This is a genomic window from Streptomyces sp. NPDC017991 (assembly GCF_044328075.1).
In the GTDB taxonomy this organism is placed as follows: Bacteria; Actinomycetota; Actinomycetes; order Streptomycetales; family Streptomycetaceae; genus Streptomyces.
This window is the reverse complement of the sequence record NZ_JBIRGP010000013.1, coordinates 113,964-170,858: the sequence shown is the minus strand read 5'-3', so window position 1 is coordinate 170,858 and position 56,895 is coordinate 113,964. Positions and strand designations below refer to the sequence as shown.

Below are 56,895 nucleotides of genomic sequence, written 5' to 3'. Positions count from 1 at the left end.
CCGTGCTCGCGGTCGGCGGCTGGCACGACCCGTACCGGGACACCGTGCTGCGCCTCGTGGAACACCTCCCGCCGGACCGTGTACGGGGCCTGATCGGACCCTGGTCGCACCAGTACCCCGACCGGGGGCTGCCGCCGGGACCGGCGATCGGCTTCCTCCAGGAGACGCTGCGCTGGTGGGACCACTGGCTGAAGGACACCGAAACCGGCACCGGCACCGGCAGTGACACTGACAGCGGCACCCACTCCGGCTCCGGCTCCGGGGTGATGTCCGAGCCGCTCCTGCGCTCGTACGTCAGCGACTCGCACCCTCCCGCGACGGTGTACCCGGTGCTGCCCGGCCGCTGGGTCGGCGACCCCGCCTGGCCCTCCCCCCTGGTCGCCCACGTCCCGTACGCGCTCCAGGGCGCCCCCGTGGTGGTGCGCTCCCCCCAGCACACGGGGCTGGACGCCGGCCGCTTCTTCCCCTTCGGCAACGAGGCCGACCTGCCGCCGGACCAGCGGGAGGAGGACGCGCGGTCGGTGTGCTTCGAGTTCGAGGTTCCGGAGGAGACCTGGGTACTGGGCCGTCCGCGCGTGCGTCTGAGGCTCACCTCGGCGGTGACGCGTGGACAAGTAGTGGCCCGTCTGTGCGACGTGGCCCCCGACGGCTCCTCGACCCTGGTCACCCGAGGCGTCCTGAACCTGACAGCCCGTCATGGCCGTGACCAGGTGGTTCCCTGGGAACCGGGCTCTACGGAGGATGTGCTTTTCGAGCTGAACGGCATCGGCCACGCCTTCCCTCCGGGCCATCGCATCCGGCTCGCCGTGTCCTCCGCGTACTGGCCGTGGATCTGGCCCCAGCCGGGCTCGGAGGCGGGCTTCACCCTCACTCCGTCCGGGAGCGCGCTGGAACTCCCGGTCCGCGCCCAGGAGTCGGACCCCTCCGTCGTCTTCGAGGAACCGGAGCAGTCGGCTCCGCTGGGCGTGAACTCCCCCGCCACACTGGACGAACCGCGTCCCGAACGCCTCGTGGTCCGCGATGTCGCCAAGGGCGAATGGCGCCTGGAAGTGGATCCGCGGTACGGCGGCACCCGCGTCTACCCGGACGGTCTCGAATTCACCGAGGACGCGCTGGAGACGTACACCATCAATGAGTCCGACCCGTTGTCCGCGCGTACCCGGTCCGACTGGTCCGTCCGGCTGCACCGGCCGGAAATGCCGTGGGACGCGAGCGTCGAGACGCACTCCGAAATCACCTGCGACGAGGCGGACTTCATCACCTCGAACGAAGTGATCTGCAAGGACGGCGACGAAGTGGTGTTCCACCGCACCTGGGAGAAACGGATTCCGCGCACGGCGGGATGAGCCGGGACGAGTTCACATGCCCCTGGAACCACCCACGGTGTCCGGCACTTCCGGCGACCGCAGAACATTGCGTATCACCTTTTTTATGGACATTGCTCATCGGCGGCAGTGAATTGGGTCACGCCCGCGTGAAGTGATCGTTTCGCCGGCTCCGTCGATTTCCCTTTGCGTAAAGCAAGTTGAACTTCACCTTCCGTTTCGATCAAGAGATATTCGCCCGACAAGGCAGTTCATAGCCGTCGCTGTGCGAATTCGGGGCTTGTTCGCGGCATGTGCTCTCGCATACGTTCACGTCACTCCGGACGGATCGCCTAATCCTGCCGCCGCCCGGAAAACCCAGTCACCCATTCACTCGCGTACGGCAGGAGCGGGGGACCCAGGTAAGCCGCCGGTCCGTATATCGGAACGGCTAGGGGTCAAGTCGCGCACACCACGCGGCCGGGCATCTCCCGCCCGAACCCGACAGCTCACCTCGCAGGCGCCGGAGAGGAAATTCGCCATGCCCGCACGAGGCAAGCACCGCCGCCCCAGAAACAGCACCCTCACCCGTGGCATCGTCGCCGCCGGGACGGGCGGAGCCGCACTCGCGCTCCCCCTCGTGGGGGCCACCGGCGCCCAGGCCGCCCCGAACGCGGTCCCGCAGGTCTCGCTGGTCACCTACAAGGTGGCCGAGGGCGACACCCTGTCCAAGATCGCCAAAGCGCACACCACGGGCGACTGGAAGAAGCTGTACAAGGCCAACCGCGCGGTCATCGGCGACGACCCGGCGATCATCCGGCCGGGCCTCCAGCTCACCGTGGGCACGAAGAACGGCCGGACCTCGGCGAAGACCGCCACGACGGCCACGGCGTCCAAGGCGTCCACGGCGTCCGCCGTCACCCCGGCCTCGGCGAAGACCTACACGGACGACCTCGACGGCTGGATCAGGCAGTCGCTGGACGTCATGGCCCAGCAGGGCATCCCGGGCACCTACGACGGCATCTACCGCAACATCATCCGCGAGTCGTCGGGCAACCCGCAGGCCATGAACAACTGGGACTCCAACGCGGTCGCCGGTACGCCGTCGAAGGGGCTTCTGCAGGTCATCGACCCGACCTTCTCGGCGTACCACGTGACCGGTACCTCGCTGGACCCGTTCGACCCGGTCGCCAACATCACGGCGGCGTGCAACTACGCCGCCGCGCGCTACGGCTCGATCGACAACGTCTTCGGCGCCTACTGACCGACCCGTCGGCCGACCCGGGGACCCGTCCCCGGGTCGGTCCGGTCGGTCCGGTCGGTCCGGTCGGTCCGGTCCGCGCGGTCGGTCCGGCGGGTGGAGAACATGCGCTCCAGGACCACCGCGATGCCGTCGTCCTCGTTCGAGAGGGTGATCTCGTCGGCGACGGACTTGAGTTCGGGATGCGCGTTGGCCATCGCGACCCCGCGCCCGGCCCAGTCGAACATCGGGATGTCGTTCGGCATGTCCCCGAAGGCGACGGTCTGCGCCGACGTCAGGCCCAGCCGGTCGGCGGCGAGCGCGAGGCCGGTGGCCTTCGTGATGCCGCATGGCTGGAGTTCGACGGTACCGGGCCCTGACATCGTGACGGTGGCCAGAGAACCGACCGCTCCCCGCGCGGCGGACGCCAACTCGTCGTCGGAGAGCAGCGGATGCCGCAGCAGCACCTTGCTGATGGGCTGGGTCCAGAGGTCGTCGCGCCGCAGCACCCGTACCGCCGGCAGCGTCGGGTGGGGCATCTCGTAACCCGGCTCGATGAGCGTGAGTCCGTCGACCCCGTCCTGGTCGACGGCCGCGTACACCTCGCCGACCTCCGCCTCGATCTTGCCGAGAGCCACTTCGGCCAGCTCACGTTCGAGCGTGACGGACCACACCATGCGGTCCGCGCCGGAGTCGTACAACTGCGCGCCCTGTCCGCACACCGCGAGCCCCCGGCTGCCGAGTTCGTCCAGCAGCGGCCGTACGCGCGGGGCGGGGCGGCCCGTCACCACGAGGTGCCGGGCGCCTGCCCCGACCGCCATCGCCAGCGCCGCGCGCGACCGGTCCGAGAAGGTGTCGTCGCCGCGCAGCAGCGTCCCGTCCAGGTCAGTGGCGATGAGTGAATATGCAATCGGTGGGGCCATGATCAGAGAATACGGATCGAATCCCCCACCGACTCGACGGGAACCGGACGTCGTCCGGCACCTCGACCACCCCGCGCGTCGTCGCAGGCCCCAGCAGACCCCTGGAGTTCAGGCCGATCCCATGACATATCGGCCACTCCGCCGACCCGATGCACGCCCCTTCGCCGACCGCCCGCGTGCGCCCGCGCGCTCCCACCGTGTGCGCTCGCGCCCCGAGTCCAGCGCCGCCGTGCCGCCCAGCCGGCCGTTCCCGTCCGTGCCCCCTGAAGGAAGCCAAGCCGGAGGGAAACCCTCCGACCTCACCCCCAATCGGACATTGCGAACTCTTCAGACACTGCCCACGGGCGGCGCCTGCCCGTAACGTGTGCTCCACCCACACGGAAAGCGAGGCAGCACCCCATGCCCCCCTTCGATGTCCCCGAGGGCGATCCCTTCGGCCCGCACAATCTTCCGTACGGCGTCTTCTCCCTGAACAACTCTCCGGACGGCTCTTCGGGCAGCTCTTCGGGCGGCCCCGGTCACCGGAGTGTGGGCGTCCGGCTGGGCGACCATGTCCTGGACGCGGGGGCCGCAGCGGTGGAACTGGGCTCGCCGTACGCCGCCCTGCTCGCCCGCCCCACGCTCAACCCGCTGCTCGCGGCCGGCCGCACCGCGTGGTCGGACGTCCGGCGGGCGCTGACCGCCTGGGTGACGGTCCCCGCCCACCGCGAGACCGTCGCGCCCCTGATCCACCCGCTCTCCGAGGTGACCCTCCATCTCCCCTTCGAGGTGGCCGACTACGTCGACTTCTACGCCTCCGAGAACCACGCCCGTAACGTCGGCCAGATCTTCCGGCCCGACGCCGAGGACTCCCTCACCCCCAACTGGAAGCACCTGCCCATCGGTTACCACGGCCGGTCGGGCACGGTGGTGGTCTCCGGGACCGACGTCGTACGCCCCGCGGGCCAGCGCAAGGCTCCGGCGGACCCGGCGCCGGTCTTCGGCCCGTCCGTGCGGCTGGACATCGAGGCGGAGGTCGGCTTCGTCGTCGGCACGCCCTCCCCGATGGGCACGCCGGTGCCGCTGGGCGACTTCCGCGACCACGTCTTCGGGCTCTGCCTCCTCAACGACTGGTCCGCGCGCGACCTCCAGGCCTGGGAGTACGTCCCTCTCGGCCCCTTCCTCGGCAAGTCCTTCGCCACATCGGTGTCGGCCTGGATCACACCGCTCGACGCACTGGAGGACGCCCGGGTCGCGCCCCCTGCGCGTACGCACCCTCTCCTCCCCTACCTGGACGACACCTCCGAGGACGCCTCGGAGGACCCGGGCGGCTACGACCTGCGCATCTCCGTCGCCGTCAACGGGCATGTGGTGTCCGAGCCGCCGTTCTCCACGATGTACTGGACGGCCGCTCAGCAGCTGGCCCACATGACCGTGAACGGGGCCTCGCTGCGTACGGGTGATCTGTACGGGTCGGGGACCGTGAGCGGGGCCTCCGGCGGGGAGCTGGGCTCGCTCCTGGAGCTGACCTGGAACGGCCGGGACGCCCTCGAACTTCCCTCCGGCAAGCGGACGTTCCTGGAGGACGGCGATGTCGTGACGCTGACGGCGTGGGCGCCGGGTCCGCACGGCACACGGGTGGGCCTCGGCGAGGTGACCGGCCGGGTGGCACCGGCCGCATAGCGGAGCGCCCCGAAGGGGCGCGGGGGACTGCGCGACAAGCTCCCACCGGCCCGCACCCGACGAACACCCCCGCATCGGCGGGATCCGGCGCACCGCAGTGGCCGCCCGAGTGGCAGATCTTGCCGCGCCCCCGGCAAAACCCCAGCTCAACCGCCCGCTCGGCGGAGCCCTCGGTGGCGCAACACTCCGGCAACACCAAGTCCCGTACCCCCTGGGTATGGTCCGTCGCATGCCCACCGAACGCATCCGAGAGCACGCCGGCCAGGGCGCGACCACCGTCGCCGCCCGCCGGCGCAGGCTGCGTGCGGACCAGGCCAGGCAGCTCGCCGATCTGCTGCGCCGGCAGGTGCTGACAGGCGGCTTCCCGGGCGGCACGCTGCCGCACGAGACCGCCATCGGCGCCGACTACCGCACCTCGCGCAACACCGTGCGCCAGGCTCTCGACCTGCTGCGGGCCGAGGGCCTGGTGGAACGGCTGCCCGGCGTCGGCACGGTCGTCGTCGCCGAGAAGTACCCGCACGGGCTCGACCGGCTGATGGGACTCGCGGAGACCCTGCGCGAACACGGCCGGGTCAGCAACGAGGTCCGCTCGGCGGGCCCCGTCGCCGCGCCGGCCCCGGTCGCCGAACGGCTCCGTGTGCCCGTCGGCGCCGACGTCCTCTACATCGAACGGCTCCGGCGGCTGAACGGGCTGCCGCTCTCCCTCGACCTCACCTACATCCCTCTCGACCTCGGCACCGCCCTGCTCGGCGCCGACCTGGAGAACACTGACGTCTTCCGCCTCCTGGAAGCCATCACCGGACAGCCGCTCGGACACGCCGAGATCACCCTGGAGGCCGTCAACGCCGACGCGCACTCCGCGACCGTGCTGCAGGCTCCGCGCGGCTCGGCCGTCCTGATGCTGGAACGTCTCACGCACCTCGCCGACGGCCGCCCCGTCGATCTGGAGTTCATCCGGTTCCGCGGCGACCGCATCACGATGAGCGGGCTGCTGCGCCGCTCGCTCTGACTCCTTCGCCCCCTTGCCCGCTTCGGCGGGACTTCCCTGGAGACAGCCATGCCCTTGGCGCCCCAGCGGGCCGACGTGCCCGTGACCATCGACGAGTCGAAGTGCATCGACGGCTGCACGCTCTGTGTGGACATGTGCCCCCTGGACTCCCTCGCCATCGACGAGAGCAACGGCAAGGCCTACATGCACGTCGACGAGTGCTGGTACTGCGGCCCGTGCGCGGCCCGCTGTCCCACCGGAGCCGTCACGGTCAACATGCCCTATCTGCTCCGGTGAGAGGCCCGAACCCCCATGACCTCCAAGAAACGCATGGCCCCGGGCCGTCCGGCGGTCGCGGTCGCCGCCGTCGCCCTGCTGCTCCCGCTGGCCGGTTGCGGCGGGGACGCCGAGGCCGGTGACGGCTCCACGGTCACCGTCACCGTCGGCTACCAGTCCAAGACCATCAACACGGTCACGGCGGGCACGCTCCTGCGTTCCCTCGGCTACTTCGAGAAGCAGCTGAACGCACTGGGCGACGGCAGGACCTACAAGGTGAACTGGCAGGACTACGCGACCGGCGCCCCGATCACCGCGCAGATGACCGCCGGGAAGATCGACATCGGTTCGATGGGCGACTTCCCCCTGCTGATCAACGCGGCCCGCGGCGCCCAGCTCGGCCGCCCCACCCGCCTCGTCTCCGTCACCGGCTACAACCTGCGCGGCGGGCTCAACACCATCGTCACCGCACCGGACTCGAAGCTCACCGCGCTGAAGGACCTGCGCGGCAGGAAGGTGTCGACGAGCATCGGCTCGGCGGCCGACGGCACCCTCGTACGGGCCCTGCAGCGGGCCGGGATCGACCCGCAAGACGACATCGAGAAGCTCAACCAGCAGCCCGCGGTGGGTGCTTCGGCGCTCTCGGCGGGCAGCGCCGACGCGCTCTCGCAGTTCGTCGCCTGGCCCGGCCTGCTCGCCTTCCAGGGCAAGGCGAAAGCCCTCTACGACGGCGCCGAACTGAACCTGCCGACCTTCCACGGAGTCACCGCCCGCCAGGACTTCGCGAAGAAGCGCCCCGCCGTCCTCGAAGCCTTCCTCAAGGCGCAGGCGCAGGCGACGGACTACCTCCACGACCACCCGGTGACCGCGTCGGAGAAGGTCGCGAAGGCGACCGGGCTGCCCGCCGAGGTCGTCCACCTCTACAACGGCGGGCACGGCATCGCCACCTTCGGCCTGGCACTGCAACCCCGGCTGATCTCCGCCCTGAAGAAGGACGTCGCCGTCCTGAAGTCCGCGAAGCTCGTCGGAGACATCGACGTGGACGCCTTCGTGGACGACCGGTACGTCAAGCGCGCCCTGGGCACGAGCGCGTACACCGAACAGCTCACCGCGGCTCCCCCCGCCGCCGCGAGCGAGGTGTGGACCGAGGGCGCCACCGAGACCCGTACCTTCAAGTCGCCCTCCTCCCTCCTGCGTTACGTGTCCGGACACAAGGGCTCCGTCCGTGCCGCGTACGTCCCCGACACCACCACCGGGACCCCCTGGTTCGCGGACAGAGCCGTGTGGGTGACCGACGGCGACGCGCTGCGGCCGTTCGTCACGGCCTCCGGCGCGCGGGCGTACGCCGCCGAGCACGAAGGCGCGCGCACTCTCCCGTACGCCGAAGCGCTGGCGCGCGCCGCAGCCGCTCCGGAGTCGTCGTGAGCGGGCGCGCCGGAGCGGCCCGTTACGCGCTGCGCGCCGCCTCCCTCACCACCGCCCTGGTCGCCTGGCAGCTGTTGACCAGCCTCGACGTGGACCTCTGGCTGCGCTTCTCGCAGTTCCCGACCGTCGCCGACGTGGCGCGCGCCTTCGGTGAACGGCTCGGCGGGGACGACTACTGGACGGACCTCACCGACAGCCTCACCCGGATCCTCACCGGCTTCCTCCTGGCGGCCGTCCTGGGCATCGCCACCGGCGTGGCCGTGGCCCGCTCCCGCCTCGCCGAGGACCTGCTCGGCCCGATCCTCGAAGTGGTCAGGCCGATCCCCGCGATCGCCCTCGTCCCCGTGGCGATCCTGCTGTTCCCCAGCAACGAACAGGGCATCGTCTTCATCACCTGCACTGCCGCCTTCTTCCCCGTGCTGGTCTCCACCCGGCACGCGGTCCGCGCGCTGACACCCGTCTGGGAGGAGGCGGTGCGCACCATGGGCGGCGGTCGCGGCCGGATCCTCGCCACGGTGGTCCTGCCGGGCGCCCTGCCCGGCATCTTCGGCGGCCTCTCGGTCGGCATCGGCGTCTCGTGGATCTGTGTGATCTCCGCCGAGATGATCTCCGGCCAGTACGGCGTCGGCTACCGCACCTGGCAGGACTACACCGTCGTCGACTACCCCGGCGTCTTCGTCGGCATGGTGACGATCGGCGTCCTGGGCTGGCTCACCTCCACGGCCGTGGAACTCCTCGGCCGCCGCCTGACCCGCTGGCTGCCCCGCGCGTCGTACGTCCCCGGATCGCGGGCCAGGCCCCCGAAGGCGGCGCCTGCCGCCGGTTCCGCCTCCGCTCCCTCCGCCGTCCACAGCAAGGAGGCGCGCGATGAGCACCTCGTCTGAGACCCGGACGTCCACCGGACCGGCTCCCGTAAGGGAACCCGCGCCGGTACGCGGCACCCGGCTCGCCCTCCGCTCGGCCACTCTCGGCCGCCCCGACTCCACCGCCCTCGCCGGCGTCGACCTGGATGTCGCCCCGGGCGAGATCCTCACCGTCGTCGGCTCCTCGGGCTGCGGCAAGTCGACCCTGCTGCGCACCCTGGCCGGACTGCTGCCCGCCCTGGCCGGGGCGGTGGAACAGGACGGACAGCGGATCGAGGGACCGTCGGCCACCCGCGCGCTGGTCTTCCAGGAGGACGCCCTGCTCCCCTGGCGCAGCCTGCGCGCCAACGTCGAACTGCCCCTCGCCATCGAAGGGGTGCCGCGCGGCGAGCGCAGGAGGCAGGCCGAGTCCTGGCTCGACCGGGTCGGACTCGCCGACCGGTCGGGACAGTTGCCGCACCGCGTCTCCGGGGGCCAGCGCCAGCGCGCGCAACTGGCCCGGGCGCTCGCCCCGCGTCCGCGCGCCGTCCTGATGGACGAGCCGTTCGGCGCCCTCGACGCCCAGACCCGGGCCGGCATGCAGGACCTGCTGGTGGAGGTGCTGCACGGCACGGGCGCCACCGTCGTCTTCGTCACCCACGACGTGGACGAGGCCCTGTTCCTCGGGGACCGCGTGGCGCTCCTCGGTTCCGGCCGGCTGACCGCCGTACGCGAGGTGCCGCACCCCCGCGACCGTACGGCGCACGACGACCCGGCGCGGGTGGCCCTGCGGCGCGAGGTCCTCACTTCCCTCAGTACCTGAAAGGCACCTTGGTGGACACCCTTCTGGAGATTCCCGCTCTCGGTGACGCCGAGGAGCTCTCCTGCGACGTCCTCGTCATCGGCGGCGGCACGGCCGGCACGATGGCGGCGCTGACCGCCGCCGAGCACGGGGCCGACGTGCTGCTCCTTGAGAAGGCGCACGTACGGCACTCCGGCGCGCTCGCCATGGGCATGGACGGCGTCAACAACGCGGTCGTCCCCGGCCGCGCCGAGCCCGACGACTACGTCGCCGAGATCACCCGCGCCAACGACGGCATCGTCGACCAGTCCACCGTCCGCCAGACCGCCACCCGCGGCTTCGCGATGGTCCAGCGGCTGGAGTCGTACGGCGTGAAGTTCGAGAAGGACGAGTACGGCGAGTACGCGGTCCGCCAGGTCCACCGGTCCGGCTCGTACGTGCTGCCGATGCCCGAGGGCAAGGACGTGAAGAAGGTCCTCTACCGGCAGCTGCGGCGGCGCGAGATGCGCGAACGCATCCGGATCGAGAACCGGGTGATGCCGGTGCGCGTACTGACCGACGGAGGGCGCGCGGTGGGCGCCGCGGGCTTCAACACCCGCACGGGGCGGTTCGTCACCGTCCGCGCGGGCGCGGTGATCCTGGCGACCGGCGCCTGCGGCCGGCTCGGTCTGCCCGCCTCCGGCTACCTCTACGGGACGTACGAGAACCCGACGAACGCCGGTGACGGCTACGCCATGGCCTACCACGCCGGCGCCGAACTGACCGGTATCGAGTGCTTCCAGATCAACCCGCTGATCAAGGACTACAACGGTCCCGCCTGCGCGTACGTCGCCAATCCCTTCGGCGGCTACCAGGTCAACCGGCACGGCGAGCGCTTCGTCGACTCCGACTACTGGTCGGGCCAGATGATGGCGGAGTTCGCCGCGGAGGTCGCCTCGGACCGGGGCCCCGTCTACCTCAAACTCAGCCACCTCCCCGAGGAGTCGATCGCCTCGCTTGAGTCGATCCTGCACTCCACGGAGCGGCCCACGCGCGGCACCTTCCACGCCGGGCGCGGCCACGACTACCGCACCCACGACGTCGAGATGCACATCTCCGAGATCGGCCTGTGCGGCGGCCACTCCGCCTCGGGCGTACGGGTCGACGACCAGGCGCGCACGACCGTGCCGCGGCTGTACGCCGCCGGGGACCTGGCGTGTGTCCCGCACAACTACATGATCGGCGCGTTCGTGTTCGGGGACCTCGCGGGGGCCGACGCGGCCCAGTACCGCGCCCACGAGGGCGAGTTGCCGCAGGATCAGCTGCGCGAGGCGCACGAGCTGGTCTACCGTCCGCTGCGCAACCCGGAGGGGCCGCCGCAGTCCCAGGTCGAGTACAAACTCCGCCGTTTCGTGAACGACTACGTGGCCCCTCCCAAGTCCGGTGCCCGGCTGTCGCTCGCCCTGGAGTCCTTCGAGCGGATGCGCGCGGACATCTCCGAGATGGGCGGGCGCACACCGCACGAACTGATGCGGTGCGCCGAGGTCACCTTCATCCGCGACTGCGCGGAGATGGCGGCCCGTGCCTCGCTGGCCCGCACCGAGTCCCGCTGGGGTCTGTACCACGACCGCACGGACCATCCCGCGCGCGACGACTCCTCCTGGTTCCACCACCTCGACCTGCACAAGTCCCCCTCCGGTTCGATGACTTTCACCGCTCGTCCCGTCGCTCCCTACACCACCCCCGTCGACGGCTTCACCCCCGTCGGCGGGTCCTCCCGCCACATCGGCGAGGTCCATCCGGAGGGCGTGGCCACGGCGGGCGCCCGGGACGCGGCCCCGGTCGCCGCCGGGACGGCCACCACCGTGGCGCCCGACCTCGTGGCGCCCGGCATCGGCACCGGCCCCCACTCCGGCGCCGGTACCTCACCGCGGCTCCTCGAACTCCTCGCCCTCGCCGACGAGGAGCCCGAACTCGGCACCGTCCTGCCCTACCTGACCGACCCCGAGCCCGCCGTCAGACGGGCCGCCGTCGCCCTGCTCACCGAGACGGCCCCGGTCGGTACGGGACCGGCGCTGGCCGGCTCGCTCGCCGACACCGACCGTGCCGTTCGCGCCGCCGCGGCGGCCTCCCTGCGCGAACTCGTCGAGACGCTCACGCCCGAACCGGCCCTGCGCGACCCGCTCACGCGGGCCCTGGCCCAGTCCGACCCCGTCGTGCGCGCCGCCGCGCTCAACGTCCTGCGGGCCCTGCGCCTGGGCGACGCCGGCCTCTTCGCTCCCGCGCTGGACGACCCCGACGCCTCCGTCCGCATCGAGGCGGTCCGGGCCCTGGTGTCGGTCGACGCGGCCGACGCCCTGGCCCTCGCGGCGGCCGACCCCTCCCGAGAGGTGCGGGTGACCGTGGCCAAGGCGCTGGCGACGGTGAATCCTGGCCCGGCCCACGGGGTGGCCGGGGCCGCCCCGGACACCCGGGCCGGTGTCGTTCTCGCCGCGCTCGACCGGCTCACCGAGGACGCGGACGCGCTGGTCCGCGGGGCCGCCTTCGCCTCGTTGGGCGGGACGGGGTGCCCGGCGGCGCTGGCCGCACGTGCCGTCCGTGCCGCCCGGGTCGATCCCGCCTGGCAGGTGCGGGCCGGGGCCGCCGCCGCGCTGTCCGCGGCGGATGCCGCGGTTGCCGAGGTCGCCGTGGGCGCCCTCGCGGAGGCCTTGGGTGACTCGAACGCGGATGTTCGCAAGGCGGCGGTTCTTGCGCTTGTGCGCCACGCGGAGTCCGCCGACGCTTCCGCGGGCTCGACCGCCGCTGCCGCCGCAGCGCGGGCGGCGCTCGCCACGGCCACGTCGGACGCTGACGCGGATGTCAGGGCCTACGCGTCACGGGCGTTGTGACGTGCGGGCCGTGTGTCGGGTGCGGGCTCGTAGGGGCTGGTCGCGCAGTTCCCCGCGCCCCTGAGGGCGGGGGCCTGCGGTCGTGTGTTGGGTGCGGGGGCGTGGGGGCTGGTCGCGCAGTTCCTCGCGCCCCTGGGGGCGCCCCCCTACATCCAGTCCTCCGGTTCCGGTTCCGGTTCCATCTCCGGCCAGTGCAGGTCGGGGTCGCCGGTGCTTCGGCGTTGCGGCTCCGGTCGAGGGGCCGGGCCGTCGCCGCTCCCCGAACCCTTCGGTGCCACGGTGGGGCGCTCCAGGGAGGCGAGGACCCCGACCACTCCCTCTCCGTACGTCGCGAGTTTCTTCTCGCCGATGCCGCTGATGCCGCCCAGCTCCGGGACGGAGGTGGGCCACAGCGTGGCGATCTCCCGCAGGGTCGCGTCGTGGAAGATGACGTACGCCGGGACTCCCTGCTCCTTGGCCTGCCCGGCACGCCAGGTGCGCAGGGCCTCGAAGGCGGGGAGCAGCTCGGAGGGCATCTCGGCCGCCGCGGCCGCCGCCTTGGCCTTGCGCTCGGCCCGGCCTGAACCGGACGAGGAGGACGAGCCCTTGGAGGTCGCCGGCTTCGGCTGCTCCTTGCGCAGCGGTACCTCCCGCTCGCGCCGCAGCACGGTCTCGCTCGCCTCGGTCAGTACCAGCGTCCCGTACGCGCCCTCGACCGCGAGGAGGCCCTGGGCCAGCATCTGCCGGACGACACCGCGCCACGCGCCCTCGTCCAGCTCCTCGCCGATGCCGAAGACGGACAGCTGGTCGTGGTCGAACTGGATGACCTTGGCCGTCTTGCGCCCGAGCAGGATGTCGACGATCTGGATCGCCCCGAACTTCTGCCCCCGCTCGCGCTGCAGCCGCACCACGGTGGACAGCACCTTCTGCGCCGCGACCGTGCCGTCCCAGGTCTCGGGCGGGACCAGACAGGTGTCGCAGTTCCCGCACGCCTCGACCACGTCGTCCTGGCCGAAGTAGGCGAGCAGCTGGCCGCGCCGGCACTGGGCGGTCTCGCACAGCGCCAGCATCGCTTCGAGGTGCGAGGCCGCCCGGCGGCGGAACGCCTCGTCGCCCTCGCTCGACTGGATCATCTTGCGCTGTTGTATGACGTCGTTCAGGCCGTAGGCCATCCACGCCGTGGACGGCATTCCGTCGCGGCCCGCGCGGCCCGTCTCCTGGTAGTAGCCCTCGACGGACTTGGGCAGGTCGAGGTGGGCGACGAACCGGACGTCCGGCTTGTCGATGCCCATGCCGAAGGCGATGGTCGCGCACACCACCAGACCGTCCTCGCGCAGGAACCTCGACTGGTGGGCGGCGCGCGTGCCCGAGTCGAGGCCCGCGTGGTACGGCACCGCGGCGACGCCGTTGCGGGCGAGGAACTCGGCCGTCTTCTCGACCGAGTTGCGCGAGAGGCAGTACACGATGCCCGCGTCGCCCGCGTGCTCCTCCTGGAGGAAGGCGAGCAGCTGCTTCTTGGGGTCGGCCTTCGGCACGATCCGGTACTGGATGTTGGGCCGGTCGAAGCTGGCCACGAAGTGGCGGGCGTCCGGCATGCCCAGGCGCTGGGTGATCTCCGTGTGCGTCGCGTGCGTGGCCGTCGCGGTCAGCGCGATGCGCGGTACGTCCGGCCAGCGCTCGCCCAGCAGGGAGAGCGAGAGGTAGTCGGGGCGGAAGTCGTGGCCCCACTGGGACACGCAGTGCGCCTCGTCGATGGCGAAGACGGAGATCTTGCCCCGCTTGAGGAGGTCGAGCGTGGACTCCAGGCGCAGCCGCTCCGGCGCGAGGTAGATCAGGTCGAGCTCGCCCGCGAGGAACTCGGCCTCGACCGTGCGCCGCTCGTCGAAGTCCTGCGTGGAGTTCATGAACCCGGCGCGCACGCCGAGCGCCCGCAGCGCGTCCACCTGGTCCTGCATCAGCGCGATGAGCGGGGAGACCACCACACCCGTACCGGGTCTGACCAGGGCCGGAATCTGGTAGCAGAGCGACTTTCCGCCGCCTGTGGGCATGAGGACGACCGCGTCCCCGCCGCTCACCACATGCTCGATGACGGCTTCCTGCTCCCCTCGGAAGGCCTCGTACCCGAAGACCCGGTGGAGCGTTGCGAGCGCTTCGCTCTCCGCCACCTCTGTCATCACACCCGTCCCGCCCATCGTCCCGTCCCCCGTACGTCGTGCCTCGACCACTGCGTCCACGATAGGGGTCCGCACCGACAGCGTCGGAGTTATCCACAGGCTGCGACGGAGTATCTGCGGAACGCGCATGCCGGACCGTGCCGGTGAACGGCGTGGGCCCCGGTTCCGTACGGAACCGGGGCCCACGACTCACCAGACCCTCAGCGGACGAAAACGCCCGCCTGTCCCGCCAGGTCGAGGAAGTACTGCGGCGCCACACCGAGCACCAGCGTGACCGCCACGCCCACCGCGATGGCCGTCATCGTCAGGGGCGACGGCACGGCGACCGTGGGTCCCTCCGGACGCGGCTCGCTGAAGAACATCAGCACGATCACACGGATGTAGAAGAACGCCGCGATGGCCGACGAGATCACACCGACCACGACCAGCGCGCCCGCGCCGCCCTCGGCCGCCGCCTTGAACACGGCGAACTTGCCCGCGAAGCCGGAGGTCAGCGGGATGCCCGCGAAGGCCAGCAGATAGACCGCGAACACCGCCGCCACCAGTGGTGACCTGCGTCCGAGGCCGGCCCACTTGGACAGGTGCGTGGCCTCGCCGCCCGCGTCGCGGACGAGGGTGACCACCGCGAACGCGCCGATCGTCACGAACGAGTAGGCGCCCAGGTAGAAGAGCACCGACGACACACCGTCCGGTGTCATCGCGATGACACCGGCGAGGATGAATCCCGCGTGCGCGATGGACGAGTACGCGAGGAGCCGCTTGATGTCGGTCTGGGTGATCGCGACGATCGCGCCGCCCAGCATGGTGACGACCGCGACGCCCATCATCACCGGCCGCCAGTCCCAGCGCAGGCCCGGCAGGACGACGTACAGGAGCCGCAGCAGCGCGCCGAAGGCGGCCACCTTGGTCGCGGCGGCCATGAAGCCGGTCACCGGGGTCGGCGCGCCCTGGTAGACGTCCGGGGTCCACATGTGGAACGGCACCGCGCCGACCTTGAACAGCAGGCCCATGACGACCATCGCGGCGCCGATGAGCAGCAGCGCGTCGTTGCCCATGGTGTCGGCGAGCGCCGGGTTCACCGTCTCGACCGTGCCGTCGACGACCTGGGCGATCGTCGCGTACGACACGGAGCCCGCGTAGCCGTAGAGCAGGGCGATGCCGAAGAGGGTGAACGCGGAGGCGAACGCGCCGAGCAGGAAGTACTTGACCGCGGCCTCCTGCGACATGATCCGCTTGCGGCGGGCCACGGCGCACAGCAGGTAGAGCGGCAGCGAGAAGACCTCCAGCGCGATGAAGAGGGTCAGCAGGTCGTTCGCCGCCGGGAAGACGAGCATGCCGCCGATGGCGAAGAGCAGCAGCGGGAACACCTCGGTGGTGGTGAATCCCGCCTTGACCGCGGCCTTCTCGCTGTCGCTGCCCGGCACGGAGGCGGCCTGCGCGGCGAACGAGTCGACGCGGTTGCCGTGCGCCACGGGATCGAGGCGCCGTTCGGCGAACGTGAACACGCCCAGTACACCGGCCAGCAGGATGACGCCCTGAAGGAAGAGCGCGGGCCCGTCGACCGCGACGGCGCCCATCGCGGCGATACCCGCCTTCGTGGTGCCGTATCCGCTCGCCGCGAGGGCGACCACCGCGGCGAACGCGGCGGCGAGAGCGACGACGGACACGAAGACCTGCACGTAGTAGCGGGACCTGCGGGGCACGAAGGCCTCGACCAGGATTCCGATGACCGCCGCCCCGATGACGATCAGGGTGGGCGACAGCTGCCCGTACTCGATGTGCGGCGCGTCGATCTTCTGGATCGGCTCGGCCGCCGTTGTCCACAGGCTGTGGACGGCTGTAGCGCTCACTTGGCGGCCTCCACCTCGGGCTTGGGGTCCTTCTTGTGTACGTCGGACATGGTCTGCTTGACCGCCGGGTTGACGATGTCGGTGAGGGGCTTCGGGTAGACGCCGAGGAAGATCAACAGGGCGATCAGCGGGGCGACCACCGCGAGTTCCCTCACCTTGAGGTCGGGCATCGCCGAGACCTCGGGCTTCACCGGGCCCGTCATCGTCCGCTGGTAGAGGACGAGCGTGTAGAGCGCGGCGAGGACGATGCCGAAGGTGGCGATGATCCCGATGACCGGATAGCGCGCGAAGGTGCCGATCAGGACCAGGAACTCACTCACGAACGGGGCGAGTCCCGGCAGCGACAGCGTCGCCAGGCTGCCGATCAGGAAGGTGCCCGCGAGCACCGGGGCGACTTTCTGCACCCCTCCGTAGTCGGCGATCAGACGCGAGCCGCGCCGGGTGATCAGGAACCCGGCCACCAGCATCAGCGCGGCGGTCGAGATCCCGTGGTTGACCATGTAGAGCGTCGCGCCCGACTGCCCCTGGCTGGTCATCGCGAAGATGCCCATGATGATGAACCCGAAGTGGGAGATCGACGCGTACGCCACCAGACGCTTGATGTCCCGCTGGCCGACCGCGAGCAGCGCCCCGTAGATGATGCTGATCAGGGCGAGGACGAGGATCGCGGGTGTCGCCCACTTCGAGGCTTCCGGGAAGAGCTGGAGGCAGAAGCGGAGCATCGCGAAGGTGCCGACCTTGTCGACCACCGCGGTGATCAGTACGGCGACCGGGGCGGTGGCCTCCCCCATGGCGTTGGGCAGCCAGGTGTGGAGCGGCCACAGGGGCGCCTTCACCGCGAAGGCGAAGAAGAAGCCGAGGAACAGCCACCGTTCGGTGTTGGTCGCCATGTCCAGCGAGCCGTTGGCCCGGGCCTCGGCGATTGCCTGGAGCGAGAAGTTCCCCGCCACCACGTAGAGGCCGATCACGGCGGCCAGCATGATCAGGCCGCCGGCCAGGTTGTAGAGGAGGAACTTCACGGCGGCGTACGAGCGCTGCGCCGCCGCGTGTTCGTCCGAGCCCGCGTGGGCCCGGTCCCCGAAGCCGCCGATGAGGAAGTACATCGGGATGAGCATGGCTTCGAAGAAGATGTAGAAGAGGAAGACGTCGGTGGCCTCGAAGGAGATGATCACCATCGCCTCGACACCGAGGATCAGGGCGAAGAAGCCCTGGGTCGGCCGCCACCGGCTGCTGTGGGTCTCCAGCGGGTCGGCGTCGTGCCAGCCCGCGAGGATGATGAACGGGATCAGCAGGGCGGTCAGCGCGATCAGCGCCACCGCGATGCCGTCCACGCCCAGCTCGTACCGCACCCCGAAGTCCTTGATCCAGGAGTGCGATTCGGTGAGCTGGTAGCGGTCGCCGTCGGGGTCGAAGCGGACCAGGACGACGACGGCGAGGGCCAGGGTGGCGAGCGAGACGAGCAGCGCCAGCCATTTGGCCGCGGTGCGGCGGGCGGCCGGCACGGCGGCCGTGGCGATCGCCCCGATCGCCGGGAGGGCCGCCGTCGCTGTCAGCAGAGGAAAGGACATCGGTATCAGACCGCCCTCATCAGCAGGGTCGCGGCGATGAGGATCGCCGCACCGCCGAACATCGAGACGGCGTACGAGCGCGCGTAGCCGTTCTGCAGCTTGCGGAGCCGTCCGGACAGACCGCCCATCGAGGCCGCCGTGCCGTTGACGACCCCGTCGACCAGGGTGTGGTCGACGTACACCAGGGAGCGCGTGAGGTGCTCGCCGCCGCGCACCAGGACGACGTGGTTGAAGTCGTCCTGGAGGAGGTCGCGCCGGGCGGCCCGGGTGAGCAGGGAGCCGCGCGGGGCGACGACCGGGACGGGACGGCGCCCGTACTGGACGTAGGCGAGGCCGACGCCGATGACGAGCACGACCATCGTGGAGAGCGTGACGGTGGTCGCGCCGATCGGCGGGTGTCCGTGCGCGTGCTCGGTGACGGGCTCCAGCCAGTGCAGGAAGCGGTCACCGATGCCGAAGAAGCCACCCGCGAAGACCGATCCGAAGGCCAGCACGATCATGGGGATCGTCATGGACCGCGGCGACTCGTGCGGGTGCGGCTCGTGGCCGTTCTCGTCCGGCTGCCAGCGCTTCTCCCCGAAGAACGTCATCAGCATCACGCGCGTCATGTAGAACGCGGTGATGGCCGCGCCCAGCAGGGCCACGCCGCCGAGGATCCAGCCCTCGGTGCCGCCCTTGGCGAAGGCGGCTTCGATGATCTTGTCCTTGGAGAAGAAGCCGGACAGGCCCGGGAAGCCGATGATGGCGAGGTACCCGAGGCCGAACGTCACGAAGGTGACCGGCATGTGCTTGCGCAGGCCGCCGTACTTCCGCATGTCGACCTCGTCGTTCATGCCGTGCATGACCGAACCGGCGCCGAGGAAGAGCCCGGCCTTGAAGAAGCCGTGCGTCACCAGGTGCATGATCGCGAAGACGTACCCGATCGGGCCGAGGCCCGCCGCGAGGATCATGTAGCCGATCTGCGACATGGTCGAACCGGCGAGCGCCTTCTTGATGTCGTCCTTGGCGCAACCGACGATCGCACCGAAGAGCAGCGTGACCGCTCCGACGACGGTGGTGACGAGCTGGGCGTCCGGCGCGGCGTTGAAGATCGCCCCGGAGCGGACGATCAGGTACACACCCGCGGTCACCATGGTCGCGGCGTGGATGAGGGCCGAGACCGGGGTCGGGCCCTCCATCGCGTCCCCGAGCCATGACTGCAGCGGCACCTGGGCGGACTTGCCGCACGCGGCGAGCAGCAGCATCAGCCCGATGGCGGTGAGCTTGCCCTCGCCCGTCTCACCGGTGGCCTCCAGGACCGGCCCGAAGGCGAAGGTCCCGAAGGTGGTGAACATCAGCATGATGGCGATCGACAGACCCATGTCGCCGACGCGGTTGACCAGGAAGGCCTTCTTCGCGGCGGTCGCGGCACTGGGCTTGTGCTGCCAGAAGCCGATGAGCAGGTACGAGGCGAGGCCCACGCCCTCCCAGCCGACGTACAGCAGCAGGTAGTTGTCGGCGAGGACGAGCAGCAGCATCGCCGCGAGGAACAGGTTCAGATAGCCGAAGAAGCGGCGGCGGCGCTCGTCGTGCTCCATGTACCCGATCGAGTACACGTGGATGAGCGAGCCGACGCCGGTGATCAGCAGTACGAACGTCATCGACAGCTGGTCGAGCTGGAAGGCGACGTCCGCCTGGAAGCCCTCGACGGGGATCCAGCTGAACAGGTGCTGCGCGAGGGCACGGTGCTCCTCGTCCTTGCCCAGCATGTCGGCGAAGAGGATCACGCCGATCACGAAGGAGGCGGACGCGAGGACCGTGCCGATCCAGTGGCCGACGGCATCGAGCCGCCTGCCGCCGCACAGCAGTACGGCCGCTCCGAGCAGAGGCGCCGCTACCAGCAGCGCAATCAGATTCTCAGCGTTAGTCACGGTTCAGCGACCCCTTACAGCTTCATCAGGCTGGCGTCGTCGACCGAGGCCGAGTGGCGGGAACGGAACAGCGACACGATGATCGCGAGCCCGACCACGACCTCCGCGGCGGCGACGACCATCGTGAAGAAGGCGATGATCTGGCCGTCGAGATTGCCGTGCATCCGGGAGAAGGCGACGAACGCGAGGTTGCAGGCGTTGAGCATCAGCTCGATGCACATGAACACCACGATCGCGTTCCGCCTGATCAGGACACCCGAGGCGCCGATCGTGAACAACAGGGCGGCGAGGTACAGGTAGTTGACCGGGTTCACTTCGCGGCCTCCTCTTCGCGTCCTTCGCGGCCGAGCCGCTCCCCGGAACGCTGTTCGAGCGCCTTCAGGTCCTTGATGGCCTGGTCCGACACATCACGGATCTGGCCGCGCTCGCGCAGCGTGCTGATGACGGTCAGTTCGGACGGGGTGCCGTCCGGGAGGAGACCGGCGATGTCCACCGCGTTGTGCCGGGCGTACACGCCGGGTGCGGGCAGCGGCGGAAGCTGCTTGTTCGCCCGTACGCGTTCCTCGGCCATCTCACGCTGGGTCTTGGCCCGCTCGGTGCGCTCGCGGTGGGTGAGCACCATCGCGCCGACGGCGGCCGTGATGAGCAGGGCGCCGGTGATCTCGAAGGCGAAGACGTACTTCGTGAAGATGAGGGCGGCCAGCCCTTCCACGTTGCCGCCGGCGTTGGCCTGGGTCAGGCCCTCGAACTCGTTCAGCGACGCGTTCCCGATGCCCGCGCACAGCAGGACGCCGAAGCCGAGGCCGCACAGGAGGGCCAGCCAGCGCTGGCCCTTGATGGTCTCCTTCAGGGAGTCCGCCGCGGTGACACCGACGAGCATGACCACGAAGAGGAACAGCATCATGATCGCGCCGGTGTAGACGACGACCTGCACGATGCCCAGGAAGTACGCGCCGTTGGCGAGGTAGAACACCGCCAGGATGATCATGGTTCCGGCGAGGCACAGCGCGCTGTGCACGGACTTCTTCATGAGGACGGTGCACAGGGCGCCGATCACGGCGACCGTACCGAGGATCCAGAACTGGAAGGCCTCGCCGGTGGAGGTCGAGTAGGCCGCCAGCGAGGTGGTGGCATCGACGGCGAGGGGGCCTGCGTGGGCGGCGAGCGGGGCGGTCATCGGCCGATCACCTGCTCCGACGCCGGCTCGTCCTCACCGAAGGTCGACGCGGCCTCCTGCGGCACCTCGCCCCTGGAGACGGCGACCTGGGTCTCCGTACCCGGCGCGGCCTCGGTGACCAGCCCCCGGTAGTAGTCCTGCTCGTCCGTGCCCGGGAAGATCGAGTGCGGCGACTCGACCATGCCCTCCTCCAGGCCGGAGAGCAGCTGCTCCTTGGTGTAGATGAGGTTGGCGCGGCTGCTGTCGGCCAGCTCGAACTCGTTGGTCATCGTGAGCGCGCGCGTGGGGCACGCCTCGATGCACAGGCCGCACAGGATGCAGCGCGCGTAGTTGATCTGGTAGACGCGTCCGTAGCGCTCGCCCGGGGAGTAGCGCTCCTCCTCGGTGTTCTCCGCGCCCTCCACATAGATGGCGTCCGCGGGACACGCCCAGGCGCACAGCTCGCAGCCGATGCACTTCTCCAGGCCGTCCGGGTGGCGATTGAGCTGGTGCCGGCCGTGGAAGCGCGGTGCGGTGGTCTTCTGCTGCTCCGGATACTGCTCGGTCAGCCGCTTCTTGAACATGGCCTTGAAGGTCACGCCGAAGCCTGCGACGGGATTCTGGAAACCGGGTTTGGTCTCCTTCTGCTCATCAGCCATCGGACGCCTCCTTTCCGTCACGAGGTCCATCGGATCCGTCACTGTCAGTATTCACGCCACCACTGACAATCAACTCCCGCTCCCGGCGCGGGCGGCGCCGGGGCACCGGCGGCAACTCCTGCCCCGGCAGCGGCGGCACGGGATATCCGCCCGCCATCGGGTCGAAGGCGACGGGTTCGTCCGGCGCCTCCCGGGCGCTCTCGGCGTCCTTGCGTTCGCGGAACATGTCGACGACGAACGAGAGCAGCAGCAGGACGAGGACGCCGCCGCCCACGTACAGGGCGATGTCGGCGAAGTCGTAGTTCTCGTTGCGCAGGGTCCGTACGGTCGCGACGAGCATCAGCCAGACCACGGAGACCGGGATCAGGACCTTCCAGCCGAGCTTCATCAGCTGGTCGTAGCGGACGCGGGGCAGCGTGCCGCGCAGCCAGATGAAGAAGAACAGCAGCAGCTGCACCTTGATGACGAACCACAGCATCGGCCACCAGCCGTGGTTGGCGCCCTCCCAGAAGGTGCTGATCGGCCAGGGAGCCCGCCAGCCGCCCAGGAAGAGCGTCACGGAGACCGCCGAGACGGTCACCATGTTCACGTACTCGGCGAGCATGAACAGCGCGAACTTGATGGACGAGTACTCGGTGTTGAAGCCGCCGACCAGGTCGCCCTCGGACTCCGGCATGTCGAAGGGGGCGCGGTTGGTCTCGCCGACCATCGTCACGATGTAGATCAGGAACGACACCGGCAGCAGGACGATGTACCAGCGGTCCTGCTGCTGGGCGACGATCTCCGAGGTCGACATCGAGCCGGAGTACAGGAACACCGAAGCGAACGCGGCACCCATGGCGATCTCGTAGGAGATCATCTGCGCGCACGAGCGCAGACCGCCGAGCAGCGGATACGTGGACCCGGAGGACCAGCCCGCGAGCACGATGCCGTAGATGCCCACCGAGGCGACCGCGAGGATGTAGAGCATCGCGATCGGCAGGTCGGTGAGCTGCATCGTGGTGCGCTGGCCGAGGATCGAGATCTCGTTGCCGGCCGGCCCGAAGGGGATCACGGCGATCGCCATGAAGGCCGGGATGGCCGCCACGATCGGCGCGAGGACATAGACGACCTTGTCCGCGCGCTTGACGATCAGGTCTTCCTTGAGCATCAGCTTGATGCCGTCGGCGAGCGACTGGAGCATGCCCCAGGGGCCGTGCCGGTTGGGGCCGATGCGCAGCTGCATCCAGGCGACGACCTTGCGCTCCCACACGATGGAGAAGAGCACGGTGATCATCAGGAAGGCGAAGCAGAAGACCGCCTTGATGACGACCAGCCACCAGACGTCCCGGCCGAACACGGAGAGGTCCTCCGCGGCCAGGTAGACCGGCGCGGTGAGGTTCGGGGTCATACCTCCACCTCCTTGGGGGCCTCGCCGGCGAGCGTCGCCGGTCCGATGCGGACGAGTGCGCCGGGGGCCGCGCCCGTGTCCGAGGCGACGCCTCCCCCGGCGGAGTTCAGCGGGAGCCAGACCACCCGGTCGGGCATCTGCGTGATCCGCAGCGGGAGTTCGACCGCTCCCGAGGGGCCGGTCACGGCCAGCGTGTCGCCGTCCTTGACACCCGCCTCGGCGGCCGTGGCGGGCGACACGCGCGCGTGGGCGGCGTGCCGGGTCCCGGCGAGCGCCTCGTCGCCCTCCTGGAGGCGCCCCTGGTCGAGCAGCAGCCGGTGCCCGGCGAGCACGGCCTCGCCGGCGGCGGGCCGCGGCAACTGCGCCGCGGTCTCCAGCGGCTCGGTGGCCCGCGGCCCGTCCCAGGCGCCGAGCCGGTCCAGCTCTCCGCGCACGGTCCGCAGGTCGGGCAGTCCCAGGTGTACGTCCATGGCGTCGGCCAGCATCTGCAGGACGCGCGCGTCGGTGGGAGCCACCCGGCGGGTCATCTGGTCGGGCTTCAGAGCGGCCTCGAAGAGGCGTGCCCGGCCCTCCCAGTTGAGGAAGGTGCCCGCCTTCTCGGCGACCGCGGCGACCGGGAACACGACGTCCGCGTGCTCGGTGATCTCACTGGGACGCAGTTCCAGCGACACCAGGAAGCCCACTTCGGACAGTGCGGCACGCGCGCGCGTGGGGTCGGGGAGGTCGGCGACCTCGACGCCCGCCACGACGAGCGCGGAGAGTTCGCCGGTGGCGGCGGCCTCGACGATCTGTCCGGTGTCGCGGCCGTGCCGGTGCGGAAGCGCGCCGATCTTCCAGGCCCCGATGACCTCGTCCCGCGCGCGCGGGTCGGTGGCCGGACGTCCGCCGGGCAGCAGCGAGGGCATCGCCCCCGCCTCGATCGCGCCGCGTTCCCCGGCCCTGCGCGGGATCCACACCAGTTGGGCGCCGGTGGCGGTGGCGGCCCGTACGGCGGCGGTGAGCCCGCCCGCCACGGAGGCCAGCCGCTCACCGACGACGATCACGGCGCCCGCGAGGCGCAGTGCCTCGGCGGCCTTCGCCCCGTCGTCCTCCAGGCCGGTGCCGGACGCGAGCGCGTCCAGCCACGCGGTCTCGGTGCCGGGGGCGGCCGACAGCAGCGTGCCGCCCGCCTTCTCCAGGCCGCGGGTCGCGTGCGTGGCCAGCGAGAAGGTCTTCTGCCCGTGTCCGCGCCACGCCTTGCGGAGCCGCAGGAAGACGCCGGGCGCCTCCTCCTCGGACTCGAATCCGGCGAGCAGGACCGCGGGCGCCTTCTCCAGCGCGGTGTACGTGACCCCCGTACCGTCGAGATCGCGGCCACGCCCGGCGACGCGGGCGGCCAGGAACTCGGCCTCCTCGGCGCTGTGCACGCGCGCGCGGAAGTCGATGTCGTTCGTGTCGAGGGCCACGCGCGCGAACTTGCTGTACGCGTAGGCGTCCTCGACGGTCAGCCGGCCGCCGGTGAGGACGCCGGCCCGGGAGCGGGCCGCCAGGAGCCCTTGGGCCGCCGCCTCCAGTGCCTCGGGCCACGAGGCGGGCTCCAGCTCACCGGACCCGCCGCGCACCAGGGGCGTCGTCAGCCGGTCCCGCTGCTGCGCGTACCGGAAGCCGAACCGCCCCTTGTCGCACATCCACTCCTCGTTGACCTCGGGGTCGTCGGCCGCGATGCGCCGCATGACCTTGCCGCGCCGGTGGTCGGTGCGGGTCGCGCAGCCGCCGGAGCAGTGCTCGCACACCGAGGGCGAGGAGACGAGGTCGAAGGGCCGCGAGCGGAATCGGTACGCCGCCGAGGTGAGCGCCCCGACGGGGCAGATCTGGATGGTGTTCCCGGAGAAGTACGACTCGAAGGGGTCGCCCTCGCCGGTACCGACCTGCTGGAGCGCGCCCCGCTCGATCAGTTCGATCATCGGGTCGCCCGCGACCTGGTTGGAGAACCGGGTGCAGCGGGCGCACAGCACGCACCGCTCGCGGTCGAGCAGTACCTGGGTGGAGATCGGGACGGGCTTCTCGTACGTGCGCTTCTTGCCGTCGAAGCGGGACTCGGAGTCGCCGTGCGACATGGCCTGGTTCTGCAGCGGGCACTCGCCGCCCTTGTCGCAGACGGGGCAGTCCAGCGGGTGGTTGATGAGCAGCAGCTCCATCACACCCTTCTGGGCCTTCTCGGCGACAGGAGAGGTGAGATGGGTCTTGACGACCATCCCGTCCGTGCAGGTGATCGTGCAGGACGCCATGGGCTTGCGCTGGCCCTCGACCTCGACGATGCACTGGCGGCAGGCGCCGGCCGGGTCGAGGAGGGGGTGGTCGCAGAAGCGGGGGATCTCGATGCCGAGCTGTTCGGCGGCGCGGATGACCAGGGTGCCCTTGGGCACGCTGATCTCGACGCCGTCGATGGTCAGTGAGACGAGATCCTCCGGCGGGACCGCCGCCTCCCCGCCTCCGGAGGGAGCGCTCGTGGTCACGGTCATGCGTTCACCTCCGTGTGCTTGTCCTTGTCGGCCCAGACCGTCGACCTGGCGGGGTCGAAGGGGCAGCCGCGGCCCGTGATGTGCTCCTCGTACTCCGCGCGGAAGTACTTGAGGGAGGAGAAGATCGGTGAGGCGGCGCCGTCGCCGAGGGCGCAGAAGGACTTGCCGTTGATGTTGTCGGCGATGTCGTTCAGCTTGTCGAGGTCGGACATGACGCCCTTGCCGGCCTCGATGTCGCGCAGCAACTGCACGAGCCAGTACGTGCCTTCGCGGCAAGGTGTGCACTTGCCGCAGGACTCGTGGGCGTAGAACTCGGTCCACCGCGTGACGGCCCGTACGACACAGGTCGTCTCGTCGAAGCACTGGAGTGCTTTCGTGCCGAGCATGGAACCCGCGGCGCCCACTCCTTCGTAATCAAGGGGGACGTCGAGGTGTTCGTCGGTGAACATCGGGGTCGAGGAGCCGCCCGGCGTCCAGAACTTGAGGCGGTGTCCGGCCCGGATGCCGCCGCTCATGTCGAGGAGCTGACGCAGGGTGATGCCGAGGGGGGCCTCGTACTGGCCGGGGCTGGTGACATGGCCGCTGAGCGAGTAGAGCGTGAAGCCCGGGGACTTCTCGCTTCCCATCGAGCGGAACCATTCTTTGCCCTTGTGGAGAATCGCGGGAACCGACGCGATCGACTCGACGTTGTTCACCACAGTGGGACAGGCATAAAGACCCGCGACCGCAGGGAAAGGGGGACGAAGTCGCGGCTGCCCACGGCGGCCTTCGAGCGAGTCGAGGAGCGCGGTCTCCTCACCACAGATGTACGCGCCCGCGCCCGCGTGCACGGTGAGCTGGAGATCGAGTCCGCTGCCCAGGATGTTCTCTCCCAGGTAGCCCGCCTCGTGGGCCTCGCGTACGGCCTCGTGCAGGCGCCGCAGTACGGGGACGACCTCGCCCCGCAGATAGATGAACGCATGCGAAGACCGGATCGCGTAACAGGCGATCACAATGCCCTCGATGAGGCTGTGCGGGTTCGCGAAGAGGAGCGGGATGTCCTTACAGGTCCCGGGCTCCGATTCGTCGGCGTTGACAACTAGATAGTGAGGCTTTCCGTCACCCTGGGGAATGAACTGCCACTTCATTCCCGTCGGGAATCCCGCGCCGCCCCGGCCGCGCAGACCGGATTCCTTCACATAGGCGATGAGGTCGTCCGGTGACATGGCGAGCGCCTTGCGCAGGCCCTCGTACCCGTCGTGCCGCCGGTACGTGTCCATCGTCCAGGACTTGTCCTCGTCCCAGAAGGCCGACAGCACCGGTGCGAGCACCTTCTCGGGGCTGTGTTCCCCGCCGGTCTCCGGCTGGGAGGTGCCCCCGTATCGAGTGGACAAGGCCATCACTCCCCCTCCTCGGCGGCGGGCCCGGCCGGGTGGTCCGGGTCGGAGGCCGACGTGTCCTGCGGTGCGTCGTGCGAACTCAGGTGCTTGGACGATGGTTGGCCGGACGGTGACGGGTCGCGCGGCGACCCGTCCCGGGAGGACCCGGAAGACCCGGGAGATTCGGAAGCCCCTGAAGGACCGGAGGAGCCGGCAGAACCGGCGGAGCCGGGAGCTTCGGACCCGCGCGGATGCACCACGCGCGCCGGACCCGTCTCCCCCTTGGCCAGCCGCAGGCCCACCAGCGAGGCGGGGCCCGCGCCGCCGCTCGCCTCGACCGCGCCGGGGCGCTCGTCGGGGAAGCCCGCCAGGATGCGGGCGGTGTCCTTGAACGTGCACAGGGGGGCGCCGCGGGTCGGATCGACCTGTGTTCCCGCGCGCAGGTCGTCGACGAGGCTCTTCGCGCTCGCCACGGTCTGGTTGTCGAAGAACTCCCAGTTGACCATCACGACCGGCGCGAAGTCGCAGGCCGCGTTGCACTCGATGTGCTCCAGGGTGACCTTGCCGTCGCCGGTGGTCTCGCCGTTGCCGACGCCCAGGTGCTCCTGGAGGGCTTCGAAGATCGCGTCGCCGCCCATGACGGCGCACAGCGTGTTGGTGCAGACGCCCACCTGGTAGTCGCCGCTCGGCTTGCGGCGGTACATGGAGTAGAAGGTGGCGACCGCGGTCACCTCGGCCGTGGTGAGGCCGAGCATCTCCGCGCAGAACCGCTGCCCCGTGCGCGTGACATGGCCCTCCTCCGACTGCACGAGGTGCAGCAGCGGAAGGAGGGCGGACCGGGAGTCCGGGTAGCGGGCGATGATCTCGCGCGCGTCCGCTTCGAGCCGGGCCCGGACATCGTCCGGGTAGTCCGGCGGGGGCAGTTGGGGCATCCCCAAGCTGATGCCCTGTGGCTGTACGCCCTGCTCGGAAGGAGTGGTGGTCACCGGTCGACGCCTCCCATCACGGGGTCGATGGAGGCGACGGCCACGATGACGTCGGCGATCTGGCCGCCCTCGCACATCGCCGCCATGGCCTGCAGGTTGGTGAAGGACGGGTCCCGGTAGTGGACCCGGTAGGGGCGGGTGCCTCCGTCGGACACGACGTGCACCCCGAGTTCCCCCTTGGGTGACTCGACGGCCGCGTACGCCTGTCCCGGCGGGACGCGGAAGCCCTCGGTCACCAGCTTGAAGTGGTGGATCAGGGCCTCCATGGAGGTGCCCATGATCTTCTTGATGTGGTCGAGCGAGTTGCCGAGGCCGTCGGGGCCGAGCGCGAGCTGGGCGGGCCAGGCGATCTTCTTGTCGGTGACCATGACCGGACCGGGCTGCAGCCGGTCCAGGCACTGCTCGACGATCGCGAGCGACTGGCGCATCTCCTCAAGCCGGATGAGGAAGCGCCCGTACGCGTCGGCGGTGTCCGTGGTCGGGACGTCGAAGTCGTACGTCTCGTAGCCGCAGTACGGCTGGGCCTTGCGCAGGTCGTGCGGGAGGCCGGCGGACCGCAGGATCGGTCCTGTGGCACCGAGGGCCATGCAGCCGGTCAGGTCCAGGTGGCCGACGTCCTGCATACGGGCCTTGAAGATGGGGTTCCCGGTGGCGAGCTTGTCGTACTCGGGAAGGTTCTTCCGCATCTTCTTCACGAACTCGCGGATGTGGTCCACCGCGCCCGGGGGCAGGTCCTGGGCGAGGCCGCCGGGCCGGATGAACGCGTGGTTCATGCGCAGGCCGGTGATGAGTTCGTAGATGTCGAGAATGAGTTCACGATCACGGAATCCGTAGATCATGATCGTGGTGGCGCCGAGCTCCATGCCGCCGGTGGCGATGCACACCAGGTGCGAGGAGAGCCGGTTCAGCTCCATCAGGAGCACCCGGATGATCGTCGCGCGGTCCGGGACCTGGTCCTCGATGCCGAGGAGCTTCTCGACGGCGAGACAGTACGCGGTCTCGTTGAAGAAGGACGTCAGGTAGTCCATGCGCGTCACGAAGGTGGTGCCCTGCGTCCACGTCCGGTATTCGAGGTTCTTCTCGATGCCGGTGTGCAGGTAGCCGATGCCGCAGCGGGCCTCGGTGACCGTCTCGCCCTCGATCTCCAGGATGAGCCGGAGCACGCCGTGGGTGGACGGGTGCTGGGGGCCCATGTTGACGACGATGCGCTCGTCGTCGGCCCTGGCCGCGGTCTGGACGACCTCGTCCCAGTCGCCACCGGTGACCGTGTAGACGGTGCCTTCGGTGGTCTCCCGCGCCGACGCCGACTGCGTGCTCGCCGACTGCGCGCCGGCTGACTGTGCACTCGTTGACTGCGTGCTCATGAGTACGACCTCCGCTGGTCCGGAGCCGGGATCTGGGCGCCCTTGTACTCGACGGCGATGCCGCCGAGGGGATAGTCCTTGCGCTGCGGGAAGCCCTGCCAGTCGTCCGGCATCATGATCCGCGTCAGCGCCGGGTGACCTTCGAAGACGATGCCGAAGAAGTCGTACGTCTCGCGCTCGTGCCAGTCGTTGGTCGGATAGACCGTGACCAGGGACGGGATGCGCGGGTCGCTGTCGGGGGCACTGACTTCGAGGCGGATCAGCCGGTTGTGGGTGAGCGAGCGCAGGTGGTAGACGGCGTGCAGCTCGCGGCCCTTGTCGGCCGGGTAGTGCACTCCGCTCACTCCGGTGCAGAGCTCGAAGCGCAGGGCCGGGTCGTCGCGCAGGGTCCGGGCGACCTGGAGCAGGTGCTCGCGCTCGACGTGGAAGGTGAGCTCGTCGCGGTCGACGATCGTCTTCTCGATCGCGTTCTCCGGGACCAGCCCCTGTTCCTCCAGGGCGCCTTCGAGTTCGTCGGCGACCTCGTCGAACCAGCCGCCGTACGGGCGGGCGGCCGGGCCGGGGAGGCGGATCGAGCGGACCAGGCCGCCGTATCCGGAGGTGTCCCCGCCGTTGTTGGCGCCGAACATGCCGCGCTGGACGCGGATCTCCTCCCCGCCGTCGCCGCGCTGGCCCGGCAGGTTGGAGGCGCCGAGGTCCTTCTCGGGGTTGGCGCCGTTGGTGCCGTCGCCGGCCGGACCCCCGCCCTTGCCGTCTCCGGTCGGGCTCTTGCCGTTGCCGTTCGCGTCGCTCACCGCAGCAGCCCCTTCATCTCGATGGTGGGGAGCGCCTTGAGCGCCGCTTCCTCCGCCTCACGGGCCGCTTCCTCGGCGTTCACGCCGAGCTTCGAGGACTGGATCTTCTGGTGGAGCTTGAGGATCGCGTCCACCAGCATCTCGGGCCGCGGCGGACAGCCCGGGAGGTAGATGTCGACGGGGACGATGTGATCGACGCCCTGCACGATCGCGTAGTTGTTGAACATGCCGCCCGAAGAGGCGCAGACCCCCATGGAGATCACCCACTTGGGGTTCGGCATCTGGTCGTAGACCTGCCTCAGAACCGGTGCCATCTTCTGGCTGACACGCCCGGCGACGATCATCAGGTCGGCCTGCCGCGGTGAGCCGCGGAAGACCTCCATGCCGAAGCGCGCCAGGTCGTAGCGGCCCGCCCCTGTCGTCATCATCTCGATGGCGCAGCAGGCGAGGCCGAAGGTGGCGGGAAAGACGGACGACTTGCGCACCCACCCCGCGGCCTGCTCGACGGTGGTCAGCAGGAAGCCGCTCGGCAGCTTTTCTTCGAGTCCCATGCTCAATGGCTCCTCTGTCCCCTATACGGGGCTCAGTCCCTTGCGGGGGTCAGTCCCATGCGGGGCCCTTACGGGTGTCGGTCCCATACGGGTTCAGTCCCATTCCAGGCCGCCGCGCCGCCACACGTACGCGTAGGCGACGAAGACGGTGAGCACGAAGAGCAGCATCTCCACGAGCCCGAAGACCCCGAGCGCGTCGAAGGTGACGGCCCAGGGATAGAGGAAGACGATCTCGATATCGAAAATGATGAAGAGCATCGCCGTCAGGTAGTACTTGATGGGGAACCGCCCGCCGCCCGCCGGCGTGGGGGTCGGCTCGATCCCGCACTCGTAGGCCTCAAGCTTGGCCCGGTTGTATCGCTTTGGACCGATAAGCGTGGCCATGACCACGGAGAAGATCGCAAAGCCTGCCCCGAGGGCTCCCAGTACGAGGATGGGCGCATACGCGTTCACCGCTCCTCGCTCCTCTCAGTCGGCATTGACTGCTGGCGGTTGCATCAGGCGTCGCCCCCGCTCCACGAACCCCATGGACCTCATGAGGCGCGCGAGCTCCGTGCGGCTCACACGAAGATCGCGCACATGTGAAGCAGGTCACAAGCCCAACTGCCCCGCATCCTATGCCTGCCGGTCTGTGATCTGCGACACGGGGTACGACAACGCCTTTGTGATCTCCACCACCCAGCCAAGGATCATGAAGTCGGATGAGTGCCGATCTTCGTACGAGAAGCGTCCGAGTGATCACCAGAGGTGACATTTTCGCCCGTCGTCGCTGGTCCGGGCCTTGGCGCACTATCAAGCCAGGCGGATCCAAGGCAAATTGGTGCTGGACCGGGCCGCTTGATAGTGGAACTCGTTCACACGTCGGGGGGAGTTGGGATGTCCGTTGTGGACGGCGAGGGTGCGTGCATCCGTTCACGAGCGGAAGCCGGCGCCGGGCCGACCCCGGGCCACCCTCCGGGTTGGCGCCGGGTCTCCCCACGATCCGCACGCGCAACGCGACCGCCGGGGCTTCCGTTCCGTGACGTGCGTCACATCGGTAACAGGCCGGAAACAACCGGGCTTGGCCAACCGCCTCAACGAGTGGTAGGTCGCGGGCAATTCGGACGTAACTCGAAAAGGCCGTGATCACAGGCGCGTCGGGCACTGTCCGCAATGCCCGTTACGGCGTCAATAAAGGGCGTCACGACCCCGATTCGCGGCTCCGTTGAACAATTGTGGCGCACCACACGTTTCTTGAAGGTATGGAGGAGCCCCTGATACCGGTTGTCCCTATGTCCCACACCGCTCACATACGAAGCCACCGGAAACCCCGGCCTCGCAGCAGTTCGGCGCTCGCGATGCGCGCCGGAGTTGCCGGTGGCGTCCTCGGCACCCTGGCAGTGGCCGGTGCCGCCGGAACGGCCAACGCGGCCGAGCCGGTGACCCAGACCATCGAGCTGCCCACCCTCACGGCAGACATGACCGCTCAGGTCGCCGAGTCCGCGGAGGTCACCCAGCAGGCCGCGGCCGACTACCAGCTGCGTGCCGAGCGTGACGCGGCTGCCGAAAAGGCCGCGAAGCAGGCCAAGTCGGACCTCGCAGACGCGAAGAAGAAGGCCGAGGCCAAGGAGAAGGCCGAGGCGGCCCGCAAGGAGGCCGCCGAGCGCGCCACCCGCTCCGCGGGCCGGACGACCCTCACGACGGCCTCCACGGCCTCCACGGCCGCCAGCAGCGACGCCGTGGCTCCTGCCAGCGGCAGCGTCGGGACCGTCATCAGCTTCCTGCGGGCGCAGGTCGGCGACGCCTACGTCATGGGGGCCTCCGGACCCGACGCGTGGGACTGCTCCAGCCTCGTCCAGGCGGCGTTCAAGCAGGTCGGTGTCGACCTGCCGCGCGTCTCCCAGGACCAGTCCGTGGCCGGCACCCCGGTCTCGCTGTCCAACGTCCAGGTCGGCGACATCCTGTACTGGGGTGGCGCGGGCTCGGCGTACCACGTGGGTGTCTACATCGGCGGCGGGCAGTACCTGGACGCGGCGAACCCCTCGAAGGGCGTCGTCATCCAGGACCTGTCGGGCTACCCGGCGAGCGGTGCGGTCCGGGTGCTCTGACCTTCGGTCACACGACCCCGGGTCACCCGCCCTTGGGACGCACGTCCCTGGGCCACACCTTTTGAACGCTTTTGTGGGCCGTTTCCCCGGCGGGGGAAACGGCCCACAAGCATGCGTGCGTGCCGGGGCCGGGGCCGCGCCGGCCCCGGCCCCGGTCCCGTCAGGCCCGGGGGGCCACCTTCGTCAGGCCGTTGATGATGCGGTCCATCGCGTCGCCGCCCGTCGGGTCCGTCAGGTTGGCGAGCATCTTCAGGGTGAACTTCATCAGCATGGGGTGGGTGAGGCCGCGCTGTGCGGCGATCTTCATGACCTTCGGGTTGCCGATGAGCTTCACGAACGCGCGGCCGAGCGTGTAGTAGCCGCCGTAGGTGTCCTTGAGGACCTTCGGGTAGCGCTGGAGGGCGAGTTCGCGCTGGGCGGGGGTCGCGCGGGCCTGCGCCTGGACGATGACGTCCGCGGCGATCTGCCCGGACTCCATGGCGTACGCGATGCCCTCGCCGTTGAACGGGTTCACCATGCCGCCCGCGTCGCCGACGAGCAGCAGGCCCTTCGTGTAGTGGGGCTGGCGGTTGAAGGCCATCGGCAGGGCGGCCCCGCGGATCGGGATCGTCATGTTCTCCGGGGTGTAGCCCCAGTCCGCCGGCATCGAGGCGCACCACGCCTTGAGGACCTCGCGCCAGTCCAGTTCCTTGAACGAGGACGAGGTGTTGAGGACGCCCAGGCCGACGTTGGACGTGCCGTCGCCCATGCCGAAGATCCAGCCGTAGCCCGGCAGCAGGCGGTCCTCGCCGGGTCCGCGGCGGTCCCACAGTTCCAGCCACGACTCCAGGTAGTCGTCCTCGTGGCGCGGAGAGGTGAAGTACGTACGGACCGCGACGCCCATCGGGCGGTCCTCGCGCCGGTGCAGGCCCATCGCCAGGGACAGCCGGGTCGAGTTGCCGTCGGCGGCGACGACCAGGGGCGCGTGGAAGGTGACTTCGCGCTTCTCCTTGGAGTCGGCGTCACCGAGCTTCGCGTGGACGCCCGTGATGTGGCCCGTGCGGTCGTCGACGATCGGGGCGCCGACGTTGCAGCGCTCGTACAGACGCGCGCCCGCCTTCTGCGCCTGGCGGGCCAGCTGCTCGTCGAAGTCGTCGCGCTTGCGGACGAGTCCGTAGTCGGGGTACGAGGCGAGTTCCGGCCAGTCCAGCTGGAGGCGGACGCCTCCGCCGATGATGCGGAGCCCCTTGTTCCGCAGCCAGCCCGCCTCCTCCGAGATGTCGATCCCCATGGAGACGAGCTGTTTGGTGGCGCGGGGCGTCAGTCCGTCGCCGCACACCTTCTCCCGCGGGAACGCGGTCTTCTCCAGGAGCAGGACATCAAGCCCGGCCTTAGCCAGGTAGTACGCCGTGGTGGAACCGGCCGGCCCCGCCCCGACGACGATCACGTCGGCGGAATGCTCGGACAGGGGCGCGGCGTGTTCGGAGAGGGGCTGGGACTGGGACTCGGTCACGGCGGGGTCTCCCCAAGTCTCGAAGGCTCGAAAATCTCGTAGCGCGAAGTCTCGAAATCCGCGTGCTGACGGGCACGGGACATGGGCAGTCTATGCAGCGGTACTGATCACCTGGCTGAAGGGCTGCCCCCGTGAACCGAGCTCTCCCCGTGGTACACCTGCGCGTCCCCACCGACGAGGACGCCTTCGCCTGGCACCGGGCCTTCGACCACCCGGACGTGATGGAGTTCCACGGAGGGAAATCCGCCGAACTGTCCGTCTACGAGGAGCTGACCGCCCGCCAGCGACGGCACGACGCGGAGCACGGTTTCTGCTTCTGGACCCTGCTCGACGAGGAGGACCGGGTCATCGGCTTCACCGGCGCCCAGCCGTGGCCGCACGAGTGGGGCCCGAAGGGCGAGATCGAGATCGGCTGGCGGCTCGGCCGGGAGTACTGGGGCAAGGGGTACGTGACGGCGGCGGCGCGGGCCACGCTGGAACGGGTGCGCGCCACGGGCGTCTCCCGCGTGGTGGCCATGGTGAACTCCCGCAACGAGCGCTCGATCGCCGTGACCAGACGGCTGGGCATGGAGCTGGCGGAGACGTTCACCTCACCGAAGACGGATCAGTTCGGGCACTGCTACCGGCTGGCTCTCTGACGGGGCCGGGCCACCGGCGGCCCGCCCTCCGACGCCTTCCGGCGGGGCCCGGCATGGGCATACCCTGCGGGTACCGCTGGGGGTGACGTCTGTGCGCATACCACGCAAGACACCCGAAGTGCGCGTACCGCGGCTCGTCGGTCTGATGGCCGTGGACGCGCGCGAGACGGCCGAGGCCCGTGGAGTGCTCCTCGCCGCGCCCGACCGGCCCGACTTCGACCTGACGGTCGTCGACTACGTCGTACGCCAGTACCCGCTGCCCGGTTCCGAGGTGCCGCGCGGGGCGGTCGTGACGGTGTGGTTCGACCTCGGCGAGGGTGAGGGCGGCGGGGGCGCCGGGGTGCGCGAACCGCGACTGCCGCAGCCGCCGTCGGGCGGTCTGCAGCGCGAACTCGACTCTCCGCGCGACCCCTTCGCGCTCCTCAGGTGACCGCCACGCAGCCGGTCAGGACTGCCTGAGACTCCGGCCGCGCTCGCAGCACCGACCCTGCTCGAAGCGCCGACTCTGCTCGCAGCACCCGCCCTGCCTGTCCGTGGCGCTAGCCCTGCTTGAAGCCTCGGTGCAGCGCGACGATGCCGCCCGAGAGGTTGCGCCAGGCCACCTTCGACCAGCCGGCCCCGATCAGCCGCTCGGCGAGGGCGGGCTGGTCGGGCCACGCACGGATCGACTCGGCGAGGTAGACGTACGCCTCCGGGTTCGAGGAGACCGCACGGGCCACCGGCGGCAGCGCGCGCATCAGGTACTCGGTGTAGACCGTGCGGAACGGCGCCCATGTCGGGTGCGAGAACTCGCAGATCACCACCCGCCCGCCGGGCTTCGTCACCCGGTACAGCTCCCGCAGCGCGGTGTCCGTGGACTGCACGTTCCGCAGACCGAAGGAGATCGTCACCGCGTCGAAGGTGTCGTCCTTGAACGGCAGCTTCGTGGCGTCGCCCGCCGTGAGCGGCAGCCAGGGGTGGTTCTTCTTGCCGACCCTGAGCATCCCGAGGGAGAAGTCGCAGGGGACGACGTACGCACCCGTGCGCGCGAAGGGCAGGGAAGAGGTGGCGGTGCCCGCCGCGAGGTCCAGGATCTTCTGCGCGGGCCGCGCGTCGACCGCCTTCGCGACCTCCTTGCGCCACACCCGGTCCTGGCCCAGCGACAGCACGTCGTTCGTCAGGTCGTAGCGTTCCGCGACGTCGTCGAACATCGAGGCGACTTCGTGCGGCTGTTTGTTCAGGGATGCGCGGGTCACGGTCCCATTGTGGCAGTACGGGCCGCACGACTCTCCGGCGCCCGGCCCGTACGCCGGTCCGCGTGCCGCCCCGAGGACTGCTGCCCCGCGGACCCCCTCAGGGCAGCAGTCTCGGCCTCGACTTCGCCGCCACGTCCTCCACCCATCCGCACAGCAGGATGAACACGCCGATGAGGATCCAGCCGATGCCGAACATGAACCACTGGCTCTCCAGCGGCAGATACCTCTCGAAGGCCGGGACCTTCCAGAACTGGTCGATCAGCGGGATGGCCAGGATCAGCGCCAGCTCGTGCCAGAGGTAGACCGTCACCGCGCGGGCGTTGAAGATCCGCACGATCCGGTCGAGGCGCTTGAAACGGGCCAGCCACGCGAAGTCGATCCCGAGGCGCGCCTTCGCGTACATCAGCAGGGTCACGAACCCCGCCGACCAGAACGCCTGCGCGTAGGGGATGTCGTCGAGGTCGTACGAGCCCGTCTCGGCCTGGTGCGTGAAGGCGTACCAGCCGCCGTACGCGAGCGCCACGAGCGAGAGGACGACGACGGCGAACGGCTTCAGCCGCTGGAGCACCCCGTCGCGGTGCGCGAAGCCGAGAATCCAGCAGAAGAGGTACGTGGCCAGGTCGAGGAGTCCGACGCCGAAGCGGTCGTCCGGCGGCTCCCAGAGGAACTGGAGGACCACGATCGGCGCGAGCGAGAGGACCAGGACGGGAACCGGGGCCGGTCGGAAGACCCGCAGCAGCAGGGGCGACAGCAGGACGAACCAGAGGTAGGTCCGCAGGTACCAGAGGATCTCCCAGGCCTGCTCGCCCCAGGCGTTGCCCGGCGGGTCGCCGAGGGGCACGACCCAGTAGACGATCCGCCAGTCCGGCATCCAGCCGTGGATCAGCATCGCCACGACCACGAAGAAACCCCAGAACCAGAAGGGCGGCAGGAGCCGGCGGACGCGGCTCCTGATCACCTTGAGGGCGGGCCGCTCCAGGGACTTCGCCATCAGGGTGCCGGCGAGCGCGAACATGATCCCCATGGAGGGGAGGACCATGCCCGCCCAGGCCCACCCGAAGGTGTGGTAGGTGACCACACGGACGAGGGCGACGGCCCGGAGGGTGTCGAAGTACCGGTCGCGGCCCTTCGCGGTACGCCCCTCGGGCGGGGACGCCGCCGGGGCCGCCGGCTCCGGCTCCACCCGCGGCAGGCGGGCCGTGTCCGAGACCGCGGCGGACTCGACGACCGGGGGGCCGCCCCGGCGGTGCGAGCCCATCAGCCCACCCCTGCCGGGGTACCGACCTCTCCGGTGCGCTTCAGCTTCTGCCAGCGCAGCCGGCCGCCCGTGAGAGCCGTGATGCAGGAGTGGATCAGGACGAGGTACATCATCTGCCGGTACGCGAGCTGCTGCAGCGGCATCATCAGCAGATACCGGTACTTCTCCCGGTCGAGCCGGAACGCGTACGCCGCGCAGACGAGCTGGACGCACAGCACGGCCAGCCAGGCGAGCAGCGACGCCTTGAAGTCGATGAAGATCATCGAGTAGAGGGTGAACACGTCGATCAGCGGGGCGAAGACGGGCGTGACGATCTGGAAGAGCACCACCAGGGGCATGCCGACCCGGCCGAAGCGGCCCGAGGGCCCCTTGTCCGTCAGCGACTTGCGGTGCTTCCACAGCGCCTGCATGGTCCCGTACGACCATCGGTACCGCTGGGACCACAGCTGCTTGAGGGAGGCCGGCGCCTCGGTCCAGGCCTTGGCGTGCTCCTGGTAGACGACCCGCCAGCCCTCCCGGTGCATGGCGATGGTGATGTCGGTGTCCTCGGCGAGGGTGTCCTCGCTCATCCCGCCGACCGCGAGCACGGCCTCCCGGCGGAACGCGCCGATCGCGCCCGGGATGGTGGGCATGCAGCGCAGCAGGTCGTACATGCGGCGGTCGAGGTTGAAGCCCATCACGTACTCGATGTGCTGCCAGGCGCCGATGATCGTGTTCCGGTTGCCGACCTTGGCGTTGCCCGCGACCGCGCCGACGCCGGGGGCGGCGAAGGGCTGGACCAGCTGTCGTACGGTGTCCGCCTCGAAGACGGTGTCGCCGTCCATCATCACGACGATGTCGTGACCGGCGTTGCGCACGCCGTTGTTGAGGGCGGCCGGTTTGCCCGCGTTCTCCTGGCGGATGACGCGCACGTTCGGCATGCCGAGCGCCTCGGCGATCTCCTTGGTGCCGTCCGTGGAACCGTCGTCCACCACGATGATCTCGATCGGATGGGTGCTCTGCGCCAGCGACTTCAGGGTGTTGGCGATGCACTCCTTCTCGTTGTACGCGGGCACGACGACGGTGACCGGCCGGGTGACGGGCTCCCCCCAGCTGAACCGGCGTCTGTTGCGTTTGCGGTAGTGCCTGCGGGCGAGGATCAGCATCATCCCGAAGCGGCCCATGACTGCGACGCCCACGATCGCCAGCCCGGTCGCGAGCCCCGGTACGGTCCACTCGGCGACGGCGACCGCCGCGAGGAGCGCCTTGCCCTCGTAGAGGGTGGTGCCGGTGGCGGTGCGGTGAGCGGCCTGAAGGCTGTTGCCGCCCTGACCTGTCCGACCCCCCTGGCCTCCCTGACCTTCCTGGCCCTGCTGGCCGCCGGGCACCTGACCGGCAGCCTGACCGGTGGTCTGCCCAGCCGCCTGCCCGCCGTTCGCCTGCTGCTCCTCAGCGTCCGCCAGCTGGGTGGCACCGCTGATGGTGGTGAAGGTGTAGCCCTTCGCCTTCATCTTCTTGATGTACGTGCCGAGCGCCTTGACCGTCTGCGAACGCTCGCCGCCCGCGTCGTGGAAGAGCACCGACGCACCCTTGTTCTTCGACGGCGTGGCCCACTTGATGATCTTCGCGACGCCGGGCCGCTTCCAGTCGTCGCTGTCGGTGTCGACGAACACGCTGGTGTAGCCCTCGGCGCCGAGCTTCTTGTAGACGGGCCAGCTGTAGTTGTCGATGGCGTCCGTCTCCGAGGAGTACGGGGCACGGAACAGCGTCGTCGTGATGCCCGCCGCGCCCGCCAGGGCGAGCTGCGTCTGATCCATCTCCCGCTCGATCCGGGTGTTGCTCTGATACGAAAGGTCGACGTGCGTGAAGGTGTGGATGCCGACCTCGTTGCCCTGGTCCACCAGGTCGTTCACGATCGACGGGTAGCGCGAGACCATCGAGCCGACCAGGAAGAACGTACCCGGGACGTCGTTGTCCTGAAGGATCTTCAGGATCTGGGGCGTGTAGGTGGGGTTGGGGCCGTCGTCGAAGGTGAGCGCGATGGTCTTCTCCGGGACGGACAGGGACTGGGCCTCACCGTTCCTGAAGGAGAGGATCGGGCCGCCGTCGATGACGGAGTCCGGGACCTTGCTGGAGCTGGCGTTGCTGCGCACGCGCTCGTCGCCGCCGACCTCCGAGCGCAGATAGCCGTCGAGCAGCATCACGCTGGTGAGCGCGAGAAGGAGCAGCAGGGCGAGGATGACACGCGGTTTCTGCAGCGCCGCCGCCTTGCCCGCGGCCCGTGTCATCCGGGAGGGGGCCCGCCGGCGGCCGCGCGAGGGCGTCGTAGTAGCCATGAGTGTGGGTCCGTTCCGGTCAGTTGACGGCCGCGGAGGCGGACGCGGACGGGGCGGAGACGGACGCCGACGGGGCGGCGGTGGGTGCCGCGCCGGTCGCGACGCCCGAGGGCGGGGCGCCGGTGGGCCGCACGGGCGGACTGCCGGTACCGCCCTGCGGCTGGAGCCCGCCGCCGGGTCCGGAGTTCTGGCCGCCGTTCGGGCCGCCGTTCGGACCGCCCGCGCCGAAGGGCAGCAGCGAGGACGGCGTGAGCGAGGGGCCCCACCCCATGAACGCCATGCCGAGCACGACCGCGTACCCGATACAGACGACGCCGAGGAGGATGCCGATCCGGCGCAGAAACCTGGCCCTGCGACCGGAGTTGTCAACGAACACGGGGCCGTCTTCAGGCCCGTTGCCGCGTTTGCGGCGGCGGCCGCGCACAGCGGCGCGGGATTCGATGGCAGGCTCGGAATGCATTCCCCGGATATTAGGGAGCCTTTATGTGTCCGAAACTCTGATTCTGTTGTGAGACGGCCATGAGAAACGCCCGAGTCTGTCGTTTCCCTGAGAGAATCCTTGATCGCCGGACAGGCCGGTGACCGCCGAGAAGATGCCCAATGTCCGCATATTCATGTCCGGTTGATACTGTTTGCCGGGCCGTTTCCGTGCGCTTCCCCTGAATTTGCTGTCTTCGTGCAGCGGGGCCGCCCGTGAGACATTTTCACTTCGGAAACACGGTTTGTTTCCATCCTGAGACGAGAATCACGAGAGTGGGAGCATGCGCGATGAGGACTTTCCTGAAGCCGGCTGCCGGGCTCATCTGTGTGATCGCCCTGGCCACCGCGGGGTGTTCCTCGGGGGTGGACGACTCCTCCGACCCGGCCTCGACGAGCCGTCCGCAGAGCAGCGCGTCACCCTCCGGGAGTGCGTCCGACGGCTCGTCGGACAGTTCGTCGGGCACCGCTTACGCCCCGTACGTCAGCGCCACCACCGCCTCCGACAACGACTCGGCCGGCTCTCCGTCGACGTACAACCTGGCCTTCGTCATCGCGGACGGCAGTGCCTGTACGCCGTCCTGGAACGGCACGACCGCGATCGGCGACTCGGCGGTGAAATCCCGTATCTCGGCGCTGACCGGGTCGGGCTCGGCCGTGCGGGTCTCCTTCGGCGGGGCCTCCGGGAAGGAGCTGGCCTCGACCTGTGACAGCGCGTCGGAGCTGGCCGCCGCCTATGGGAAGGCGCTCGACGCGGCCGGGGCGACGGAGGCCGACTTCGACGTCGAGGGCACGCAGTTGACCGACTCCGACTCCGTCGCGCTGCGCTCCGAGGCGATCGCGCTGCTGCAGAAGGAGCGCGAGGATCTGGCGGTCACCTTCACGCTGCCCGTCATGCCGTCCGGTCTCGACGACGACAGCATGGCGCTGCTGGAGTCCGCCAACGACCACGGCGTCGTGGTGTCCACGGTCAACATCATGACCATGAACTACGGCAGTTCGTACGACGAGGACATGGGCGACTACGCGAAGACGTCGGCGCGGGCGGCCCACGATCAGCTGGAGGAGGTCTTCGGGCTGTCGGACTCGGGGGCGTGGAAGGGGCTCGCCCTGACGTCGATGCTGGGTGTCAACGACGTGGCCAACGAGACGTTCTCCTTGGCGGACGCCGCGGAGGTGCGGGCGTTCGCGGAGGAGAAGGGGGTTGCGTGGGTGTCGATGTGGTCCACGTTCCGGGACCAGCGGTGTGAAGGGGACGATGCGGCTTCGGATGACGCGGCGACCAACTGCAGTGGGGTTGAGCAGGGGGCGGGGGCGTTCGCTGAGGCGTTCACGGGGTGAGGGGCAGTGGGGCCCTGGGGTGGTTCTTCGGGTGCGGGTGCGCTGTGGCTGGTCGCGCAGTTCCCCGCGCCCCTGAGGGCGAAAGACAAAGGACTGCGCCGTTCCCCGCGCCCCTGACGGCGAAAGACGAAAGACTGCGCCGTTCCCCGCGCCCCTGAAGGCCAAAGACAAAAGACTGCGCCGTTCCCCGCGCCCCTGAAAGCCAAAGACAAAAGACTGCGCCGTTCCCCGCGCCCCTAAAGGCGGGTGTAGGCGGTCAGGCGGGTGGCGAATGTGGTGGTGAGGGCGCGTAGTTCCTCGGGGGTCTCGATGGTGAACGGGCGGTCGAGGGAGGCCAGTACCGGGGGGATCCAGTCGAGGTGCTCTGCCCGGAGCCTTACGCGCAGCCAGCCCTCGTGCCCGGCGTCCTCCTCCAGGGTCGCGACGCTCGCGGGGAGGCGGGCGCGGATCTGTTCGGTGGTTCCCTGGATCCGCAAGGTCACCTCGTACCGGTACCCGGCCGTCGCGAAGCCCGACACCACACGCTGTGCGGGGTCGATGCCCTCGGGCGGTTCGAACGAGCCCGGCAGCGTCCGCGCGTCCGCGATGCGGTCGAGCCGGAACGTACGGTCCTCGCCGCTCCCCGCGTCCTTGCCCGTGACGTACCACCGGCCCGAGTGGGCGACGATCCCGTAGGCGTGCAGCGTGCGTTCGCTGCGCCGGCCGTCGCCGCCGGTGTATCTCATCGCGACCGGCCGGCGGTGGCTCACCGCGTCGGCGAGGGTGAGCAGGACGTCGGCGTCCGGGGTGTCGAACTCACCGGGCCGATCCGTGAAGGCCAGCGAGTCCAGGAGTACGTCGAGCCGGCGGGCCACATGCTTGGGCAGCACCCGGTGGATCTTCGCCGACGCCGTCTCGCTCGCCGTGTGCCCCGCCGTCACCAGCCCGGTCCGGCGGCCGGCGACCAGGCCGAGCAGCACGGCCAGCGCCTCGTCGTCACTGAGCATGAGCGGCGGGAGGCGGTATCCGGGGCTCAGCCGGTAGCCGCCGTAACGGCCGCGCACCGACTCCACGGGCACGTCGAGGTCGGTCAGCTGACCCACGTACCGCCGCACGGTACGTCCGTCGACGCCGAGCCGCTCGGCCAGTTCGGCCACCGTCCGGGTGCCGCCGGACTGCAGCAGCTCCAGAAGGGTCAGTACGCGGCCGGCGGGTTTGGGCATGTTCGCAGCCTAATGCCGATACCGGACCGAAACTGTCCTCTATCTCTCCTAGCCTGCGAAGCACGCAGGAGGCACAGCGCCCCAGCCTGGCAGGACCCCGAGGAGAGCACCATGAACTTCGTCTCGATCCGCATCATCACCGGCGATGTCGCCCGGCTCGTCGCGTTCTACGAGCGGGTGACAGGGGTGGTGGCGGCCTGGGCCAACGACGACTTCGCCGAGCTGGGCACCCCCACCGCCACCCTCGCGATCGCGAGCACCCGCACGGTTCCGCTGTTCGCCCCGGGCTCGGCCCGCCCGGCGGAGAACCACAGCGTGATCACCGAGTTCCTCGTCGACGACGTGGACGGCGTCCACCGGAACCTGACCGGGTTCGTCACCGACTTCGTGGCCGGGCCCACCACGATGCCCTGGGGCAACCGCTCTCTCCTGCTCCGCGACCCCGACGGCAACCTCGTCAACTTCTTCACCCCGGTGACAGAGCAGGCGAGGAAGAAGTTCGCGGGCACCGGCAAGCCCCTTTAGGGGCGCGGGGAACTGCGCGCCCAGCCACGACGCACCCGCACCTGCACCTGCACCTGCACCTGCACCTGCACCCGACGCACGAGCCCCACCAGCGGAGCGCACGGCGGAGCTACCGGCGCCGGTGCACCAACCGCCCCCCGCACACCGTCGCCAGACACACCCCGTCCTCGCCGAAGACCGCGAGATCGGCCCGGCCCGTCGGCCGGATCACGGGCGGCGCGGCACCGGCCGACACGACCACATCCGTACGCTCGGCGGCGGCCCGCAGCTCAGCCGTGTCCACGTACTCCGCCAGCACGGCGACCGCCCCCGACTTCAGCAGAGCGTGAACCCGCTCGCGGGGCGTGGGCGCGTCCGGGACCGGCCCCCGATGGACCAGGCCGGGCCCGAGTACCCCGGGCCACGACCGCACCCGAGCACCCGGAAACCGCTCCCGCAGCTCCGCCAGGGACCCCGTCGCGGCGACCCGGTCCCCCTCCACCGCGACGGCCCCGCCCTTGACGGGGTCGCCGGTCGGGTCGGAGTCGTCCCAGCTGTGCCGCAGTTCGTCCGCCGCGTGAATCGTCAGCGCCACCGGAACGGAACCCCCTTTGCTCCGGGCCTAGTTGGTGGCGAGCAGCTTCAACTCGGGGTGAGCGGTCCCGCCCTCGATCGCGGTCGACGAGATGTGCGACTGGACCCGGTCGTCGACGGGGTCGTTCGCCGGGTCGTCGTGGACGACGAGATGCTCGTACGTCGTGGCCCGCTGCGCCGGGACGCGGCCCGCCTTGCGGATCAGGTCGATGATCTCCATGCGGTTCGAGCGGTGCTTGGCACCGGCCGACGAGACGACGTTCTCCTCCAGCATGATCGAACCGAGGTCGTCCGCGCCGTAGTGCAGCGACAGCTGGCCGACCTCCTTGCCGGTGGTGAGCCACGAGCCCTGGATGTGGGCCACGTTGTCCATGAACAGCCGCGCGATGGCGATCATCCGCAGGTACTCGAAGAGCGTGGCCTGCGTACGGCCCTTGAGGTGGTTGTTCTCGGGCTGGTACGTGTACGGGATGAAGGCCCGGAAGCCGCCCGTCCGGTCCTGTACGTCACGGATCATCCGCAGGTGCTCGATGCGCTCGGCGTTGGTCTCGCCGGTGCCCATGAGCATGGTGGACGTGGACTCCACGCCCAGGTTGTGCGCGATCTCCATGATCTCCAGCCAGCGCTCGCCGCTCTCCTTCAGCGGGGCGATGGCCTTGCGGGGCCGCGCGGGCAGCAGTTCGGCGCCGGCGCCGGCGAAGGAGTCGAGCCCGGCGGCGTGAATGCGCTCGATGGCCTCCTTCGCGGAGACCTTGGAGATACGGGCCATGTGCTCGACCTCGCTCGCCCCCAGGCTGTGGATGACGAGCTGCGGATACGCGGCCTTGATCGCGGAGAAGTGCTCCTCGTAGTACTCGACACCGAAGTCCGGGTGGTGCCCGCCCTGGAACATGATCTGCGTGCCGCCCAGCTCGACGGTCTCCGCGCAGCGGCGCAGGATGTCGTCGAGGTCGCGCGTCCAGCCCTTGGCGGTGTCCTTGGGCGGGGCGTAGAACGCGCAGAACTTGCACGCCGTGACGCAGACGTTCGTGTAGTTGATGTTCCGCTCGATGATGTACGTCGCGATGTGCTCCGTACCGGCGTACCGGCGGCGGCGTACGGCGTCGGCCGCGGAGCCGAGCGCGTGCAGCGGAGCGTCGCGGTAGAGGTCGAGCGCCTCTTCCGGGGTGATCCGCCCACCCTCGGCGGCACGGTCGAGGACGGACTGGAGGTCGGCCTTCTCGGTCACCGGGGCGGTCCCTTTCATGGGGGTGTGGACAGACTCAGTCAGCGTACGCCAGGCCGTGCGACCACCCGACGTCAGGCGGCGTACGCCCCTATCAGCAGGCCCGTGAACCCGCCCGCGATCAGGAAGGGGCCGAAGGGAATGGACGTCTTGCGCCCTGCCCTGCGGGCCACGACGAGCCCCATCCCGTACAGCCCGCCGAACAGGAACCCCGCGAACGTGCCGAGCAGCACGGTCCCCCAGCCGTACCAGCCGAGGACGGCACCGAGCCCGAGGGCGAGTTTCACGTCGCCGAAGCCCATGCCGTTCGGGCTGATGAGGAAGAGGACGAAGTAGCCCCCGCCGAGAGCCAGGGAGCCGTACAGCGCGGTCGGCCAGTAGCCGGCGTGCTCGGGCGCGGCCCAGGCGCCCGCGAGCAGGACCAGGGCGGCGCCGGCCAGGGACAGCGTCAGTACGTCCGGCAGGCGCTGGACGCGGAAGTCCACGACGGCGAGGAGTACGCCGAGGGGCGCGAGCAGCAGCCAGACGGCCAGCTCGGGCCGGGTACCGGTGGCCGCGGCGAGGGCACCGCACACGAGAGCGGTGGCGAGGGCGACGAGGAGGGTGCCGGGACCGTACGCACTCCCCCCGCACTCCCGGCACCGGGCCGGGCCGACCCAGCCGCCGAGCGGGCCACTGAGGGGGCCGCCGAGGGGGCCGCCGAGGGGGCCGCCGATCCGGTGTCCCTCGGGACACCGGTCCGCCCACGGCTCGTCGGGGTCGACGGAGAAGCGGTACGCGGGACGGGGCACGAACAGACCGGCGACGCCGCCCCACAGGACGGCGCCGACGATCACCATCAGGTCGATCGGCCCGAGGCCGTTCATCCCGCGGCGGCGACGCCGCTGCGCCAGGTCGGCAGCAGCTCGTCGAGGAGCGCCTCGGTCCGGGGCGGCAGTCCGCGCGCGCCGCTGCGTGCGACGAGGTCCGCCGCGAGCCGCTTCAGCCGGTCGCTGTCGCCGGTCGCGTGCGTGGCCCGCAGCAGCTCGTGCCACAGCCGCTCGTCGGCGGGCGCGGAGCCCAGCGCCGCGTCGAGCGCCTCGATCGCCTTCTCGGCCCGGTCCTTCTCCAGGTGGAACGCGGAGAGGGCGAGCCCGATGTCCGCGACGAGCAGCGGCAGTTGGGCGTCGATGATCTCGTGGGTCAGCCAGCCGTACCGCCCCTCGGGCCGCTCGGCCAGCAGCGGACCCCGTACGAGCACCAGCGCGTCGGTCAGCAGACGGCCGCGGACCGCGCGGCTGCCGGCGCCCCGGCCCTGGGTGGCCTCGTGGTAGAGCGAGCGCAGGACGTCCAGGTCGGACACCACGGACTTGGCGAGCTTGAGCCGCCCGGTCGCGTCGGCGGCGAGGCGGGGTGTGCCGTCCGGGTCGGCGCCGAGCCAGGCGCGCAGCCGCTCGACGAGCGCGTCCCGTACGTCGTCGGTGACCCCGCGCGGCCAGAGCGCGGAGGACAGCACCCGCGGGTGCACGCCCTCGCGGTGCAGGAGCAGCAGCGCCAGCGCCTCGTGGAGCAGCGGACTGCGCTCACCGTCCGGCGTGTCGAGCCCGATGATCTCGTACGGGCCGACGAGCCGCGCGTACACCGCGGGACGCCCCTGCTCGCTGATGTCGACGAGGAACGGCGGTGTCGGGGTGGGCCGGTCGTCGTCGCGGTCGGGGTCGGCGTCGGTGAACAGCTCGACGACCGCGCGCTGCTGGGACACCGGCAGGAGCTGCGCGTCGAGTTCGAGGCCGAGGAGCGGCGCGAGGAGCTTGCCCTCGCTGGTGATCTCCATCTCCCAGGCGGCGCCGGGCAGATCGCCCGACTGGGTGCCGACGAGGTATCCGATGCCCAACCGGCTGGCGTCGGCGGCCAGTTCGGCGAGTGTGACGGCGTCCTCGGCGGACGGCTCGGCGGCGAGCAGCACGAGGTGCGGCGCCCAACGGGTGTGCTGGGCAGGCCCCGTACGCCCGGTGAGAACGGAGTCGTGCCCGGCCGCCCCCAGTGCCCCGCGCCGCTGCCGCGTCTCGGCCTCCATGGTCTCCACGAGTGCCTCGATGTCGTCGAGGTGGCGGAGCCGGTTCGGGGCGAGAGGTGTCAGGTCCTCGCCGAAGCCGACGAGGGTGATGGTCATGCGGTCGGACCACCCGTTGGTGGCCAACTCGGCGGCCACGGAGGCGAAGACGCCCGCCCGGTCCTGCTCACGGCCGCTCAGCGAGACGATGCCGGGCACCGACTCCAGGTTGAGCAGCAGCCGCGAGTCGTCCATCGTGCCGAGACTGACGAGCCCGGGGTACGGGGCGGCCGTGTCCACGTCCTCGTACCGCTCGGCGTCGGCGCGGGCCAGCATCCAGAACGTCTGGTCCTGCCCGAGCTGCCACGGCGCGGGCGGCCGGCCGGCCGGCTGGGCGAGCTGGAGGTGCAGATCGCCGTTGCCGCCCATCCAGGCCGCGTACACGGTCGGCAGCGGACGGGACTCCCCCGCCAGCGACGCGGCGAGCCCGCGCAACGACCGGTCCAGCAGGCGTACGCCCTCGGGGTCGGCCCCCACCAACAGCGCGTCCTGCGCGTCGGCCGCGGCGCCGGTGGGCGTCGGCGGCTCCATGCCGCGGCGCCCGCCGACGGCACCGAGCGCGGACTGCCACAGCGCCTGGCGGCGGCGCCGGCCGAGTGCGCCGAGGAGACCGGCGGCGAGGAGGGGCGCGCCGAGGAGTGCCTGCGGCAGCCCGAACCCGCCGCCCTCACCGGCGGCGGGCGCGGCATGCTCCTGCCCGCCCTGGCGGCCCTGCTCATGCCCCTGACCGGGGCGCTGCTCGGGAAGGCTGATGTGGGCGGTGTCGCGATCCCGCGCACCGGACCCGCCGTCCTGCCGGCCTGCCCCCTGCTGTCCGGGCCGGCCCTGCTCCTGCGCGCCGCCGGTCCTGGCGTAGTCGGAGATCTGCCGCTGGACGTCCGGCGAGACCTTCGGGGCCTCGTCGGGCATCTCGACCAGTTCGCCGCCGCGGGCGTCGCCGGGCATCTCCATGATCCAGCCGGGCCGGATGAGGCTGGCCTCGGAGAGTTTCGAACCGTCGGGCTGCGCGCGGTCCTTGTTGAGCTGGTAGATCTCCTTGTACCGGCGTCCGTCTCCGAGGTGGCGCTCGGCGACCTCCCAGAGGGAGTCGTGATGGCGGCCCTCGGGCGGCTGGATCCGGTAGAACTTCGTGGCGTCCTCGGACGCGTGGGCGCCCCCGCCCTCCGCGTGCGCGGCGGCTTCGGCGGCCTGCTCGGCCAGTGCGGCGGCGCTCGCGGCGGTCTGCGCCTGCTGCTGTGCCAGCAGCCCGCCCGGGGTCTGCTGCGCCGCCGCGGCGACGGCGGGCCGCTGGTTCCCCTCCAACTGCTGGCCCAGCTGCGACAGACCCGGCGTGAAGCTCGCCGCGGCGGCGCCGACCAGCAGCAGCGCGGCGACGAGCTGCCGTGCGAGCAGCTGGCTCGGGCCGGCCCCGGGCACCCGGTTGGGCAGTCCGACACCGGACAGCGCGGCCTTCATCTCGACGAGCACACACGCGGTGAACTGGGCCCAGGCCAGCCAGACGACCACGGTCAGCACGTTGATGAACGTGTCGACGGTGATCTCCTGCTGCAGCCACTCCGTCGTCGGCGCGCCGGAGGGCAGCGGCCAGCCGATCTGGACGGCGAGCGCGCCGGGCACGCCGACGAGCAGCACGAGCAGGGCGACGAAGGCGAGGAACGCCTTGACGAAGTCCCCCACCGTGCGGCGGCGCCGGGGCAGGGGCTGCGGCGTCCGATTCCTCGGACCCGGCGAGCCCGCCGAGCCCGGCGAGCTTCCCGGCGAGTTGGAAGTGGTACGTCGCGCCATGGCGGGTGTCCTGATGTCGTGTGGGAAGGGAGGGAGAACAGGGGTGTGCTGAGCCTACTTAGATCGTATTGAGCCTGTCGAAGGGTGGGGAGAGCGTGCGTGCCTTCGCCGCGCCGGGTTCATCGACATCTGCGGCGTAAGCCCGATTCGCCCGGTCAACCGCCTGCCCGCCGCCGCCCGAATCGGTACGGCTTCGCAACTGCCATGGGCCCGGCCCTCACGATCCCCACACAATCCCCCAGCGCTGACCCGAGGGCCTCTACGCCCCCCTGATAGCTTCGTTCCCTGCTGCACACGAGCACACATGCGCACACGCCTTAAACAGGGGGAGTACAACCGTGGCCCGCCACACCGTGACCACCGCCGCGCTCGCCGCCACGGCGGCACTCCTGCTCACCGCGTGCACAGGAAACAACGACAAGCCGTCGGACGACATCAAGGGGGCGGACACGGGGGCGAACGTCAGCCCGTCGGCCACCGCCTCCACTTCGGCGGACGGCGACGGTCCCGACCTCAGCCTGCCGAAGGACGTCGACCTCGTCTTCGACTTCGACAAGCCCTCCGACGCGAAGCACGAGGCCGCACTCGCCGACGCGAAGAACTACCTCCGGGCGATGTACCACGGCATCGTCGCGCAGGACCCGGACGACCCGGCCTACCGGTACTACTCGGGCGGCCAGGCCACGCAGTACGTCAAGTCGCAGATCGAGGCAGCCGTGAAGGGAGGCTGGACTCCCTCCGGAACCGAGATGTACTACGACGAGGACGTCACCACACTGAGCGATGGCAAACGCACCCTCGTCACCTTCTGCAGCGACCAGTCGAAGATCTTCAGCAAGGACATCGAGTCCGGGGAGATCAACCGCACCGAGGAAAGCCTGAGCAGCTATTTGAAGTTCCGGCTGCTCATGCTGCCGCCGTCGGGCTCCTCCCAGGTCTGGAAAGCGCAGGTCTCCGAGGTCGTCAGCAAGGCGAAGGAATGCCGGGTATGAGGATTCCGGCCTCCTCGCGGCTCCTGATCGCGGGTGCGACCGCCGCCGCCGTGCTGTGGAGCGGCGGCAACGCCTACGCCGACCTGGACGGGGACAGGGCGACCACCCCGGCACCCGGTGCTTCCGGCGACGCTCACGGCCATGACGTGTCCGCCACCGTCTCCCGCATCAAGGTCACCCAGGTCAGCGGCCCCACCGGCGGCAAGCGCGGCAGCCTCTCGTCGACGGACGTGAACTGGACGCCACCGCCCTGCTGGTACGAACCCGTCCTCACCTCGGCCCAGCTCAAGGCGCTCGCGGAGACGAACGGCCTGGGACACGTCAGCCCGCACACGTCCTGGGGCGGCGAGAAGCTGTGGACGGACCACTACCGGGACGGCAAGGACGCCTACAACTTCAAGGACGGCTCCCTCGACACCGTCAAGGGTTACGAGGACTACAACACCGGCAAGGACGGGTACTTCTGGCGGGGTGTGGCCCCCGACCCCGCCCACCCGGCCTCGTGGGACTGCGAACGCGTCATGTTCTGGCAGAACGCCGGCGACATCCCCGCCGTCCCGAACGCCCCCACCGCCAAGACCCTCGCCGAGTACGCGTACGACAAGGTCGAGGTCCCCGGTACCGAGATCGAGCTGAAGCCGGCAGCCAGGTCGACGGTGAACGCGCCGACCTGGGTGTGGCTGGACAAGGGCACGTTCCAGGAGGTCGAGGTCCGCGCCGAACTGCCGAACACGAACCTGTGGGCACGGACGACGGCGAAGCCGGTCGCGCTGCACCTGGAGCCGGGCACGGCGGACGCGGACACCTTCCCCGCCTCCGGCGACTGCGGGATCAACGAGGACGGCTCGATCGGCACCCCGTACCGGACGGGTGACGCCGGTACGACACCGCCGTGCGGCATCTCCTACCGGCGGGCCACAGGCGGCGACCCGTACGAGCTGAAGGCCTCCGTCACCTGGCGGATCACCTGGGAAGGCACCGGCGGCGCGGGCGGCACCCTCCCGAACGGCACCTTCGAGACCACCCGGCCCATGAACGTCCAGGAAATCCAGTCGGTCAACCGCTGACGCGCCCGAAAGATGCGCGTCAGCCGGGAAGCCGCAGGTCCGTGCAATGGTGGCGTTTTGCTGAAGCCTGGGCGAAACCGGTGAGAAGGTTCTCGGCCAAGTCCCGCTGCGCCGCGGTGTCGAGGGAATTCCTCACGTCGGAGTCGAGCGTGAACAGCGCCCGAGCACTGAACCCAGGGCACTTGGCACTCGCCCACACGCCGTAGGAATCGCTTCCCGCCGTGCGGTTGTACTGCTGACCGTATTTTTCCTCATCCGATGCCGAACGAAGCCTCTGGGCGAACGGACCGAACGAGCCATAGAGCCTGTAGCGGGCCTCACCTCCCACCCCGTCCGGCGCCTCGCTCGCGCCCAGCAGGCAGCCTTCCATCGGGGCGGTACCGGACGTCTCCGTCTCCATGATCGGCCGGACGAGGCCGGCATGCCCACGCAGCGGCACACCCTGGCAGGTTCCCTCCGCGACGCCTGATCGCGACGGCTTGGGCGCCGCCGGAAGATCCGGGATCCGACCGCCGGGGTCCGCTTCACAGGACCACCGGCGGGCTGCGTTCACCGCGATGGTGGTAGCCAGTTCGGCAATCTTCCGGGCTCTTTCCGGAGACGGGGCATCGGAGGTGAGCTCCTGCGCGGAGACGGCCACGGAGACGTCTTTGTTGCGGCAGGGGAGCACCACGGAGATGACGCCCCGACCTGTGAAACCGTGCCAGCCACCGCCGAGGGGAGTGGGTGGCACCTCCCACTCCCGCAGCTGGATCGCGGTGAACATGCTCTCGCCGTTCTCGCTGGCACCGAGCGCCTGGCCCGGGATCCGGCCGAGGAAGAGGTTGATGTTCCCGACACGGCACATGTCGTAGTCGAGTCCGGCGCCGAAACGCTGGTCGGTGAAGTCCAGATCCGCCGTGTCCAAGTCCGTGAACACCGCCGACTCGTCGTACGGGATCAACCCCTTGCAGTAACCGGCGAGTTTGTCCTCGTACCGCCACCCCCGGGCGGTGTCACTCAGGCGGTACCACGCGAAGCCCGCCACGCAGGCGAGCACCAACGGCAACGCCACGTACAGCGCCACCCGTCGCATCCCACGCATCGGTTCTCCTGCCCCCTCATAGCCCAGTCGTCACGTTTCAGCCCGCCGGGGGACCGCGTCGCTCATCCCACCTCGTTCTCCGCCACAGCCCGTCCCCGTACCGTCACGTCGCCGCCGTAGAACATTCCTGTGAAGACCGGTGAGTAGGTGAGCTGGACCTCCACCTCGACCTGGTCGGCGTTCGCGGCGACGCAGTTCGTGGCGGCTGTGTCGGCGCCGGTCATGCCCATCTCACGGGCGAAGGCCTTCACGCGGGCGCCGCAGTTCTCGAAGAGGATCGGGGCGCCGCCGCCCTCGTTCTCGTACAGCGCGTCGAGGTCGACGTCCTGGGCCGCGTAACGGGCGGCCTGTTCCGCGATGTCGGCGGCCCGTTCGCGCTTGGAGATGGACAGGCCGCCGTCGATGACGAAGGCCGACAGGGACAGGAACACGAGCGCGAAGATGATCACCGCGCCGGCGCCCGACCCCCGGTCGTCGAGCCGCTCGCGGCGGGCCGCCGCCCAAGCACCCAAGGAGTCCTTCACGCGCCCCATCACGCCTTCCTCTTGAAGGGGTCGAGCGGCGAGGTGAACGACGCCTCAAGACGGGTCGGTACGTCCAGACCCAGCATCGCCAGGCCCCGCACCTCGCAGCTGACCTCCACGGTGAAGAGGTCCGCGTCCTCGAAACCGGCGCTGGTCTTGTTCACCGACACCGGACCGGAGCAGACGTCCGCCAGGTCGGCGTCCGCGGCCTTCTGCGCCTGAGCCATCGCCGAACCCTCGTCCCGTTGCAGCGAACCGGAGCGGGCCGCGTCCCGGGCGGCCCCGTCGAGCGCTCCTCGTCCGTCGACCAGTTGCCCGAAGGCCACCAGCACCAGGATGAAGAGGATCATCACCGGGGCGAGGATCACCACCTCCACGGTGGACAGCCCCCGGTCACCGAGGCCGGCGCCGCGCGAAAGCGGTCGCCCCACAAGCCTCACAAGCTTCACAAGTGGGCGCATCTGACGCATCTAGTTCCCGTCATCCTCGACGAACCGCTCCACCGGCCCCACCGACTGCGCGTGCACGGTCAGATCCATCCCCGGGAAGACCGACGGCACCTTCGCCGTGATCTCCACCCCGACCGTGTCCGGGTCCGGCTGGAGCAGGTTCACGTCGGGGCCGAGCACCAACTGCGGTCCCAGCTGCGCGATGTAGCTGTCCACGACGTCCCGCGCCTCGCCGCGCCACGCGCCCGGGGACTCGTCGGCCGTGGCGCGGGCCTTGCGCGCACCGGCCTGGGCCGCCGCCTGGGCCACGTGGTCGGCGAAGAAGTACAGCGCGAACTGCACCGTCGCGAAGATCATGAAGAAGAGGACCGGCGTGAGCAGCACGAACTCGATCGCGGTCATGCCGGAGTCGCCGCGGGCGGAGGCGGCCTCCACCCGGCGGCGGACCCGGCGGACCAGGCGTCGTGCGCTCACCAGCAACCCCGTGTACGTGAGAGAGAAATCGGCTGCGGAAGCCGCGGAACCGGCGGGATCAGCAGGTGCTGCCCGCGTCCGCGCCCTTGATGCAGTCGCCGACCTTGTTGGCACCGTCGCTGAGCGCGGCGTTGATGATCGCGGCGACCACGCCGACGATCGCCACGACGACCGCCGAGATGATGACCCACTCCACCGCGGACGCACCGCGGTCGAGTTCGCCGGAGCGGGCGCGCTGCACCCGGCCCTGGAGGAAGGTGATCAGGAAGTCCACCCCCGGGATCCCGGTGCTGTAGTTCCGTCCGTTCATGGTGAGTTGTCCTCTCAAGACAGTTCGGGTCGGTGCAGGAGTTTGGTGGTTGCCGGGCTCAGACCTGGAACACGCGCATCGCCGCCGGGAAGATCAGGAAGACCAGGAAACCGGCGCAGAGCAGCAGCTGCGCCACGAGCATCGACTGCGACTTCTCCCCCGCGCTGCCCTCGATCTCGGCGAGTTCGCGGTGCCGCATGGTCTCGGCGCGCGAGGCGAGCGACTCGCGCACCTTCGCGCCGTCGTCCGCGACCAGCGCCAACGAGGCCGACAGGTCCTTCAGCTCCTCGACCCCGATCTCCTCCCCCAGCGAGCCGAGGGCCTGCCACTGGCTGATGCCGGTGATGCGGGCGTCCGCGAGCGCGTTGCGGATGCGCTGCGTGGCCCAGCCGTCGGAGACCTCGGCCGCCGCCATCAGCGCCTCGGGGAGACCGCGGCCGCCCGCCAGGCTCATCGACACCAGGTCGAGGTACGCGCCGATCACGCGCCGCAGGTCACGCCGCTTCTCGGCCGCGTCCCGCCGCACTTCGAGGTCCGGCAGGAAGAAGAAGACGAGCGCGAAGACCAGGGCCAGCCAGACCGGGATGGCGGGGCTGCGGCTGAAGCCGAGCGTCCAGACCACCGCGAACATGAGCGGCCCGAAGAACAGTCCCGCGGCCCCCAGCAGCACCTTCGTCGCGAGGAAGTTCTCCCAGCGCCGGTCGAGCACCGCCAGGTCGGCCCGCAGCGAGCGCAGTTCCCAGCCCTGCTGGATGTACAGCTGGGCGACGCGCTGCCCGACCCGGGCGCGTACGCTGCCGAGCCGTCCGCCGTCGGCGTCGGAGGTGCGGTGCGCGGACTCGTACGCCGCTCCCCGCGCCCTCATCGCGTCGATGCGGGCGACCTGGGCGACCGCGCTGCGCTTGGCCGGCATCAGCGCGCGGACCAGGACGTAGATGCCCAGGCCCAGGACGGCACCGACCAGGACGGGCAGGGTCAGGGTCGAGCTCATCGGCGTACCCCCTCCTCCGGCGACGACAGCGGCAGCGACTGCTGCTGGGACGGCGTCTGCTGCTGGGGCGGCGTCTGCGAGCCCGGCTGCGTCCGGGGGCGGACGAACTGGACCGCCGACTCGTCCCGCACCAGGAACCGCTCCGGCGTCTCGATGGTCGACAGCTTGCGCAGCCACCAGAAGCCGAGGGCGAACAGACCGCAGACACACGCGAGTACGAGCTGGCCGACGGCCGTCCCGTACGGCTCGACGAACTCGCGGTTGAAGATGGACAGGCCGAGCACGAAGGCGATCGACACGGCCACGACGATCTGCACCGAGCGGCGGGTCGAGGCGCGCTGGGCCATCACGCGCTGGCGCATGTCGACCTCTTCGCGCGCCGACTTGGCGAGCGCGCCAAGCACCTGGCGCAGACCCGGGCCGCGCAGGCGCGCGTTGAGGATCAGCGCGGCCACGATGATGTCGGCTGACGCGTCGTCGATCTCGTCGGCGAGCTGCTGCAGGGCCTCGGGCAGCGGCGTACGGGAGCGCAGTCGGTCCACGAGGGCGTCGAGGTGCGGACGCAGGACCGGTGCCGAGGCGCGGGCGGAGGCGGGGATGGCCTGTTCGAGGCCGACCGCGCCCGCGATGGTGTCGCGCAGCGACTCGGTCCAGGAGGCGAGGGCCTCCACGCGCTTCATGGCGGCCTTCTCCTCGGAGGCGCCGCCGAAGAGCTTGTCCCAGAAGAAGACGAGGACGGCGGTCGCGATACCGGCGACGGCCCACCGGGTGAGCAGCAGGACGACGATGCCGGCGATGGCGGCGATCGAACCGCGCCGGCCGGCGAACCGTACGAGCTCCGCGGCCCGTTCGCTCGCCTTCTGCTTCTCGTGCTCGGGCTTGGCTGGCAGGCCGCGGACCGCGACGGTGAGCAGGGCGAGGCCGCCGCCCACCGCGACACCGCACGCGAGGGCGTACAGGACCGTCGTGGAGAACAGCCCGCCCATGGAGCCGAGCGAGTCGAGAGCGGCCGGCGTCATGCTCGGCCGTCCCGTGGTCATGGTCGGTTCTTGCATGATCGAGTCACCCCCAGTTCCCGCCGGGCAGGCGATAGCCGTACTGGATCAGGTCTTCGAGGCAGGACAGGGGCGCGTGCGGCAGGACCCGGCCGTCCGGTGTCTCCGCGAACACCTCGCTGGACAGGACGCGTCCGTCGACGCCGTTGACCTCGCGGATCGAGGTGACCACACGCTGGAGCCGGCCGCCCGACTCGAAGTTGTTGCGCCGCTGGACGAAGACGACGAAGTTCACCGCGCCCGCGACGAGCATCTGGCTGGCCTCGATGGGCAGACGTTCGGTGGCCTGGAGCGCGTAGGTGGAGATGCGGTTGAACACCTCGTGGGAGCTGTTGGCGTGGATCGTGGACAGCGAGCCGTCGTTGCCCTGCGACATCGCGTTCAGCATGGTCACGATCTCGTCGCCGAGGACCTCACCGACGATGACGCGCGAGGGGTTCATACGCAGCGACCGCCGGACCAGTTCGGCCATCGAGATCATGCCCTGGCCCTCGGAGTTCGGCAGCCGCTCCTCGAACGCCACGACGTTCGGGTGCAGATCGGCGAAGGTGTCGAGGCCCAGCTCCAGGGCGCGCTCGACGGTGATGAGGCGTTCCTGCGGCGGGATCTCGTTGGCGAGCGCGCGCAGGAGCGTCGTCTTTCCGGCGTTGGTGGCGCCCGCGATCATGATGTTCTTACGGGCCCGGACCGCGCAGGCGAGGAAGTGACCGACCTCGGGGGTGAGCGTGCCGTTGCCGACGAGGTCCGACATGAAGACCTTGCCCATGCGGGCGCGACGGATGGACAGCGCGGGTCTGCGGGTCACGTCCATGACGGCGGACAGTCGCGAACCGTCCGGCAGCCGCAGGTCGAGCTGCGGGTTCGCGGAGTCGAAGGGCCGGGAGGACAGACCCGAGTACGCGCCGAGGATCTGGATCAGCTCGATCAGCTCCTCGTCGGTCTCGGCGACCGGATCGGCCCTGACCTCCTCGCCGTTCGCGTAGCCGACGAAGACCTGGTCGTACCCGTTGATGTCGATGTTCTCGACCTCGGGGTTGTCCAGCAGCGGCTGCAGGCGCCCGACGCCGAAGAGCGCCGCGTGCACGGCGGCGGCGTACTGCTCCTCGGTCTCGGCGTCCAGGGGCGTGCGCCCGGA

The 56,895-nt window shown here is 70.2% G+C and carries 50 protein-coding genes and 1 riboswitch (2 of these 51 running past the window's edge); of the genes, 16 read left to right on the top strand and 34 right to left on the bottom strand.

What is annotated here, in order from left to right; translation table 11 throughout:
• On the top strand, window positions 1–1,346 hold the 3' portion of the coding sequence (locus ACH4DZ_RS33010) for a CocE/NonD family hydrolase (protein ID WP_398291379.1). 703 nt of this gene lie to the left of the window's left edge; the window shows 1,346 of its 2,049 coding nt (coding positions 704–2,049); the start codon falls outside the window, past its left edge; its stop codon occupies window positions 1,344–1,346.
• Window positions 1,347–1,677: 331 nt separating this feature from the next.
• Window positions 1,678–1,842, top strand: a riboswitch (cyclic di-AMP (ydaO/yuaA leader).
• A gap of 3 nt (window positions 1,843–1,845) precedes the next feature.
• Window positions 1,846–2,568, top strand: coding sequence for a transglycosylase SLT domain-containing protein (locus ACH4DZ_RS33005; protein ID WP_398291377.1), 723 nt, complete (start codon window positions 1,846–1,848; stop codon window positions 2,566–2,568).
• Here ACH4DZ_RS33005 and ACH4DZ_RS33000 read toward each other — a convergent pair.
• The gene (locus ACH4DZ_RS33000; RefSeq protein ID WP_398291375.1) at window positions 2,562–3,467 is read right to left on the bottom strand and encodes an HAD family hydrolase; all 906 of its coding nucleotides are present in this window, start codon (window positions 3,465–3,467) and stop codon (window positions 2,562–2,564) included. The two genes, ACH4DZ_RS33005 and ACH4DZ_RS33000, sit on opposite strands and share 7 nt — an antisense overlap.
• A 399-nt stretch (window positions 3,468–3,866) precedes the next feature.
• Between ACH4DZ_RS33000 and fahA the strand changes: the two genes are divergently transcribed.
• The 7 genes from fahA to ACH4DZ_RS32965 all read left to right on the top strand — a co-directional run bounded on the left by fahA (window position 3,867) and on the right by ACH4DZ_RS32965 (window position 12,329).
• Window positions 3,867–5,129 carry a fumarylacetoacetase gene (gene fahA, locus ACH4DZ_RS32995; protein ID WP_398291373.1) on the top strand — a complete coding sequence of 421 codons (1,263 nt, stop codon included), beginning with the start codon at window positions 3,867–3,869 and terminating at the stop codon, window positions 5,127–5,129.
• A 229-nt stretch (window positions 5,130–5,358) separates the two neighbouring features.
• Window positions 5,359–6,138: a GntR family transcriptional regulator gene (locus tag ACH4DZ_RS32990; protein ID WP_398291371.1), complete on the top strand. Its 780-nt coding sequence runs from the start codon at window positions 5,359–5,361 to the stop codon at window positions 6,136–6,138.
• A gap of 48 nt (window positions 6,139–6,186) precedes the next feature.
• The gene (locus ACH4DZ_RS32985; protein WP_010986276.1) at window positions 6,187–6,414 is read left to right on the top strand and encodes a ferredoxin family protein; all 228 of its coding nucleotides are present in this window, start codon (window positions 6,187–6,189) and stop codon (window positions 6,412–6,414) included.
• A gap of 15 nt (window positions 6,415–6,429) precedes the next feature.
• On the top strand, window positions 6,430–7,818 hold the full coding sequence (locus ACH4DZ_RS32980; RefSeq protein WP_398291369.1) for an ABC transporter substrate-binding protein: 1,389 nt from the start codon (window positions 6,430–6,432) through the stop codon (window positions 7,816–7,818).
• The gene (locus ACH4DZ_RS32975) at window positions 7,815–8,702 is read left to right on the top strand and encodes an ABC transporter permease (protein WP_398291367.1); all 888 of its coding nucleotides are present in this window, start codon (window positions 7,815–7,817) and stop codon (window positions 8,700–8,702) included. The genes ACH4DZ_RS32980 and ACH4DZ_RS32975 overlap by 4 nt, the downstream gene beginning before the upstream one ends.
• Window positions 8,686–9,483 (top strand): ABC transporter ATP-binding protein, encoded by a 798-nt coding sequence (locus ACH4DZ_RS32970; RefSeq protein WP_398291365.1) that lies wholly within the window; start codon window positions 8,686–8,688, stop codon window positions 9,481–9,483. Before ACH4DZ_RS32975 ends, ACH4DZ_RS32970 begins: the two co-directional genes overlap by 17 nt.
• Before the next feature lie 11 nt (window positions 9,484–9,494).
• Entirely contained in the window at window positions 9,495–12,329 is a 2,835-nt protein-coding gene (locus tag ACH4DZ_RS32965) for a fumarate reductase/succinate dehydrogenase flavoprotein subunit (protein ID WP_398291363.1), read from the top strand.
• Between the two features lie 146 nt (window positions 12,330–12,475).
• Here the strand turns inward: ACH4DZ_RS32965 and recQ are convergent, their stop codons facing one another.
• From recQ to ACH4DZ_RS32890, 15 genes are all read right to left on the bottom strand, one after another.
• Window positions 12,476–14,500, bottom strand: coding sequence for a DNA helicase RecQ (gene recQ, locus ACH4DZ_RS32960; RefSeq protein ID WP_398291660.1), 2,025 nt, complete (start codon window positions 14,498–14,500; stop codon window positions 12,476–12,478).
• A 182-nt stretch (window positions 14,501–14,682) separates the two neighbouring features.
• Window positions 14,683–16,332 carry an NADH-quinone oxidoreductase subunit NuoN gene (gene nuoN, locus ACH4DZ_RS32955; RefSeq protein ID WP_398291362.1) on the bottom strand — a complete coding sequence of 550 codons (1,650 nt, stop codon included), beginning with the start codon at window positions 16,330–16,332 and terminating at the stop codon, window positions 14,683–14,685.
• On the bottom strand, window positions 16,329–17,900 hold the full coding sequence (locus tag ACH4DZ_RS32950) for an NADH-quinone oxidoreductase subunit M (protein ID WP_398291360.1): 1,572 nt from the start codon (window positions 17,898–17,900) through the stop codon (window positions 16,329–16,331). The genes nuoN and ACH4DZ_RS32950 overlap by 4 nt, the downstream gene beginning before the upstream one ends.
• 5 nt (window positions 17,901–17,905) lie before the next feature.
• Entirely contained in the window at window positions 17,906–19,810 is a 1,905-nt protein-coding gene (nuoL, locus tag ACH4DZ_RS32945; RefSeq protein ID WP_398291358.1) for an NADH-quinone oxidoreductase subunit L, read from the bottom strand.
• Window positions 19,811–19,824: 14 nt separating this feature from the next.
• Window positions 19,825–20,124, bottom strand: a complete 300-nt coding sequence (gene nuoK / locus ACH4DZ_RS32940) for an NADH-quinone oxidoreductase subunit NuoK (RefSeq protein ID WP_069171239.1) — start codon at window positions 20,122–20,124, stop codon at window positions 19,825–19,827.
• Entirely contained in the window at window positions 20,121–20,987 is an 867-nt protein-coding gene (locus ACH4DZ_RS32935; protein ID WP_398291356.1) for an NADH-quinone oxidoreductase subunit J, read from the bottom strand. Before ACH4DZ_RS32935 ends, nuoK begins: the two co-directional genes overlap by 4 nt.
• Complete coding sequence (gene nuoI / locus ACH4DZ_RS32930) at window positions 20,984–21,625, bottom strand: NADH-quinone oxidoreductase subunit NuoI (protein ID WP_398291354.1); 642 nt, start codon at window positions 21,623–21,625, stop codon at window positions 20,984–20,986. Before nuoI ends, ACH4DZ_RS32935 begins: the two co-directional genes overlap by 4 nt.
• Window positions 21,618–23,015, bottom strand: a complete 1,398-nt coding sequence (gene nuoH, locus ACH4DZ_RS32925; protein WP_398291352.1) for an NADH-quinone oxidoreductase subunit NuoH — start codon at window positions 23,013–23,015, stop codon at window positions 21,618–21,620. Before nuoH ends, nuoI begins: the two co-directional genes overlap by 8 nt.
• Window positions 23,012–25,516 (bottom strand): NADH-quinone oxidoreductase subunit G, encoded by a 2,505-nt coding sequence (locus tag ACH4DZ_RS32920; RefSeq protein WP_398291350.1) that lies wholly within the window; start codon window positions 25,514–25,516, stop codon window positions 23,012–23,014. The genes nuoH and ACH4DZ_RS32920 overlap by 4 nt, the downstream gene beginning before the upstream one ends.
• Complete coding sequence (nuoF, locus tag ACH4DZ_RS32915) at window positions 25,513–26,895, bottom strand: NADH-quinone oxidoreductase subunit NuoF (RefSeq protein WP_398291348.1); 1,383 nt, start codon at window positions 26,893–26,895, stop codon at window positions 25,513–25,515. Before nuoF ends, ACH4DZ_RS32920 begins: the two co-directional genes overlap by 4 nt.
• A complete protein-coding gene (gene nuoE / locus ACH4DZ_RS32910; RefSeq protein WP_398291346.1) occupies window positions 26,895–27,860 on the bottom strand; it encodes an NADH-quinone oxidoreductase subunit NuoE in 966 nt (321 codons plus the stop codon). Before nuoE ends, nuoF begins: the two co-directional genes overlap by 1 nt.
• Window positions 27,857–29,224: an NADH-quinone oxidoreductase subunit D gene (locus tag ACH4DZ_RS32905; RefSeq protein WP_398291344.1), complete on the bottom strand. Its 1,368-nt coding sequence runs from the start codon at window positions 29,222–29,224 to the stop codon at window positions 27,857–27,859. Before ACH4DZ_RS32905 ends, nuoE begins: the two co-directional genes overlap by 4 nt.
• A complete protein-coding gene (locus ACH4DZ_RS32900; RefSeq protein WP_398291342.1) occupies window positions 29,221–30,018 on the bottom strand; it encodes an NADH-quinone oxidoreductase subunit C in 798 nt (265 codons plus the stop codon). Before ACH4DZ_RS32900 ends, ACH4DZ_RS32905 begins: the two co-directional genes overlap by 4 nt.
• A complete protein-coding gene (locus tag ACH4DZ_RS32895; RefSeq protein ID WP_307523713.1) occupies window positions 30,015–30,569 on the bottom strand; it encodes an NADH-quinone oxidoreductase subunit B family protein in 555 nt (184 codons plus the stop codon). Before ACH4DZ_RS32895 ends, ACH4DZ_RS32900 begins: the two co-directional genes overlap by 4 nt.
• Window positions 30,570–30,662: 93 nt before the next feature.
• Window positions 30,663–31,022 carry an NADH-quinone oxidoreductase subunit A gene (locus ACH4DZ_RS32890; protein ID WP_033319564.1) on the bottom strand — a complete coding sequence of 120 codons (360 nt, stop codon included), beginning with the start codon at window positions 31,020–31,022 and terminating at the stop codon, window positions 30,663–30,665.
• Window positions 31,023–31,810: 788 nt separating this feature from the next.
• On the opposite strand from ACH4DZ_RS32890, the gene ACH4DZ_RS32885 reads away from it, so the two are divergent.
• Window positions 31,811–32,656 (top strand): C40 family peptidase, encoded by an 846-nt coding sequence (locus ACH4DZ_RS32885; protein WP_398291339.1) that lies wholly within the window; start codon window positions 31,811–31,813, stop codon window positions 32,654–32,656.
• Window positions 32,657–32,816: 160 nt separating this feature from the next.
• On the opposite strand, the gene ACH4DZ_RS32880 is transcribed toward ACH4DZ_RS32885, so the two are convergent.
• Entirely contained in the window at window positions 32,817–34,148 is a 1,332-nt protein-coding gene (locus ACH4DZ_RS32880; RefSeq protein WP_328495813.1) for a geranylgeranyl reductase family protein, read from the bottom strand.
• A 131-nt stretch (window positions 34,149–34,279) separates the two neighbouring features.
• On the opposite strand from ACH4DZ_RS32880, the gene ACH4DZ_RS32875 reads away from it, so the two are divergent.
• Window positions 34,280–34,786 carry a GNAT family N-acetyltransferase gene (locus ACH4DZ_RS32875; protein WP_398291337.1) on the top strand — a complete coding sequence of 169 codons (507 nt, stop codon included), beginning with the start codon at window positions 34,280–34,282 and terminating at the stop codon, window positions 34,784–34,786.
• Window positions 34,787–34,877: 91 nt separating this feature from the next.
• Entirely contained in the window at window positions 34,878–35,216 is a 339-nt protein-coding gene (locus ACH4DZ_RS32870) for a PASTA domain-containing protein (RefSeq protein WP_398291335.1), read from the top strand.
• A gap of 109 nt (window positions 35,217–35,325) precedes the next feature.
• Here the strand turns inward: ACH4DZ_RS32870 and ACH4DZ_RS32865 are convergent, their stop codons facing one another.
• The 4 genes from ACH4DZ_RS32865 to ACH4DZ_RS32850 form a co-directional block, all read right to left on the bottom strand.
• Entirely contained in the window at window positions 35,326–36,021 is a 696-nt protein-coding gene (locus tag ACH4DZ_RS32865; RefSeq protein ID WP_398291333.1) for a demethylmenaquinone methyltransferase, read from the bottom strand.
• Window positions 36,022–36,118: 97 nt separating this feature from the next.
• A complete protein-coding gene (locus tag ACH4DZ_RS32860) occupies window positions 36,119–37,279 on the bottom strand; it encodes an acyltransferase (RefSeq protein ID WP_398291331.1) in 1,161 nt (386 codons plus the stop codon).
• The gene (locus ACH4DZ_RS32855) at window positions 37,279–39,594 is read right to left on the bottom strand and encodes a bifunctional polysaccharide deacetylase/glycosyltransferase family 2 protein (protein WP_398291329.1); all 2,316 of its coding nucleotides are present in this window, start codon (window positions 39,592–39,594) and stop codon (window positions 37,279–37,281) included. Before ACH4DZ_RS32855 ends, ACH4DZ_RS32860 begins: the two co-directional genes overlap by 1 nt.
• Before the next feature lie 19 nt (window positions 39,595–39,613).
• Entirely contained in the window at window positions 39,614–40,054 is a 441-nt protein-coding gene (locus ACH4DZ_RS32850) for a hypothetical protein (RefSeq protein WP_398291327.1), read from the bottom strand.
• Between the two features lie 308 nt (window positions 40,055–40,362).
• Between ACH4DZ_RS32850 and ACH4DZ_RS32845 the strand changes: the two genes are divergently transcribed.
• The gene (locus ACH4DZ_RS32845) at window positions 40,363–41,412 is read left to right on the top strand and encodes a chitinase (protein WP_398291325.1); all 1,050 of its coding nucleotides are present in this window, start codon (window positions 40,363–40,365) and stop codon (window positions 41,410–41,412) included.
• Window positions 41,413–41,648: 236 nt separating this feature from the next.
• On the opposite strand, the gene ACH4DZ_RS32840 is transcribed toward ACH4DZ_RS32845, so the two are convergent.
• A complete protein-coding gene (locus tag ACH4DZ_RS32840) occupies window positions 41,649–42,614 on the bottom strand; it encodes a helix-turn-helix transcriptional regulator (RefSeq protein ID WP_398291323.1) in 966 nt (321 codons plus the stop codon).
• 111 nt (window positions 42,615–42,725) lie between these two features.
• Here ACH4DZ_RS32840 and ACH4DZ_RS32835 point away from each other — a divergent pair, with 111 nt between their 5' ends.
• On the top strand, window positions 42,726–43,139 hold the full coding sequence (locus tag ACH4DZ_RS32835; RefSeq protein ID WP_398291321.1) for a VOC family protein: 414 nt from the start codon (window positions 42,726–42,728) through the stop codon (window positions 43,137–43,139).
• A 109-nt stretch (window positions 43,140–43,248) separates the two neighbouring features.
• On the opposite strand, the gene ACH4DZ_RS32830 is transcribed toward ACH4DZ_RS32835, so the two are convergent.
• The 4 genes from ACH4DZ_RS32830 to ACH4DZ_RS32815 all read right to left on the bottom strand — a co-directional run bounded on the left by ACH4DZ_RS32830 (window position 43,249) and on the right by ACH4DZ_RS32815 (window position 48,814).
• A complete protein-coding gene (locus ACH4DZ_RS32830; protein ID WP_398291319.1) occupies window positions 43,249–43,713 on the bottom strand; it encodes an imidazolonepropionase-like domain-containing protein in 465 nt (154 codons plus the stop codon).
• A 27-nt stretch (window positions 43,714–43,740) separates the two neighbouring features.
• Entirely contained in the window at window positions 43,741–44,940 is a 1,200-nt protein-coding gene (gene mqnC / locus ACH4DZ_RS32825; protein ID WP_398291658.1) for a cyclic dehypoxanthinyl futalosine synthase, read from the bottom strand.
• A gap of 71 nt (window positions 44,941–45,011) precedes the next feature.
• Window positions 45,012–45,803: a prepilin peptidase gene (locus ACH4DZ_RS32820; protein WP_398291317.1), complete on the bottom strand. Its 792-nt coding sequence runs from the start codon at window positions 45,801–45,803 to the stop codon at window positions 45,012–45,014.
• A complete protein-coding gene (locus tag ACH4DZ_RS32815; protein WP_398291315.1) occupies window positions 45,800–48,814 on the bottom strand; it encodes a BTAD domain-containing putative transcriptional regulator in 3,015 nt (1,004 codons plus the stop codon). Before ACH4DZ_RS32815 ends, ACH4DZ_RS32820 begins: the two co-directional genes overlap by 4 nt.
• Window positions 48,815–49,152: 338 nt before the next feature.
• On the opposite strand from ACH4DZ_RS32815, the gene ACH4DZ_RS32810 reads away from it, so the two are divergent.
• Window positions 49,153–49,806 (top strand): hypothetical protein, encoded by a 654-nt coding sequence (locus ACH4DZ_RS32810; protein ID WP_398291313.1) that lies wholly within the window; start codon window positions 49,153–49,155, stop codon window positions 49,804–49,806.
• On the top strand, window positions 49,803–50,873 hold the full coding sequence (locus tag ACH4DZ_RS32805) for a hypothetical protein (protein ID WP_398291311.1): 1,071 nt from the start codon (window positions 49,803–49,805) through the stop codon (window positions 50,871–50,873). The genes ACH4DZ_RS32810 and ACH4DZ_RS32805 overlap by 4 nt, the downstream gene beginning before the upstream one ends.
• Before the next feature lie 19 nt (window positions 50,874–50,892).
• On the opposite strand, the gene ACH4DZ_RS32800 is transcribed toward ACH4DZ_RS32805, so the two are convergent.
• From ACH4DZ_RS32800 to ACH4DZ_RS32765, 8 genes are all read right to left on the bottom strand, one after another.
• Window positions 50,893–51,939, bottom strand: coding sequence for a hypothetical protein (locus tag ACH4DZ_RS32800; protein WP_398291309.1), 1,047 nt, complete (start codon window positions 51,937–51,939; stop codon window positions 50,893–50,895).
• A gap of 80 nt (window positions 51,940–52,019) precedes the next feature.
• Complete coding sequence (locus ACH4DZ_RS32795; RefSeq protein ID WP_398291307.1) at window positions 52,020–52,490, bottom strand: pilus assembly protein TadG-related protein; 471 nt, start codon at window positions 52,488–52,490, stop codon at window positions 52,020–52,022.
• Window positions 52,490–52,942, bottom strand: coding sequence for a TadE/TadG family type IV pilus assembly protein (locus ACH4DZ_RS32790; RefSeq protein ID WP_398291305.1), 453 nt, complete (start codon window positions 52,940–52,942; stop codon window positions 52,490–52,492). The genes ACH4DZ_RS32795 and ACH4DZ_RS32790 overlap by 1 nt, the downstream gene beginning before the upstream one ends.
• A 9-nt stretch (window positions 52,943–52,951) precedes the next feature.
• Complete coding sequence (locus tag ACH4DZ_RS32785; RefSeq protein WP_398291656.1) at window positions 52,952–53,332, bottom strand: TadE family protein; 381 nt, start codon at window positions 53,330–53,332, stop codon at window positions 52,952–52,954.
• 130 nt (window positions 53,333–53,462) lie between these two features.
• The gene (locus ACH4DZ_RS32780) at window positions 53,463–53,714 is read right to left on the bottom strand and encodes a hypothetical protein (RefSeq protein ID WP_055509289.1); all 252 of its coding nucleotides are present in this window, start codon (window positions 53,712–53,714) and stop codon (window positions 53,463–53,465) included.
• 58 nt (window positions 53,715–53,772) lie between these two features.
• Window positions 53,773–54,705, bottom strand: coding sequence for a type II secretion system F family protein (locus ACH4DZ_RS32775; RefSeq protein ID WP_398291303.1), 933 nt, complete (start codon window positions 54,703–54,705; stop codon window positions 53,773–53,775).
• Complete coding sequence (locus ACH4DZ_RS32770; protein WP_398291654.1) at window positions 54,702–55,691, bottom strand: type II secretion system F family protein; 990 nt, start codon at window positions 55,689–55,691, stop codon at window positions 54,702–54,704. Before ACH4DZ_RS32770 ends, ACH4DZ_RS32775 begins: the two co-directional genes overlap by 4 nt.
• Before the next feature lie 76 nt (window positions 55,692–55,767).
• Window positions 55,768–56,895, bottom strand: partial view of a CpaF family protein gene (locus ACH4DZ_RS32765; RefSeq protein WP_398291301.1) — the 3' portion only. 183 nt of this gene lie beyond the right edge of the window; the window shows 1,128 of its 1,311 coding nt (coding positions 184–1,311); its start codon lies off the right edge, out of view; it ends in the stop codon at window positions 55,768–55,770.

What these genes read in the sequence shown, in the direction of transcription:
- ACH4DZ_RS33005 (WP_398291377.1), top strand. Translation starts at nt 1,846, where the DNA reads ATGCCCGCACGAGGCAAGCACCGCCGCCCCAGAAACAGCACCCTCACC.
- ACH4DZ_RS33000 (WP_398291375.1), bottom strand. Translation starts at nt 3,467, where the DNA reads ATGGCCCCACCGATTGCATATTCACTCATCGCCACTGACCTGGACGGG.
- fahA (WP_398291373.1), top strand. Translation starts at nt 3,867, where the DNA reads ATGCCCCCCTTCGATGTCCCCGAGGGCGATCCCTTCGGCCCGCACAAT.
- ACH4DZ_RS32990 (WP_398291371.1), top strand. Translation starts at nt 5,359, where the DNA reads ATGCCCACCGAACGCATCCGAGAGCACGCCGGCCAGGGCGCGACCACC.
- ACH4DZ_RS32985 (WP_010986276.1), top strand. Translation starts at nt 6,187, where the DNA reads ATGCCCTTGGCGCCCCAGCGGGCCGACGTGCCCGTGACCATCGACGAG.
- ACH4DZ_RS32980 (WP_398291369.1), top strand. Translation starts at nt 6,430, where the DNA reads ATGACCTCCAAGAAACGCATGGCCCCGGGCCGTCCGGCGGTCGCGGTC.
- ACH4DZ_RS32970 (WP_398291365.1), top strand. Translation starts at nt 8,686, where the DNA reads ATGAGCACCTCGTCTGAGACCCGGACGTCCACCGGACCGGCTCCCGTA.
- recQ (WP_398291660.1), bottom strand. Translation starts at nt 14,500, where the DNA reads ATGGGCGGGACGGGTGTGATGACAGAGGTGGCGGAGAGCGAAGCGCTC.
- ACH4DZ_RS32950 (WP_398291360.1), bottom strand. Translation starts at nt 17,900, where the DNA reads ATGTCCTTTCCTCTGCTGACAGCGACGGCGGCCCTCCCGGCGATCGGG.
- ACH4DZ_RS32935 (WP_398291356.1), bottom strand. Translation starts at nt 20,987, where the DNA reads ATGACCGCCCCGCTCGCCGCCCACGCAGGCCCCCTCGCCGTCGATGCC.
- nuoI (WP_398291354.1), bottom strand. Translation starts at nt 21,625, where the DNA reads ATGGCTGATGAGCAGAAGGAGACCAAACCCGGTTTCCAGAATCCCGTC.
- nuoH (WP_398291352.1), bottom strand. Translation starts at nt 23,015, where the DNA reads ATGACCCCGAACCTCACCGCGCCGGTCTACCTGGCCGCGGAGGACCTC.
- ACH4DZ_RS32920 (WP_398291350.1), bottom strand. Translation starts at nt 25,516, where the DNA reads ATGACCGTGACCACGAGCGCTCCCTCCGGAGGCGGGGAGGCGGCGGTC.
- nuoF (WP_398291348.1), bottom strand. Translation starts at nt 26,895, where the DNA reads ATGGCCTTGTCCACTCGATACGGGGGCACCTCCCAGCCGGAGACCGGC.
- ACH4DZ_RS32905 (WP_398291344.1), bottom strand. Translation starts at nt 29,224, where the DNA reads ATGAGCACGCAGTCAACGAGTGCACAGTCAGCCGGCGCGCAGTCGGCG.
- ACH4DZ_RS32895 (WP_307523713.1), bottom strand. Translation starts at nt 30,569, where the DNA reads ATGGGACTCGAAGAAAAGCTGCCGAGCGGCTTCCTGCTGACCACCGTC.
- ACH4DZ_RS32885 (WP_398291339.1), top strand. Translation starts at nt 31,811, where the DNA reads ATGGAGGAGCCCCTGATACCGGTTGTCCCTATGTCCCACACCGCTCAC.
- ACH4DZ_RS32860 (WP_398291331.1), bottom strand. Translation starts at nt 37,279, where the DNA reads ATGGGCTCGCACCGCCGGGGCGGCCCCCCGGTCGTCGAGTCCGCCGCG.
- ACH4DZ_RS32855 (WP_398291329.1), bottom strand. Translation starts at nt 39,594, where the DNA reads ATGGCTACTACGACGCCCTCGCGCGGCCGCCGGCGGGCCCCCTCCCGG.
- ACH4DZ_RS32850 (WP_398291327.1), bottom strand. Translation starts at nt 40,054, where the DNA reads ATGCATTCCGAGCCTGCCATCGAATCCCGCGCCGCTGTGCGCGGCCGC.
- ACH4DZ_RS32845 (WP_398291325.1), top strand. Translation starts at nt 40,363, where the DNA reads ATGAGGACTTTCCTGAAGCCGGCTGCCGGGCTCATCTGTGTGATCGCC.
- ACH4DZ_RS32840 (WP_398291323.1), bottom strand. Translation starts at nt 42,614, where the DNA reads ATGCCCAAACCCGCCGGCCGCGTACTGACCCTTCTGGAGCTGCTGCAG.
- ACH4DZ_RS32835 (WP_398291321.1), top strand. Translation starts at nt 42,726, where the DNA reads ATGAACTTCGTCTCGATCCGCATCATCACCGGCGATGTCGCCCGGCTC.
- ACH4DZ_RS32820 (WP_398291317.1), bottom strand. Translation starts at nt 45,803, where the DNA reads ATGAACGGCCTCGGGCCGATCGACCTGATGGTGATCGTCGGCGCCGTC.
- ACH4DZ_RS32815 (WP_398291315.1), bottom strand. Translation starts at nt 48,814, where the DNA reads ATGGCGCGACGTACCACTTCCAACTCGCCGGGAAGCTCGCCGGGCTCG.
- ACH4DZ_RS32805 (WP_398291311.1), top strand. Translation starts at nt 49,803, where the DNA reads ATGAGGATTCCGGCCTCCTCGCGGCTCCTGATCGCGGGTGCGACCGCC.
- ACH4DZ_RS32795 (WP_398291307.1), bottom strand. Translation starts at nt 52,490, where the DNA reads ATGGGGCGCGTGAAGGACTCCTTGGGTGCTTGGGCGGCGGCCCGCCGC.
- ACH4DZ_RS32790 (WP_398291305.1), bottom strand. Translation starts at nt 52,942, where the DNA reads ATGCGCCCACTTGTGAAGCTTGTGAGGCTTGTGGGGCGACCGCTTTCG.
- ACH4DZ_RS32785 (WP_398291656.1), bottom strand. Translation starts at nt 53,332, where the DNA reads ATGACCGCGATCGAGTTCGTGCTGCTCACGCCGGTCCTCTTCTTCATG.
- ACH4DZ_RS32780 (WP_055509289.1), bottom strand. Translation starts at nt 53,714, where the DNA reads ATGAACGGACGGAACTACAGCACCGGGATCCCGGGGGTGGACTTCCTG.
- ACH4DZ_RS32775 (WP_398291303.1), bottom strand. Translation starts at nt 54,705, where the DNA reads ATGAGCTCGACCCTGACCCTGCCCGTCCTGGTCGGTGCCGTCCTGGGC.
- ACH4DZ_RS32770 (WP_398291654.1), bottom strand. Translation starts at nt 55,691, where the DNA reads ATGGGCGGGCTGTTCTCCACGACGGTCCTGTACGCCCTCGCGTGCGGT.